At 41.8% G+C, this 49,476-nt stretch carries 58 protein-coding genes, 1 tRNA gene, 1 rRNA gene, 9 pseudogenes and 1 riboswitch; of the genes and pseudogenes, 59 read left to right on the plus strand and 10 right to left on the minus strand.

All coding sequences use genetic code 11. From position 1 onward, the window contains the following. Positions 1-151: 151 nt before the first annotated feature. From JCM19055_RS25855 to JCM19055_RS19325, 29 genes and pseudogenes are all read left to right on the plus strand, one after another. A complete protein-coding gene (locus tag JCM19055_RS25855) occupies positions 152-337 on the plus strand; it encodes a hypothetical protein (RefSeq protein ID WP_081833841.1) in 186 nt (61 codons plus the stop codon). A gap of 73 nt (positions 338-410) precedes the next feature. Beyond that, on the plus strand, positions 411-611 hold the full coding sequence (locus JCM19055_RS26715; RefSeq protein ID WP_265182385.1) for a hypothetical protein: 201 nt from the start codon (positions 411-413) through the stop codon (positions 609-611). Then, positions 578-1,930: a S9 family peptidase gene (locus JCM19055_RS19240; RefSeq protein WP_193745512.1), complete on the plus strand. Its 1,353-nt coding sequence runs from the start codon at positions 578-580 to the stop codon at positions 1,928-1,930. Before JCM19055_RS26715 ends, JCM19055_RS19240 begins: the two co-directional genes overlap by 34 nt. Before the next feature lie 16 nt (positions 1,931-1,946). Then, on the plus strand, positions 1,947-3,545 hold the full coding sequence (locus JCM19055_RS19245; protein WP_042360899.1) for a glutathione ABC transporter substrate-binding protein: 1,599 nt from the start codon (positions 1,947-1,949) through the stop codon (positions 3,543-3,545). A gap of 187 nt (positions 3,546-3,732) precedes the next feature. Beyond that, the gene (locus JCM19055_RS19250; protein WP_042360900.1) at positions 3,733-4,410 is read left to right on the plus strand and encodes a hypothetical protein; all 678 of its coding nucleotides are present in this window, start codon (positions 3,733-3,735) and stop codon (positions 4,408-4,410) included. 1 nt (position 4,411) lies between these two features. Further along, positions 4,412-5,599: an efflux RND transporter periplasmic adaptor subunit gene (locus JCM19055_RS19255; RefSeq protein ID WP_042360901.1), complete on the plus strand. Its 1,188-nt coding sequence runs from the start codon at positions 4,412-4,414 to the stop codon at positions 5,597-5,599. Further along, positions 5,577-6,270 (plus strand): annotated as a pseudogene (locus JCM19055_RS19260) (ABC transporter ATP-binding protein). The gene JCM19055_RS19255 and the pseudogene JCM19055_RS19260 overlap by 23 nt, the downstream one beginning before the upstream one ends. Beyond that, entirely contained in the window at positions 6,254-7,453 is a 1,200-nt protein-coding gene (locus JCM19055_RS19265; protein ID WP_042360902.1) for an ABC transporter permease, read from the plus strand. Before JCM19055_RS19260 ends, JCM19055_RS19265 begins: the two are co-directional and overlap by 17 nt. A gap of 64 nt (positions 7,454-7,517) precedes the next feature. Beyond that, a complete protein-coding gene (locus tag JCM19055_RS25860) occupies positions 7,518-7,676 on the plus strand; it encodes a DUF1540 domain-containing protein (RefSeq protein WP_081831900.1) in 159 nt (52 codons plus the stop codon). A gap of 156 nt (positions 7,677-7,832) precedes the next feature. After that, entirely contained in the window at positions 7,833-8,063 is a 231-nt protein-coding gene (locus JCM19055_RS30425; RefSeq protein WP_052366558.1) for an MFS transporter, read from the plus strand. Further along, positions 8,063-8,263, plus strand: coding sequence for an MFS transporter (locus JCM19055_RS30430; protein WP_265182396.1), 201 nt, complete (start codon positions 8,063-8,065; stop codon positions 8,261-8,263). The genes JCM19055_RS30425 and JCM19055_RS30430 overlap by 1 nt, the downstream gene beginning before the upstream one ends. Then, positions 8,202-8,729, plus strand: coding sequence for an MFS transporter (locus JCM19055_RS30435; RefSeq protein ID WP_052366559.1), 528 nt, complete (start codon positions 8,202-8,204; stop codon positions 8,727-8,729). The genes JCM19055_RS30430 and JCM19055_RS30435 overlap by 62 nt, the downstream gene beginning before the upstream one ends. Continuing rightward, the gene (locus tag JCM19055_RS30440; RefSeq protein ID WP_265182386.1) at positions 8,686-9,195 is read left to right on the plus strand and encodes an MFS transporter; all 510 of its coding nucleotides are present in this window, start codon (positions 8,686-8,688) and stop codon (positions 9,193-9,195) included. Before JCM19055_RS30435 ends, JCM19055_RS30440 begins: the two co-directional genes overlap by 44 nt. 342 nt (positions 9,196-9,537) lie before the next feature. Further along, positions 9,538-10,464 (plus strand): MFS transporter, encoded by a 927-nt coding sequence (locus JCM19055_RS19275; protein WP_052366561.1) that lies wholly within the window; start codon positions 9,538-9,540, stop codon positions 10,462-10,464. Continuing rightward, entirely contained in the window at positions 10,461-10,793 is a 333-nt protein-coding gene (locus JCM19055_RS30445) for an MFS transporter (RefSeq protein WP_052366562.1), read from the plus strand. The genes JCM19055_RS19275 and JCM19055_RS30445 overlap by 4 nt, the downstream gene beginning before the upstream one ends. Positions 10,794-10,990: 197 nt before the next feature. Then, positions 10,991-12,385 (plus strand): bifunctional UDP-sugar hydrolase/5'-nucleotidase, encoded by a 1,395-nt coding sequence (locus JCM19055_RS30450; protein ID WP_052366563.1) that lies wholly within the window; start codon positions 10,991-10,993, stop codon positions 12,383-12,385. After that, positions 12,382-13,638, plus strand: a complete 1,257-nt coding sequence (locus JCM19055_RS30455; RefSeq protein ID WP_052366564.1) for a DUF6359 domain-containing protein — start codon at positions 12,382-12,384, stop codon at positions 13,636-13,638. Before JCM19055_RS30450 ends, JCM19055_RS30455 begins: the two co-directional genes overlap by 4 nt. Before the next feature lie 22 nt (positions 13,639-13,660). Continuing rightward, positions 13,661-13,765: pseudogene (locus tag JCM19055_RS25870) on the plus strand (hypothetical protein); the annotation flags it as partial. 124 nt (positions 13,766-13,889) lie between these two features. Then, positions 13,890-15,026: pseudogene (locus JCM19055_RS19285) on the plus strand (PLP-dependent aspartate aminotransferase family protein). Between the two features lie 83 nt (positions 15,027-15,109). Then, a 5S ribosomal RNA gene (gene rrf, locus JCM19055_RS19290) occupies positions 15,110-15,226 on the plus strand. 12 nt (positions 15,227-15,238) lie between these two features. Next, a tRNA-Met gene (locus tag JCM19055_RS19295) sits at positions 15,239-15,315 on the plus strand. Positions 15,316-15,530: 215 nt separating this feature from the next. Then, complete coding sequence (gene thiL / locus JCM19055_RS19300) at positions 15,531-16,496, plus strand: thiamine-phosphate kinase (RefSeq protein ID WP_042360903.1); 966 nt, start codon at positions 15,531-15,533, stop codon at positions 16,494-16,496. Between the two features lie 14 nt (positions 16,497-16,510). Beyond that, entirely contained in the window at positions 16,511-16,969 is a 459-nt protein-coding gene (gene tsaE / locus JCM19055_RS19305) for a tRNA (adenosine(37)-N6)-threonylcarbamoyltransferase complex ATPase subunit type 1 TsaE (protein ID WP_042360904.1), read from the plus strand. Then, complete coding sequence (gene tsaB, locus JCM19055_RS19310) at positions 16,966-17,487, plus strand: tRNA (adenosine(37)-N6)-threonylcarbamoyltransferase complex dimerization subunit type 1 TsaB (RefSeq protein ID WP_052366565.1); 522 nt, start codon at positions 16,966-16,968, stop codon at positions 17,485-17,487. The genes tsaE and tsaB overlap by 4 nt, the downstream gene beginning before the upstream one ends. Continuing rightward, on the plus strand, positions 17,450-17,659 hold the full coding sequence (locus JCM19055_RS24720; RefSeq protein WP_052366566.1) for a hypothetical protein: 210 nt from the start codon (positions 17,450-17,452) through the stop codon (positions 17,657-17,659). Before tsaB ends, JCM19055_RS24720 begins: the two co-directional genes overlap by 38 nt. Positions 17,660-17,694: 35 nt before the next feature. Further along, the gene (locus JCM19055_RS19315; protein WP_370543235.1) at positions 17,695-18,003 is read left to right on the plus strand and encodes a GNAT family N-acetyltransferase; all 309 of its coding nucleotides are present in this window, start codon (positions 17,695-17,697) and stop codon (positions 18,001-18,003) included. Beyond that, a pseudogene (locus JCM19055_RS32255) lies at positions 18,002-18,118 on the plus strand (ribosomal-protein-alanine N-acetyltransferase RimI); the annotation flags it as partial. The gene JCM19055_RS19315 and the pseudogene JCM19055_RS32255, both read left to right, overlap by 2 nt. Before the next feature lie 15 nt (positions 18,119-18,133). Beyond that, entirely contained in the window at positions 18,134-19,150 is a 1,017-nt protein-coding gene (gene tsaD, locus JCM19055_RS19320) for a tRNA (adenosine(37)-N6)-threonylcarbamoyltransferase complex transferase subunit TsaD (RefSeq protein WP_042360905.1), read from the plus strand. 160 nt (positions 19,151-19,310) lie between these two features. Beyond that, on the plus strand, positions 19,311-20,771 hold the full coding sequence (locus JCM19055_RS19325) for a hypothetical protein (RefSeq protein ID WP_042360906.1): 1,461 nt from the start codon (positions 19,311-19,313) through the stop codon (positions 20,769-20,771). Between the two features lie 56 nt (positions 20,772-20,827). Here the strand turns inward: JCM19055_RS19325 and JCM19055_RS19330 are convergent, their stop codons facing one another. Continuing rightward, entirely contained in the window at positions 20,828-21,022 is a 195-nt protein-coding gene (locus JCM19055_RS19330; protein ID WP_042360907.1) for an alpha/beta-type small acid-soluble spore protein, read from the minus strand. A gap of 159 nt (positions 21,023-21,181) precedes the next feature. Here JCM19055_RS19330 and JCM19055_RS32260 point away from each other — a divergent pair, with 159 nt between their 5' ends. Together JCM19055_RS32260 and JCM19055_RS32265 are read left to right on the plus strand one after the other, a co-directional pair. Beyond that, complete coding sequence (locus JCM19055_RS32260; RefSeq protein ID WP_370543232.1) at positions 21,182-21,721, plus strand: serine hydrolase domain-containing protein; 540 nt, start codon at positions 21,182-21,184, stop codon at positions 21,719-21,721. A gap of 34 nt (positions 21,722-21,755) precedes the next feature. Further along, the gene (locus JCM19055_RS32265) at positions 21,756-22,202 is read left to right on the plus strand and encodes a hypothetical protein (protein WP_370543233.1); all 447 of its coding nucleotides are present in this window, start codon (positions 21,756-21,758) and stop codon (positions 22,200-22,202) included. A gap of 82 nt (positions 22,203-22,284) precedes the next feature. Here the strand turns inward: JCM19055_RS32265 and JCM19055_RS19340 are convergent, their stop codons facing one another. Beyond that, complete coding sequence (locus JCM19055_RS19340; RefSeq protein ID WP_042360908.1) at positions 22,285-23,445, minus strand: MFS transporter; 1,161 nt, start codon at positions 23,443-23,445, stop codon at positions 22,285-22,287. Between the two features lie 81 nt (positions 23,446-23,526). Continuing rightward, positions 23,527-23,626, minus strand: a riboswitch (purine riboswitch). Between the two features lie 6 nt (positions 23,627-23,632). Then, positions 23,633-25,574: pseudogene (gene abc-f, locus JCM19055_RS27680) on the minus strand (ribosomal protection-like ABC-F family protein). A gap of 139 nt (positions 25,575-25,713) precedes the next feature. Between abc-f and JCM19055_RS32270 the strand changes: the two are divergent. The 4 genes and pseudogenes from JCM19055_RS32270 to tatC all read left to right on the plus strand — a co-directional run. After that, positions 25,714-26,076 (plus strand): annotated as a pseudogene (locus tag JCM19055_RS32270) (redox-sensing transcriptional repressor Rex); the annotation flags it as partial. After that, a complete protein-coding gene (locus tag JCM19055_RS32275) occupies positions 26,058-26,357 on the plus strand; it encodes a hypothetical protein (RefSeq protein WP_370543236.1) in 300 nt (99 codons plus the stop codon). The pseudogene JCM19055_RS32270 and the gene JCM19055_RS32275, both read left to right, overlap by 19 nt. Positions 26,358-26,375: 18 nt before the next feature. After that, positions 26,376-26,540, plus strand: coding sequence for a twin-arginine translocase TatA/TatE family subunit (locus JCM19055_RS25875; protein WP_081831901.1), 165 nt, complete (start codon positions 26,376-26,378; stop codon positions 26,538-26,540). 36 nt (positions 26,541-26,576) lie between these two features. Continuing rightward, positions 26,577-27,344, plus strand: coding sequence for a twin-arginine translocase subunit TatC (gene tatC / locus JCM19055_RS19355; RefSeq protein ID WP_042360909.1), 768 nt, complete (start codon positions 26,577-26,579; stop codon positions 27,342-27,344). A gap of 150 nt (positions 27,345-27,494) precedes the next feature. Here the strand turns inward: tatC and JCM19055_RS32280 are convergent, their stop codons facing one another. Together JCM19055_RS32280 and JCM19055_RS19365 are read right to left on the minus strand one after the other, a co-directional pair. Further along, positions 27,495-27,689, minus strand: coding sequence for a DUF4305 domain-containing protein (locus tag JCM19055_RS32280; protein WP_042360910.1), 195 nt, complete (start codon positions 27,687-27,689; stop codon positions 27,495-27,497). Continuing rightward, positions 27,686-28,306, minus strand: coding sequence for a CPBP family intramembrane glutamic endopeptidase (locus tag JCM19055_RS19365; RefSeq protein WP_193745513.1), 621 nt, complete (start codon positions 28,304-28,306; stop codon positions 27,686-27,688). The genes JCM19055_RS32280 and JCM19055_RS19365 overlap by 4 nt, the downstream gene beginning before the upstream one ends. A 385-nt stretch (positions 28,307-28,691) precedes the next feature. Between JCM19055_RS19365 and groES the strand changes: the two genes are divergently transcribed. The 5 genes from groES to JCM19055_RS19390 all read left to right on the plus strand — a co-directional run bounded on the left by groES (position 28,692) and on the right by JCM19055_RS19390 (position 33,768). Further along, entirely contained in the window at positions 28,692-28,976 is a 285-nt protein-coding gene (gene groES / locus JCM19055_RS19370; protein ID WP_042360911.1) for a co-chaperone GroES, read from the plus strand. A gap of 57 nt (positions 28,977-29,033) precedes the next feature. After that, positions 29,034-30,665, plus strand: coding sequence for a chaperonin GroEL (groL, locus tag JCM19055_RS19375; protein WP_042360912.1), 1,632 nt, complete (start codon positions 29,034-29,036; stop codon positions 30,663-30,665). A gap of 126 nt (positions 30,666-30,791) precedes the next feature. Then, complete coding sequence (locus JCM19055_RS19380; protein WP_042360913.1) at positions 30,792-31,385, plus strand: poly-gamma-glutamate hydrolase family protein; 594 nt, start codon at positions 30,792-30,794, stop codon at positions 31,383-31,385. 156 nt (positions 31,386-31,541) lie between these two features. Further along, a complete protein-coding gene (locus JCM19055_RS19385; protein WP_052366568.1) occupies positions 31,542-33,038 on the plus strand; it encodes an LVIVD repeat-containing protein in 1,497 nt (498 codons plus the stop codon). A gap of 370 nt (positions 33,039-33,408) precedes the next feature. Further along, positions 33,409-33,768, plus strand: coding sequence for a hypothetical protein (locus JCM19055_RS19390; RefSeq protein ID WP_152549989.1), 360 nt, complete (start codon positions 33,409-33,411; stop codon positions 33,766-33,768). 97 nt (positions 33,769-33,865) lie between these two features. Here JCM19055_RS19390 and JCM19055_RS19395 read toward each other — a convergent pair whose 3' ends face one another. Beyond that, the gene (locus JCM19055_RS19395) at positions 33,866-34,045 is read right to left on the minus strand and encodes a YfhD family protein (RefSeq protein WP_042360915.1); all 180 of its coding nucleotides are present in this window, start codon (positions 34,043-34,045) and stop codon (positions 33,866-33,868) included. Positions 34,046-34,140: 95 nt separating this feature from the next. Here JCM19055_RS19395 and JCM19055_RS19400 point away from each other — a divergent pair, with 95 nt between their 5' ends. The 12 genes and pseudogenes from JCM19055_RS19400 (at position 34,141) to hxlA (ending at position 43,193) form a co-directional block, all read left to right on the plus strand. After that, complete coding sequence (locus tag JCM19055_RS19400; RefSeq protein WP_042360916.1) at positions 34,141-34,860, plus strand: sulfite exporter TauE/SafE family protein; 720 nt, start codon at positions 34,141-34,143, stop codon at positions 34,858-34,860. A gap of 131 nt (positions 34,861-34,991) precedes the next feature. Then, positions 34,992-35,375 (plus strand): TrkA family potassium uptake protein, encoded by a 384-nt coding sequence (locus tag JCM19055_RS32285; RefSeq protein WP_307190068.1) that lies wholly within the window; start codon positions 34,992-34,994, stop codon positions 35,373-35,375. Positions 35,376-35,460: 85 nt separating this feature from the next. Further along, positions 35,461-35,655, plus strand: a complete 195-nt coding sequence (locus JCM19055_RS32290) for a cation:proton antiporter regulatory subunit (protein WP_370543234.1) — start codon at positions 35,461-35,463, stop codon at positions 35,653-35,655. A gap of 43 nt (positions 35,656-35,698) precedes the next feature. Next, positions 35,699-36,373, plus strand: coding sequence for a potassium transporter TrkG (locus JCM19055_RS30460; RefSeq protein WP_265182388.1), 675 nt, complete (start codon positions 35,699-35,701; stop codon positions 36,371-36,373). A gap of 23 nt (positions 36,374-36,396) precedes the next feature. Then, a pseudogene (locus tag JCM19055_RS30465) lies at positions 36,397-37,029 on the plus strand (potassium transporter TrkG); the annotation flags it as partial. A gap of 203 nt (positions 37,030-37,232) precedes the next feature. Further along, entirely contained in the window at positions 37,233-38,279 is a 1,047-nt protein-coding gene (locus tag JCM19055_RS19415) for a LacI family DNA-binding transcriptional regulator (RefSeq protein WP_265182389.1), read from the plus strand. A gap of 79 nt (positions 38,280-38,358) precedes the next feature. After that, positions 38,359-39,263 (plus strand): annotated as a pseudogene (locus tag JCM19055_RS30470) (TRAP transporter substrate-binding protein). An 8-nt stretch (positions 39,264-39,271) separates the two neighbouring features. Beyond that, a complete protein-coding gene (locus tag JCM19055_RS19425) occupies positions 39,272-39,766 on the plus strand; it encodes a TRAP transporter small permease (protein ID WP_081833846.1) in 495 nt (164 codons plus the stop codon). After that, positions 39,763-41,039, plus strand: a pseudogene (locus JCM19055_RS19430) (TRAP transporter large permease). Before JCM19055_RS19425 ends, JCM19055_RS19430 begins: the two are co-directional and overlap by 4 nt. A 14-nt stretch (positions 41,040-41,053) precedes the next feature. Further along, positions 41,054-41,599: a 6-phospho-3-hexuloisomerase gene (hxlB, locus tag JCM19055_RS19435; protein ID WP_042360918.1), complete on the plus strand. Its 546-nt coding sequence runs from the start codon at positions 41,054-41,056 to the stop codon at positions 41,597-41,599. A gap of 10 nt (positions 41,600-41,609) precedes the next feature. Beyond that, a complete protein-coding gene (locus JCM19055_RS19440; RefSeq protein WP_042360919.1) occupies positions 41,610-42,560 on the plus strand; it encodes a sugar kinase in 951 nt (316 codons plus the stop codon). A 12-nt stretch (positions 42,561-42,572) separates the two neighbouring features. Then, the gene (gene hxlA, locus JCM19055_RS19445; RefSeq protein WP_042360920.1) at positions 42,573-43,193 is read left to right on the plus strand and encodes a 3-hexulose-6-phosphate synthase; all 621 of its coding nucleotides are present in this window, start codon (positions 42,573-42,575) and stop codon (positions 43,191-43,193) included. Positions 43,194-43,307: 114 nt separating this feature from the next. Here the strand turns inward: hxlA and JCM19055_RS19450 are convergent, their stop codons facing one another. Both JCM19055_RS19450 and JCM19055_RS30475 read right to left on the minus strand, forming a co-directional pair. Then, a complete protein-coding gene (locus JCM19055_RS19450; RefSeq protein WP_265182390.1) occupies positions 43,308-43,949 on the minus strand; it encodes a DMT family transporter in 642 nt (213 codons plus the stop codon). Between the two features lie 16 nt (positions 43,950-43,965). Beyond that, complete coding sequence (locus JCM19055_RS30475) at positions 43,966-44,214, minus strand: hypothetical protein (protein ID WP_265182391.1); 249 nt, start codon at positions 44,212-44,214, stop codon at positions 43,966-43,968. Positions 44,215-44,496: 282 nt separating this feature from the next. On the opposite strand from JCM19055_RS30475, the gene JCM19055_RS19455 reads away from it, so the two are divergent. Then, positions 44,497-44,970 carry a heme-binding protein gene (locus JCM19055_RS19455; protein WP_042360921.1) on the plus strand — a complete coding sequence of 158 codons (474 nt, stop codon included), beginning with the start codon at positions 44,497-44,499 and terminating at the stop codon, positions 44,968-44,970. Here the strand turns inward: JCM19055_RS19455 and JCM19055_RS19460 are convergent. Further along, entirely contained in the window at positions 44,967-45,656 is a 690-nt protein-coding gene (locus JCM19055_RS19460; RefSeq protein WP_042360922.1) for a GPP34 family phosphoprotein, read from the minus strand. The genes JCM19055_RS19455 and JCM19055_RS19460 overlap by 4 nt on opposite strands. 170 nt (positions 45,657-45,826) lie before the next feature. On the opposite strand from JCM19055_RS19460, the gene JCM19055_RS19465 reads away from it, so the two are divergent. The 5 genes from JCM19055_RS19465 to JCM19055_RS30490 all read left to right on the plus strand — a co-directional run bounded on the left by JCM19055_RS19465 (position 45,827) and on the right by JCM19055_RS30490 (position 48,748). Beyond that, positions 45,827-46,918, plus strand: coding sequence for an alanine racemase (locus tag JCM19055_RS19465; protein ID WP_052366571.1), 1,092 nt, complete (start codon positions 45,827-45,829; stop codon positions 46,916-46,918). A 10-nt stretch (positions 46,919-46,928) separates the two neighbouring features. Then, complete coding sequence (locus JCM19055_RS19470; RefSeq protein ID WP_042360924.1) at positions 46,929-47,396, plus strand: GNAT family N-acetyltransferase; 468 nt, start codon at positions 46,929-46,931, stop codon at positions 47,394-47,396. Positions 47,397-47,610: 214 nt separating this feature from the next. After that, positions 47,611-47,961 carry an MFS transporter gene (locus JCM19055_RS30480; RefSeq protein WP_265182392.1) on the plus strand — a complete coding sequence of 117 codons (351 nt, stop codon included), beginning with the start codon at positions 47,611-47,613 and terminating at the stop codon, positions 47,959-47,961. Continuing rightward, entirely contained in the window at positions 47,943-48,551 is a 609-nt protein-coding gene (locus JCM19055_RS30485) for an MFS transporter (RefSeq protein WP_265182393.1), read from the plus strand. Before JCM19055_RS30480 ends, JCM19055_RS30485 begins: the two co-directional genes overlap by 19 nt. Continuing rightward, the gene (locus JCM19055_RS30490) at positions 48,548-48,748 is read left to right on the plus strand and encodes a hypothetical protein (protein ID WP_265182394.1); all 201 of its coding nucleotides are present in this window, start codon (positions 48,548-48,550) and stop codon (positions 48,746-48,748) included. Before JCM19055_RS30485 ends, JCM19055_RS30490 begins: the two co-directional genes overlap by 4 nt. Before the next feature lie 9 nt (positions 48,749-48,757). On the opposite strand, the gene JCM19055_RS30495 is transcribed toward JCM19055_RS30490, so the two are convergent. Further along, the gene (locus JCM19055_RS30495; RefSeq protein WP_052366572.1) at positions 48,758-49,183 is read right to left on the minus strand and encodes a hypothetical protein; all 426 of its coding nucleotides are present in this window, start codon (positions 49,181-49,183) and stop codon (positions 48,758-48,760) included. Here JCM19055_RS30495 and JCM19055_RS30500 point away from each other — a divergent pair. Then, positions 49,184-49,476 (plus strand): hypothetical protein (locus JCM19055_RS30500; RefSeq protein ID WP_265182395.1); only part of this gene is annotated, 293 nt, incomplete at its 3' end.

The raw sequence follows: 49,476 nt of genomic DNA on the forward strand, positions 1-49,476 counted from the left end.
GTCGTAATTGTTATTAATAGTTTTCAAATGTAATAGTTGTTAGAAAATATATGTAAGATTATTTCACAAATGATATTGCTGTTTTTTCTGACATTTGTTATCATGAGGTACCATTTACATATAGAAAATAGAAGGTAAAGGATGGTGAAGTATGGTTGCTACAGAAAGTATTTTGAATTATTTGCAAGTGTCAAAGGTGCAGAATCCAGTTTATCAAAGGGATCATTTGTTTTATATTAGCGATGAAACAGATCTTCCTCAAATTTGGAAGTATGATGAGGAAGCAAATCATAGCTCACAGTGGCTCGAGACAAATGATAGAATTCAGTTTTTTTAAGAAAGTTCCTCGCAGTGAGTCTTTTATTCTAGGGATGGATGTTGAAGGAAATGAAAGACAACAACTATATTACGTGGATGAACATAAAGAAATTGAGAGATTAACGAAGCAAGATGATGCGTTATATGTGTTTGGTGGCAGCTCGCCAGACGGCAAAGCGATTGCTTATGCGAGCAATGAGCGCAATGCTACTATTATGATTTGTATACGATGGACCTTCAGAGCAAAGTTGCTACGAGAGTGTATGAAGGGGATGGCACGTATCGTGTTCTAGGCTGGCATCCGAGTAATGAGAAACTAGTTGTTCAAGAAGTGTTTACTAACTTGTATAACAACGTCGGCTTGTTAGATTTACATACTGGTGAAGTTGACTGGTGGTTTGAAGATAAAGCAATCAGTTCTTATGACACACCGATCTTTTCACAAACAGGTGAAGACCTTTACTTATTAACAAATCATCAACATGAGTTTATCACTGTAGCGAAGTTCAACCTTCACTCAAAACAATTAACATTTTTGATTGAGGAAGATTGGGACATTGAGAATTTAGTCGTTGATGAGAAGAAAGAGTGGTTTGCATATACCGTCAATGAAGGTGGAATCGATCGAGGTAAAGTGTATCACTTAGCTACAGGGGAAACACGTTCCTTTGATTTAGGAATTGGAACAATCTCTGGTATGTCTTGGTCTAGTGATTCAAAAACGATTGCATTTGTTTTTAATGGTCCTACGAGAACATCGGATCTTTATAAATGGTCAATTGAAAACGGACAATTAGAGCGTTTGTATTGCACATCGGTTGATATTAACTTTGAGAAGTCTCTCGTCGAACCAGAGATTTATACGATCGAGTCATTTGATGGGTTAAATGTTCCGTCGTTTTTATACAAGCCTAAAGGGCTTACAGAAGATGCACCACTTGCGTTTTGGGTACACGGCGGACCAGAAGGGCAGACAAAAGCGGAGTATCATCCGGTTATTCAATCGTTAACTGCATTAGGTTATGTCGTATGTGCGCCGAATGTACGTGGAAGTAAGGGATACGGCAAGACGTATATCCATTTAGATGATGTAAGAAAAAGAATGGATTCTGTGCAAGATTTAATTGAGATTGCGAACGCTTTGAAGAAAGAGCCGTTTGTCGATGAATCTAAGGTGGCTGTCATCGGTCGTAGTTATGGTGGGTTTATGGTACTTGCGGCGATTACACATTACCCAGATGTGTTTACAGGCGCGATTGATTTAGTTGGAATCTCGAGTTTTAGAACCTTCTTAGAAAATACAGGACCATGGCGACGAAAGCTTCGTGAAAGCGAGTATGGAACGATTGAAGAAGACGGTTTATTTTTCGATGAAATTGATCCGATTCACCATACAGAGAAGATTACAGCTCCATTACTCGTATCTCACGGAGCAAATGATCCCCGAGTACCCATTGGTGAAACGGAGCAAATGATTACAGAATTAAGGGCGAGAAATCATCCTGTTGAGTACATTCGGTTTGAAGATGAAGGGCATGGCATCGTAAAAATCCAAAACCAAGTAACCGCATATACAGCAATGGCAGAATTTCTAGAGAAATTATATCGCTAATTGAGGGGGACAGAAGATGAAAAAGCAACTAGGACTTACAGCAGCGACAACGGCATTTGCCTTCGCATTAGTGGGCTGTTCAGATGATGCAGAACCAGAAGTAACATCAAGTGCAAGTGAAGATGAAGAAACGGTAACTGAAAGTGAAGCAGCAGAAGGTGGCGATTTTATTTTGGCGGTACCGGCTGATGCTGTAACGGTTGATCCACATATGGCAGGTGACGTTCCATCGAATGTTGTGAACTGGACGATGTATGAAACATTAGTCGAGCGTGATGAGGATATGGAGCTTGTTCCAGGGCTTGCTAGTGACTATGAACAGCTCGATGAATTAACGTGGGAATTTACTCTTCGTGAAGATGTTACATTCCATGACGGCGAGCCTTTTAATGCGGAGGCAGTAAAAGTAAATATTGAACGCGCTCTTAGTCCAGAGACTGCTGCCCCAAGAGCTGATTACCTAACGGATATTGAAGAGGTTGTTGTTGTTGATGATCACACGGTACAGATGATCACAGAGAAACCTTTTGCCCCACTCGTAGCACATCTAGCTCACAATATCGGAAGCATGATTAGTCCTGCTGCGATTGAAGGCGATGTGAATTTAGATATTGAAGCTGTTGGTACAGGCCCCTTCAAATTTGAAAACTGGAGTCAAGGGGATGAACTAGTCATTACGAAAAATGAAGAATATTGGGGTGAGCACCCTCATTTGGATTCAGTAACATTTAAGGTCGTACCAGAAGAATCAACACGAATTGCGATGATTGAAAATGGTGAAGCAGATGCGATTGAACGAATCGAACCGGTAAACATCTCACGCGTTGAAGGTCTTGAAAATGCGGAGCCTTTAATTAATGATACGTTGTCTATGACCTATTTAGGATTTAATACACAAAAAGAACCTCTTGATGATGTCGCTGTTCGACAAGCAATCTCAAAAGGAATTGATACAGAAGTTATTATTGAAGGAATCTATGAAGGCTATGCAAGCGAAGCAACGGGTCCTATTAACGATCTTGTCTTTGGTAGTAACCCAGACCAAGAACCAATTGATTATGACCCAGAGGGAGCAGAACAACTCCTAGAAGAAGCGGGTTTTTCTGAAGGGGAGTTATCCATTAATTTATGGACAAATGATGCGGATGCAGTACGTGTTCAAATTGCAGAGGTCATTCAAGATCAACTCAGTCTTATTGGTGTAAACGTAACGATCGAGAATATGGAATGGGCGGCTTATCTCGATGCATTGACCAATGGGGAACATGATTTATTCTTGCTAGGTTGGTCTTCTGGAACCGTTGATGCAGATGCTACCATGTTCTCCTTATTCCACTCAGAAAACCACGGAGCACCAGGGAATCGTAGCTTCTATACGAATGATGAATTTGATTCCATTATTGAAGAAGCTCGAAATGAAACAGACATCGACGAACGAGAACAGCTCTATCATGAAGCGTTAGCACTACTTGCTGAAGAAGTTCCTGTCGATTACATCTCTTTCACACAAAACATTGATGCGGTTGGAGAGCATGTGGACGGCTTCAAACGATATGCAAACTCTCGTTTCGTGTTTGATGAAGTCACATTAGAAGATACAGAAAATAGTTATTAACAATCTAAGTCTAATGTTCTATTCGTAGAGCATTAGGCTTTTGCCATTTTTTATATGATTTTCTTATAATAAGATTTTATAAAGGATATTGTACACAATGAGAAATCTGTCATAATAAGAAAGGATTAGTATTTTTTTGATAATAAATCTAACGATTTGATTTTTGTTACATAGGGGGAGTACATAGATGATCCATCACGTTAAGTTTTTGCGTGGGCTTTTTGACACGAAAAGCCATTTTTCTACGTTAAAAGAATCAGAAGCAACGAAAGGACTAGCTTGGAGATTAATCGTAAGTGCACTTTTAGTCGGGGTTCTGACGTTCTTAAGTCAGTGGTTTATCCGAGAAGATCTCATTCAGACCTTTGTGGCTGAAGGGGCAGGAATGATTGGCTACGATGAAGCGTCGATGTTGGTGACGGTTGTAACGGCGTTAAGCGGTGTGTTTGCAATCGGTATGGCTATTCTTGCCGTGTTACTATTAGCTCTCGTATTTTGGATCTTTTATAAAGACGTAGGTTTTAAGAGGCTGTTTATAATATTCAGCTATTTCTTGCCGATTTATATCGTAACATTGCTTCTTGATTTGCCTTATTACATAACGTTTGGCTTGGAGCATCAATATTCTGTAACAAGTTTCGGTTATTTGGCGCATTTGGCTTTTGATGAATCGTTTTTATCGTTTTTCTTTGGCCAGTTTAACCTCCTTATAATCGGGTGTTTTATCGTGCAGGTTTTTGCACTTAAGGTGAACACTGCCAAGAGCACACGTTACATAGTACTCACGACAACGCTTATTTATCTCGTTGTTATGACGCTTATTGCTCTTTACACCTATTTCTCAATGATGCAAGGGGTGCAATAACATGAAAAAGAGAATTGGGATTCTCATAGGCTTACTAATGCTTGGTGGGCTTATGGTCGGAAATAGCTATATTTTATCTGAAGGTATGACGACAGATGACCCAGTCGTCGTAACGAACGTACTTACTAGTGAAGAAACATTATACGATACCATTATTGCAAATGGTCGCGTTGAACCAGGAGAAAGTCAGGCGATTTTCGAAGAAGCTCAGCATGGTACCGTTTATGATATTCACGTTAATGAAGGCGAAGAGGTTTTTGAAGGCGATGTGCTGATCACGTATGAGAATCAAGAAATCACACGTCAGCTCGTGTCGCTTCGTAACAACCTTGATCGTTTGATGGTTGAAATGGAACAACAAAACGATCAAATTTCTACCATCGAGTCACAAATTAGTACAGAGAGAAGTAATCGTGATGATGATGATCCGTTCGATCAAACGGACCAAGTTATTCGCCAACTTGAAAATGAACGTGACGCGATGGAGTATCAACGACGACTCACGAACTTACAGTATAGCGAACAAGAAGAAGAGATCGCATATCTTGAAGATCAAGAACTTCATGAAGTATATAGTGATGTAAACGGGATTGTAGAACACGCCAACTATCCGAATGAAGTCGAAGAAGGACAACCGTTAATTCGAATCCAATCCGATGAATTTTGGAACGTAAACGGAACGGTTACAGAGTATGATCTTATCCAACTCCATGAGGAGATGGAGGTAGAAGTTGAAGCGAATGTACTACCTGATCAGACATTCGAAGGGTTTTTAGCACGGTTAGGCTCAACACCTGCGGATGAAGAACAGTCAATCCAAGCTGAAGGTTCAAATGTAACGTCATATCCGTTTGAAGTGCAATTGCATGATCAGTCTGAAGACTTATTACACGGTTTTCACGTGAACGTTTACTTCGAAGTTGAGGCAGAAGCCGATGCGGTTGTTGTACAAGCTTCAGCGATTGAGACCGTATACAACGAATTTACTGGTGACGAAGAAAATTATGTCTATCAAGTAGAAGAGGGAATTGCTAGAATGCAAGCGGTTGAGACGGGCATTACCAATGAGCAAGGTGTACAGATCTTATCTGGTCTTGAAGCGGGCGAATCCGTAATTGACTTAGAACCATTGGAGACGATTTATGAAGGCATGGAGGTAGTCGTCAATGATCCACCTGAAGAATCTTGACAAGCAGTACAAAAACGGGGATCAAACGCTTCACGTCTTAAATGATATTCATCTTAAAATTGAAGAAAATGAGTTTGTCGCGATTATGGGTCCATCAGGATCTGGAAAATCTACGCTCATGAATATGATTGGGTGCCTTGACCAACCGACTTCAGGTGAATATTTACTACATGGGACCGATGTGGCATCACAACCTGAGAAAGAGTTGGCAAAAGTCCGCAATGCTCAAATCGGTTTCGTTTTTCAACAGTTTCATCTTTTACCGAAGCTTTCGGCGATGATGAATGTAGAATTACCACTCATTTATGGCGGGATTAAGAAAAAAAGAACGTAGAGAGCGGGCGCGTCTTGCTTTAGAAAAGGTTGGATTAGAAGATCGTGTCAACCATTTACCGAACCAGTTATCTGGTGGTCAAAAGCAAAGAGTTGCCATTGCACGAGCGTTAATTAATGAACCGAGTCTCATTTTAGCAGATGAACCAACAGGTGCTCTTGATTCCAAATCAGGAACTCAAATTATGGAGTTGTTCACACAACTTCATCATGAGGGAGCTACACTGATTATGGTTACACACGAACAAGAAGTCGCAGATTATGCAAAGCGAATTGTAACTGTTCGTGACGGTGAGATTATTAAAGATCGGGGGCATGAGTATGTCGTTCCTCGATAGTGTAAAGATGGCCCTTCGTTCTTTATGGAGCCACCGATTACGATCCATGCTTACGATGCTCGGGATTATTATCGGGGTAGGCTCTGTCATTACAGTAGTAGCAATTGGTAAAGGCGGGGAGGCAGTACTGACCTCACAATTTGCTGGTGGTGGTAACAATACGTTTGAAGTGTATTATATGCCTCCAGATGAAGAGTTAATGGACTATGATGCGTATGACGATGTCGCGTATACAACCGAGGATTTACGGGCAATTCAAGAAATGCCTTCTGTTAATCAAGTGATTGCCTATGCATATAATTCAACGAACGTTGTCTATCATCAAGAAGCCGCAGGGGCACAAATCCTCGCCATTAACGAGAATTACTATGACTTAAATGAGTTTACAGCTTCTTCAGGTCGGCTCCTTGATAACCGAGATGTAGATAACGGACGAAGAGTCGTTACATTAAGTACAGGTGTTGTTGAAGAGTTGTTTGCGACCAATGATGAAGCTGTCGGTCAAATTGTTAACATCGAAGGTGTACCGTTTGAAGTCATTGGCGTACATGAACGTGAGAATCAAAGCTTCTTCGCTTTTCAAGTTGATGAAGTATTGCTTCCTCAGTCTTCATGGCCAATGCTTTATGGCACGGACAACATGGACATGTTAAACGTACAAGCAAACAGCGCTGATGATATACAGATAGCAAGCCATGCAGTGACCAATTACCTTAACGATCAATCGACTCTTTCTGGTGAATACCAAGTATTAAATATGGAAGAGATTGAACAAGGAATCTCGCAAGTGACGAACGTTACGACGATGATTATTGGCGGTGTCGCTGGCATTTCACTGCTCGTTGGTGGAATTGGTGTTATGAATATTATGCTCGTATCAGTAACAGAGCGAACGCGTGAAATTGGGTTAAGAAAGTCTCTCGGTGCAACGAGAGGGAATATCTTACTTCAATTCCTAATTGAATCTGTGACGCTAACAACAATCGGTGGACTGATCGGAATTATGCTCGGAGCGGGTGTTGCAAATACCGTCTCGCTCATCGCGGGATGGCCATTCCTCGTCTCCATTCCAGTTGTCTTACTCGGTGTCGGATTCTCAATGTTTGTCGGAATCGTCTTCGGATTGTTACCGGCGAATAAAGCAGCGAAACTCGATCCAATCGAGGCGTTACGTCACGAATAAGCTATTGCATTGATGTGTAAAATCTCTTTCACTTGTCTACACTAGCTCGTGAGGAGGAATGACAATGGCTCAAGAAGTATTGTGTGAAGTAGAAAACTGTGTTCACTGGGGCGAAGGTAACCATTGCGAAGCGGATCGAATTTATGTCGTTTCAAACGCAGAAGATCGAACGACCGAGCGAATGGAAACCGATTGCCACACATTTCATCCGAAACACCACTAACACAGAAAGACCGGTTGCAATTGCGACCGGTCTTTCGTATGTAGAAAAGATTGTCGAAGCTGTTGGATCAATAAAATAAAGATGGGAAAAGCATTATAACTATGCTACTATTCAAAATATTAAGTAATGTAAGCGCTTCATGAAAAGGAGGGTGCAATGTTAAGTCAAGAAGTGAAACCGATCATTTCGCAAACGATGGACATGCAAGTACCGCCGAAAAAGGAGCTTTGGTATTATGGATTAGGGGCCTACGCGACATTTTCGTTGTCGACATTGGTTTCGACATTTTTAACGTTTTATTATACAGATGTTGTTGGATTAGCAGCAGGGGTCATCGGTACATTGATGATTGTGAGCCGAATCTTTGATGGGGTAACGGACGTTTGATGGGTGTTGCTGTCGATAAAACAACGTCCAGACACGGCAAGGCGAGGCCTTGGTTGATTTGGGGTTCGTTACCGCTAGGAATTGCCATTGTGTGCTTGTTTTCTGTGCCTAACCTCTCTGTTTCACATCAAATTAGTTATGCGTACGTTACTTTTTTTCGTGTTTCTTGCTGTGTATACGTTGATTGCGATTCCGTATAAATCGTTAATGGGAATGCTTACACTTGATCAGAAGAGTCGTTCGATGGCGAATATCTATTCCACGATATTAAATCTCTCAGGTGCGTTGCTCGTGACGGTCTTCACGCAACCGTTAGCAAGTGCAATTGGTTGGTCGGCAGTAGCTGTGATTTATGCAGTGATTGCCATAGTCTTGCTCTATATTACCTTTCTAAAAACAAAAGAGCGAGTCGTTTCAGTCAATAGTGAACCTGTCAAAATAAAAGAAGGATTAGTGTCTTTATTCCGCAATAAATATTGGGTTGTGATCACAGTATTTTGTGTTTTATTTTATACCGTTGTTGCCGTTGTACAAGGTTCAGGTCTTTATTATGCGACATGGATTTTAAATAATCAACAAGTTTATCCACTCATTGGAATCACTCAAATTTTGCCGATGATTATTGCATTGTTTTTTTGTAGGACCACTCATTCATCGTTTTGGTAAACGAAACACGGTTTTAGTCGGTATTGTCATTTGTATGATAGGCAATGTGTTTAAAGTCATTGATCCGTATAGTCTAGCAATTATATTAACAGGAAATGTCATTGTAGCGATTGGCATTATGCCAACGTTTGCCGTTTTGTTTGCGATGATTAATGATACAGCGGAATACGGCGAATTTAAAACGGGGAAACGTACTGTTGGATTAATTAATAGTGGAGCTAGTTTTGGTATAAAGGTGGGGACAGGCCTTGGGCTAGCCTCAATTGGCTGGTTGCTGAGTATCGGAGGATACGTTGGTACAGCAGAAGAGCAAGTGCCATCAGCTTTAGAATCCATTAAATTTATTTTTATCTTTTTACCGGTTGTCCTCTCGGTGATGATGTTTATTTGTTTGCTATTTTTTACGCTTGATAAACACTATGCGACTTATTTAAACGAGATTCAACAGAGGAAAAATGAGAATTGATTGGTATTGTGTAATGAAACATTTCTATGTGTGATGAGGTCCAGACTTTCATTCTAGGTGATGAGTCCCCTACCTTATGTTAATCGTTAAATGGATACGATTTTGAATGAATGCTGTAAAAAGATTCCCTTACAATATGAAATAAATATAGGAAAAGCGCTGCTTATATGATAATATTCATAATAATCAATAATGTAAGCGCTTTAATTTAAAAGGGGGATCATATGTTAAGCAGAGAGATCACTTCACGGGTCCAACCGAATTTGGACATGCAAGTACCTCCGAAAAAAAGAATTATGGTTTTATGGCTTTGGTGCGTATGCAACGTTTTCTCTATGGACGATGGTCGGGACATTTTTAACGTTTTATTATACAGATGTTGTTGGTTTAGCTGCGGGCGTGGTAGGGACTTTAATGCTCGTAAGTCGCGTGTTTGACGGTGTTACGGATATTTTAATGGGCGTTGCGGTCGATAAAACCAAATCAAAGCACGGTAAAGCAAGGCCGTGGTTAATTTGGGGCTCGGTACCATTAGGGATTGCGATTGTGGCTGTGTTCTCAGTCCCGGAAATGGCGATCTCTAATCAAGTGATGTATGCGTACGTCACCTTTTTCTTATTTATTATTATGTATACATTCATTTCAATTCCGTACAAGTCTCTTATGGGAATGTTAACACTCGATCCTAAAAGTCGTTCGATGGCAAACATTTATTCAACTATTTTGAACTTATCAGGAGCTTTAATCGTTACAGTCATCACGCAACCTCTTGCATCAGCAATTGGTTGGACAACAGTCGCTATCATTTATGCAACCATTGCGGTCGTTTTACTTTATATCACCTTTCTAAAAACGAAAGAGCGAGTGGTCCCTGTTAACCTAGAGACGGTTGGTGTAAAAGAGGGGATTTCCGCATTATTCAGAAACAAATATTGGATTGTTATTACAGTGTATTGCATATTGTTTTATACATTAATCGCTGTTAACCAAGGATCTGGTCTTTACTATGCAACATGGGTATTAGAAAACCAAAGCATTTATCCGTTGCTTGGCATATCGTCCATTTTGCCAATGGTTATTACCTTGTTTTTTGTCGGTCCGTTTGTTTTAAAGTTCGGGAAGAGAAACACGGTTTTAATTGGGATTATTATTTGTATTCTTGGAAATGCATTTAAGATTATTAACCCGTTTGATGTATCCATTATTGTAATTGGTAATGTGATTGCAGCGGTAGGTGTGATGCCGACGTTGCTGTTTTATTTGCAATGATTAATGATACGGCAGAATACGGCGAATACAAAACCGGTAAACGGACAGTTGGTCTTGTGAATAGTGGGGCGAGTTTCGGGATTAAAGTTGGTACAGGGATAGGACTAGCTTCCATTGGATGGTTATTAAGCTTTGGAGGTTACCTTGGCACCGTAGCAGAACAATCGTCTTTAGCTATACAAACTATTATTTTCATTGGGATTTATTTACCGATTATTATTTCAATTCTAATGTTCATCTGCCTGTTGTTCTTTACGCTTGATAAACATTATAAAAAGTATGTAGATGAAATTCAACGAAGAAAAGAAGATGCGGCGAATCGAGCCTAATGAAATAAATGCGAAGACCTTATCAGTTTTCGCATTTATTTTTCGTGTAAGATAAAAGTAACAAGAACTCCTGAGGTTTAGGTCTATAAAACCAGGCCTTAGTAACTTAATTTTATCAATTGTTCTTCTATTCACGAATGAAACCACTCATTTGCTATTCTTAACTTGTAAACGACTATGCGGAGAGGAGCAAGTTTATGAGAGGGAGAATTGTTCGTTATTCAAAAGCAACAGCACTAGCTGGTCTAGCTTTGACAGCCACACTAGCTATATCAAGTGAGGTAGATGCAGAGCAAAATGAAGTCTTAAAGATTCTACATACGAATGACATTCACGCAACGTTTGATAACTTTGGTAAAGCGGCAGGTTACATTGATCAAGTTCGTGAAGAGTACGACAATGTTTTGTACTTAGATGCGGGAGATTATGCAAGTGGAAACCCAGTCGTTGATTTGAACTATGGCATTCCAATGATCGAAGCATTTAATGAGGCGAATCTTGATGTGCTAACGATCGGAAACCATGAATTCGATTACGGGCAAGACCATCTGATCAACAACATGGAAACGTCTACCGCTACATGGCTTGGGGCAAATGTCGATACAGGGGATACAGGCGTAGACAATCCAGAACCGTATACAATGATTGATCTTGATGGGGTATCTGTAGCCATACTCGGCATTACACAAGCACCGCCAGCAACAGCACCAGCGAATGTTGAGGGCATGACCTTTGAAAGTGATTATGCAGCAGTTGCAGCGGCTTATGAAGAAGAGTTAACGAGTGAAGCGGATGTCATTATTGCACTCACACATATCGGATATAACGAAGATCGACAATTGGCTGAAGATGTTGATTATTTTGATGTTATTATCGGTGGACATTCTCACACAACATTGAACTCTCCTCAAATCGTAAACGGGACGCCTATTGTTCAAACCGGTTCGAATTTAAACAACCTTGGCGAACTTACGCTTGCAATTGAGAACAATGAAGTGACTGAAGTGGACGGTACACTCGTTCCTGTCGCAGATCTTGATACGATGAATGAAGATGTACAAGCGGTTATTGATCATTACAACTCAGAGATGGACGAAGTGTTAGGTGAAGTTATTGGGTACTCTGAGAATGGATTAAGCCGTGATGGACGCTTCCAACAAGACGCTCCACTCGGAAACTTCTGGACCGATGCAATGAGAGAGTGGGCAGAAGCAGACGTAGCATTTACAAACAACGGGGGAATTCGCGATAGTATCCCGAGTGGTGACGTGACATTAAATGAAATATATACGATTGAGCCGTTTGCAAATGAAATTATGACGATTGAAATGACAGGTGAAGCAATTGGAAATGTCTTGGAGTATTCGTATAGCCGTGACGGACGTAACCAAATCGATTTGCAAGTGTCAGGCATGGAATATGAAATTCTTACAGGGATGACTGGACAGTTATCAGATGTGAACATGACAATCGATGGTTCACCTTTAGAAGATGAAGAAACGTATACAGTGGCTGTTGCTGATTACATCGGCACGGGTGGTTCAGGTTATGAGTTCGAAGGAGAGGTCTTACAAGAGACGGTAGCTTCATGACGGATGCCATGACTGATTGGGCAAGAACATTGACCGATCAAGGTGAAACGTTGGATTATGCGAGTGGAGAACGTATCTCCATTACCATCGATCCTTCGGGACCAATTCCAGGTACGATTATTGGTTCAACTGAAACGGGACTCTATTCGCAGAATAAAGCTTTCCAAGATGTTGGTTTAGGTAATTTATATACGGACAGTATCCTCGACGATACAGATGCTGATTTTGCATTTTTGAATGCTTCGTCGGTCACGGGTCAAATCCCTCCTGGTGAAATTACAGATGAACAAATCGAAGCTCTTGACGGGTTTGGGAATGAAGTTGTCGTTGTTGAGACAACGGGTGAACGCATTGAGGAAGTGATTTTAGAGCAGTCGAATTATCATCAAGGCGTGGACCTGCAAGTATCTGGGTTATCTTATACGCTTATACCAGAAGAATCTGGTAGTGGATTTGAGAGTGTAGACATTGTTCTTCCTGATGGTTCAGAATTAGAAGAAGATGAAGCTTATGTGGTTGCTTACAATGATTTTATGCATAGCAATTCCTTCTATAATCTCGGTGAGCTCATTGAAGAAAAAGGACCGGTATGGCAAAAAGTCGTTGATTATGTAACGGAACAAAGCGGTCCAATTAATTATGAAGAAGGTTCAAGAATTACAATTGAAGGTCAAGACGTTGAACCAGATCCAACAGGAACATGGACGGTTGCAGAAGCTCTTCAGAACAATCAAGGTGAACGAGCGGTACGTGGATATATCATAGGGAGTATTCAAAACAATGAAGTCGTATTAGGTGAAGGCGAACATGCACCGTCTAATCTGTTACTAGCTGATGATCCAGATGAAACGGACAGAAGCAACATGTTACCAGTACAATTGGTTAATCAGACGCCAGTACGCAATGGATTGAACCTCGTTGATCATCCAGATCACCTGCAAAAAGAAGTTGTCATCACAGGTTCGCTTGAGCGTTACTTCGGAACGCCTGGTATGCGAGATGCGAATCACTTTGCCTGGGTTGAGGAAGACGCTGTCAGTTGTCAATACGACACATGGCAACAGTCGGACGTTTATACGAAAGGTGATCGAGTGACACACAATGATGTTGTCTACGAAGCAAAGTGGTGGACAGTAGGTGAGAACCCAGAGAACTCAAGTGAATGGGACGTCTGGCAAGTTGTGCTGATTGTCAACCAGATGAAGGCGATGGTACAAAGAATGGTCGCAGACGGTAACGTACACGGCAGGTGACCGCGTATGGTACGAAGGAGAGCTCTACGAAGCAAAATGGTGGACACGCGGAGAGAATCCAAGTCATTCTGGTGAGTGGGATGTTTGGAAAAAAAGTATCGTAATGAATAGAGAGAAGGCGCTCTAGTAATGTGGAGCGCCTTTTTTTAAATGGATTAGTCGTTTTTTTTATTCCACGTATCTAAAAGAAATTGAATCTATATCTATGATGCGTTATTGTGGTAAACTATTCAGAAAAAGGAGTGGGAACGATGAAGTATTTCGAATCCAAAGCGATCCACCAACAAGCAGGAAAGAAAAATGATCTACATAGTAAAACGACTCCAATCTATCAAACGTCAGCATTTTCATTTCAAGATTTAGATGACTTGGAGAGTTTCTTTACCGATGAAGAGCGTTATATGTACACGCGGTACGGAAATCCCAATACGGATCAATTAGCGAAAATGGTTGCTAGTTAGAAGAGGCACCAGAAGGCGTTGCAACGTCAAGCGGCATGTCTGCAATTTTAGCGGGCGTGTTGGCGGTCGTAAAACCTGGTGATCATATGCTGATCCCTGAAGATGTGTACGGTGGGACGTATGATTTGTTTCATCAATTCCTAACAGATTGGAACGTAACAGTTAACACAGCACCATTTAATGAGCCAGGCGCAATTGAAGCCGCCATTACGGACCAAACAACGTTGATTTATACAGAAACGGAAACAAACCCACTGCTACGAGTCGAAGATTTAAAAGAAGTGATTGCAGTTGCAAAGAACCATAACATTGCAGTGATGGTCGATAATACATTTGCGACGCCGTACTTCGTGCAACCGATGACACTGGGTGCAGATTTAGTTGTACATAGTGCTACGAAATATATTGGGGGTCATAGTGATGTGACCGTAGGCGTGCTCGTAGGAACGAGTCTATGGATGGAGAAAGCGAAGAAGCGGGTCATTCAACTCGGGATGAATGTGAGTCCGTTTGAGGCATGGCTCACGGTACGTGGTCTAAAAACTCTGGCTGTACGAATGAAGCAACAAAGCGAGAATGCAGCATCGGTAGCCGCATACCTTCGTGAGCAAGAAGGGGTTAAAGTTTATTATCCTATGAATTTGAGCGACAAAGGAAACGGTGCGATGGTAAGTTTCGATTTAGGGGCTGGCTATGATATCGAGACATTTTTTTAAAGAGTTGCAATGGATTAAAATCGTTCCAACATTAGCCGGAGTTGAAACAACGGTTTCCTATCCTTTAAAAACATCTCATCGAAGTATACCAAAACCTTTGCAAGAAAAACTAGGCATTACAGACGGCTTAGTCCGCATGTCTGTAGGGATTGAGCATTCCGAAGAGATTCGTGAAGCATTGCAAAGTGCATTATCTAAAGCAAAGAAATAAAAAAAGTTTTTAAAAACACTTGCGTTATGTAAAACCCCATGATATATTATTAAACGTGGCGCAGGGCAATACAGTCACACTGATCTGGTAACAATGGCAAAGAGGTCACACCCGTTCCCATGCCGAACACGGAAGTTAAGCTCTTTAGCGCTGATGGTAATTGGGGGGCAACCCCCTGTGAGAGTAGGACGTTGCCAGGTCATTCATAATATCGCGGGATAGAGCAGTCTGGTAGCTCGTCGGGCTCATAACCCGGAGGTCGGAGGTTCAAATCCTCCTCCCGCAACCAATTAACTTTCGACACTACGTCGTTTTTTTTTGCTTCTTAGCGAGGAAAGATTCTAGTATCCAATGGAAGTGTCATTCGACATCCAATCTTTAGTAAATTAAATAACTAACGACTCAGACAAACGGCAAATCGTTTGTTTTTTTATGCCTAAAAATACATCCATCTTCGTATTATGATAAAATAATGTTCGACATTGACAATAAGGAGATGCCCTAATGGACGAATTCGGGCTCATTAACAAAATACAACGATTAGAAAACGTGAACCACTCCTCAACAAAGGTTGGAATTGGTGATGATGCTGCAGTTTTCACCCCAACGAGTGGTAAAGACATCGTCACTTGTGTAGATACGCTCACAGAAGGTGTCCATTTCACTCGTGAGACGATGAAACCGAGTGATATCGGTTATAAGGCCCTTGCGGTGAATATTAGTGATATTGCTGCGATGGGAGCAATTCCCGTCTATTATCTCGTTACGATTGCAGTTCCTAAAGATTGGACCGATGATGAGATTTTAGCGATCTATGAAGGCATGCAACAGCTCGCTAGTAATGAAAACGTGCAGTTAATCGGTGGCGATAGTGTCACGTCAAAAGAAGGCTTGTACCTTTCTGTGACTGTGATTGGCGAAGTGGACTGTGGAAGAGCGCGGTTGCGAAGTCATGCTGAAGTTGGCGATGTTGTCTTTGTTACAGGAGACCTCGGTGGTTCTGCAGCAGGTCTGCATCAGCTACTAGAAGGTGAGAATGTAGAAGAACATTGGAAAGCCGCGCATCAGAAACCTGCAATGCACACGGCTTTGGCATATGAGATTTCCCGTTTACCGTGGAGAATTGCTCTTAACGATATTAGTGATGGTCTAGCAAGTGAAAGCTGGGAAATTGCAGAAAGTAGTCATGTTCAAATTGAATTGATTGAAGAGGAAATACCACTTTCTGCTGGTTTGGTCGAACATTTTGGTCAACAAAAAGCGATTGAGATGGCTCTTACCGGTGGGGAAGACTTTCAATTGCTAGGCACTGTCGCTCGTGACAATTGGCAGCCGCTTCAAACAATAGCAAAGGAAATAGGAGAGCGAGTAACGAAAATTGGAACGGTCATTCATAAAGGCGAAGGTGTCGTTATGACGTCACATGACCAAACCACACTCCTTTCCCGTGATGGCTACAAGCATGGATGAAAGTAGGGAGAACCATGGCGGAATACGTAATTCATACAAAACATGTAGAAGAAACGATGTACGTTGGTGAACAACTTGCAAAAGTAGCAATGCCTGGGGATGTATTTGCGTTAGACGGTGATCTAGGAGCGGGCAAAACCCATTTTAGCAAGGGCTTTGCCAAAGGTCTGCACGTTGAAGGAAATGTTAATTCACCAACGTTTACGATTATAAAGCACTATGAAGGACGCCTTCCGCTTTATCATATTGATGCATATCGCTTAGGTGACGGCGAAGGTGAAGAGATTGGTTTATTTGATGTGATTGACGGACAAGGGGTCTCACTCATTGAGTGGGCATCGATCATTGAAGATGAGCTACCAGACCATACCGTACGAATCTCGTTAACTAGAGTGAGTGATGAAGAGCGACAACTTCAGTTTAAAGGCGTAGACGAGCGATTTGAACAGGTTCTAAAGGAGTTCGGACAATGATATTAGCAATGGACACGTCCACATACGTATTAGGGGTGGCAGTTGGAGATGGTCAAACGGTTCGTGCGGAGTGGACGACGCATGAAAAGACCAATCATTCACTACGGTTAATGCCGGGCATTGACCTTGTGTTAAAAAGCGCTGGACTTAAGCCAAGGCAACTATCGACAATTGCAGTAACAACCGGGCCGGGATCTTATACAGGAGTTCGAATTGGCGTATCGACAGCGAAAGCAATGGCAAGTTCTCTTAACGTACCGCTCGTTGAAGTGTCTACACTTGAAACACTTGCTTCAAATGGCAAGTATCGCGAAGGTCTAGTTTGTTCTTTTATTGATGCAAGACGTGGGCAAGTGTATGCAGGGGTGTATGAAGTGAAAGATGAAGCATTGACTGTGTACAAAGAAGAGCGTCTACTTCTTTTGGAAGACTTGTTACAAGAGCTGAAAAAAAGAGGAACGCTCGGTGTTGTTTTTGAGTTTGGATGTAGATCTGCACCGCGAAACGCTTACACATGAACTTGGTGAGCATGCCATATTTGGTGCAACCGGTGATAATCGGACAAAGCCAAGTGAAGTGTTAAGGATTGCAAGTCAAAAGGAAGCAGCAACGAACGTAGATGCAGTGGTCCCAAGATATTTGCAACTGGCAGAAGCGGAGAAGAATATAAAGAAAGAGTCATCATCATGACAAATCCACAATCGTTGCCTCGAACTGTTCGTAAGATGCAATTGGATGATATTGCGAAAGTACTCGTTGTAGAGCGCGATGCTTTTACAATGCCTTGGTCAGAGCAAGCGTTTTTAAATGAACTCGGAAAAAATCCATTTGCAAATTACCAAGTCATCGAGACACACGGACAAATTGTTGGTTACGGTGGAATGTGGATTGTGATGTACGAAGCCCATATTACGAACTTCGCCATTCATTCGTCGTTTCGTGGGCATAGCTTTGGCAAGGAGCTGTTTCAAGCCATGTTAGATGAAGCAGTGAAGTACGGGGTTAAAAAAAGTCACGTTAGAAGTACGCGTTAGCAATCACCGTGCCCAAAAGCTGTATCAGCATTTTGGATTTGTCAAAACGGGGCTTGAAGTTGGCTATTACACAGATACGAATGAAGATGCATATGTGATGACTTTGGAGATGTAGAAAGGACGATGCGGAGTGGGCAACAATCCGACAATTCTAGCCATTGAAACGAGCTGTGATGAAACGGCAGCTGCTGTTGTACGTGGTGGAAAAGAAATTATAAGTAACCAAGTGGCATCTCAAATTGCCATTCACGAACAATTTGGTGGGGTCGTACCAGAAGTTGCATCAAGGCATCATGTTCAGAACATGACAACGATTGTTAAAAAGACTTTAGAAGAAGCAGAACTCACCTATGCTGATCTCGATGCAATTGCTGTAACAGAAGGACCAGGGCTTGTTGGCGCTTTACTCGTCGGTGTCAATACGGCAAAGGCACTCGCTTATGCCAACGACTTGCCTTTGTTACCTGTTCATCATATTGCTGGGCACATTCACGCGGCAAATCTTGTCCAAACGATTGAGTACCCTGCGATGGCACTCGTCGTTTCAGGCGGTCATACGTCCCTCATTTATATGGAGAACGAAGGTGACTATGAAATTATTGGTGAAACACGAGATGATGCGGTCGGTGAGGCGTATGATAAAGTCGCTCGTACAATTGGATTGCCATACCCTGGAGGGCCGCAAATTGATAAATTGGCGCAAGAGGGTGAGGAATCGATTGAATTTCCACGCTCTTGGCTTGAAGAAGATAGCTATGATTTCAGCTTTAGTGGGCTTAAATCATCGGTATTAAACTACGTTCATAACCGAACACAACGTGGAGAAGACATTAATAAAGCAGATATAGCCGCGAGTTTTCAACGCAGTGTTGTTGATGTCCTCGTTGAACGTGCAGCTCGAGCGGTAATGTCATACGATACGAAGCAACTGATTTTGACGGGTGGTGTTGCTGCCAATTCTGCAATTCGTGAAGCGATGGAAGTGAAGATGAAGAAGATTGGCGTACAGTTAATTGTACCACCACTATCACTTTGTACAGATAACGCAGCCATGATTGGTGCGGCTGCGCACGTAGAATGGAAAAAGAAAAATATCGCGGCACTCACGTTAAATGGTGTGCCGAACTTATCATTGCAAATGAGGTAAGTCTTAGGACTTGCCTCTTTTTGCCTATTGGAAAAGGTTTCTTCTTTTTATAAGATAAAAAAAAGTATGGCAAAGAAGAAGGGACTTTTGTAATGAGGAATTATGCAATAATTATGTCGATCCTTGTGTTGATGCTTCTGCCTTTACGGTCTATTCAGATGTGCAAGCAGTAGATCTACACGAAGAAGAGTTTGAAAAAGTTGTGCTTACATTAGAAGTACAAGAAGATGGGAAAGTCTATATTGAGCATGCATTTAAGTTAAATGGAGATCATGAACAGTTGATCTATAACGTTCATGCTCAGGTTCAACCGATTGACGTCCAAGCTTATGTAACTGAGCAGTATAAATCGTTTGCAGATGATGAGGCACCGCGAATTCAAGGTGAAGAAACGTCAGAAGGTTTTGTATTTGACTTAAGTGATCATCAAGGGACGTTTGTTGTGGAATCAGTATGGGATGATGTTTTGTATTATACAGAAGATGCTCCAGAAGAATCTTTGGCAACAATTCCTATGATGAATCCATCTGTACTCGATATTGTTCACCATGTCACTGATGAATTTGAGATTGTTTTCCAAACGGAAAACGGCAAACCATTGAACATTTTCGAGGATCATTATTATGAAAATTTCGATTTGCTTCGTTTTATTGAACGAGATTCAATTAGGTATACGACCGATTATTACCGATTTTCTTCAATAGGCTATTTACCATTAAAAGTCGGCGTTCCGTTTGATGTTGTACCCGAGGCTGATCAGTTTGTTGATGATTGGATTTATGTTAATGAGGAGTCAGTGGTTCGTGTTCAAAGCGGTATGCTCGAATTTATTTTAACGATTGTTACATATGGTTTAATCATCGTCTCGGTGTTATTGAGTGTCTATGTTATTGTTGGGAGGATCTGGCGTTACATCGCCAGAGTTATAAGACGATATAAAAAATTAGATCGTCGCTTTAAAGGTGATGTGGATCCGTTCTTTTATTTGTTTAGATCAATGGGTGCACCGAATCGTAAAGAGTTAATCGAGACGTTTTTAGCGTCATTGATTTATCAGAACAAAGCGACCTATTATTCGAACGGTGAAGGGCAATTTGTCGAAATTAAAGATCTTAATCAAATAGATAAAGAAGAGATGAGAATTGTAAAACGCTTATTCAAGTCTAAAAAGAATGAACATGGTTCTACTACTAAAGCGCGTAGTGCTGAACTCAAAGAGGTTCATGACGTTGAGTTACACCAAGAACAACTTGACCAACTTTATCGTTATGGCTGGTCTAAAGTGGAGAACTATGAAAGGGTCAGCTTTTTAATTGCAGGACTTTTATGGTTTTACCCATTCTTTACGCTTGGATTTGCTGTTTTAAGTTATCTAGAAGACTATCAATTTAATTGGACTACCCTATTACTATTTGGTTATGCCATCGTGACGACGTGGTACATTTTTAAGCATGGCTCAGATTCCTCGGTGTACATCTCTTATTTTATCTTCACAGTGATTTATATTATGTCTTATGTTGATATTTTGTATTATCCATTATTTGGATTGTTTATTGGTTTTGTATTTTTGTTTTGGCCTTCTTCTATTATTAGAAAGCCAAAGAAATCGAGTAGAACGTAAACGATAAAAAAACACAAACGGGTTTGTACCGTTTGTGTTTTTTACGTATAGATGTATTAGTAGCTGCGTCCGCCTAATTGCTGTTCAGCCATTTGAACGAGACGTTTTGTGATTTCTCCTCCAACTGAACCGTTAGAACGAGAAGTTGTGTCTGGTCCAAGTTGAACGTTGAATTCAGATGCGATTTCCGCTTTCATTTGGTCAATGGCTTGTTGAGCACCTTGAGCAACGAGTTGGTTGTTGTTTGCCATATGTATCACCTCCATGGTCGTAGTGTATGGTGAAATAGCAAAAATCACTCGCACCAATTTATGGTAAGATCAAGTCGCTTTTGTGAAGGTTAAGAAAAGGAATTCTTCTTTCGTTAAAGAATTGTAACTGTAACGATCTTTCAGAAGGAGGAAGAAATGGTGACTCATCATGATTTTCAGGCTGTAAATGCGTTGAAACAGCATACGAACTTTTCTGGTTCCATTCTAGTTCAGCAACATGAAAAAACACTCTTTTATGCTGATCACGGGTATGCGAACCGTGCTGAATGCATCCCCAATCATCGAGAAACGAAGTACGGGATTGCGTCGGGGTGTAAGTGGTTCACAGCAATTGCGATTTGTATGCTCGTTGAGCGAGGGGAGTTAACGTTTGAGACGAAGATTAAAAAATACTTAGACAAAGTTGCATCCCATGTAAGTGATGAGATTACCGTGCATCATCTATTAACACATACATCAGGTATTGCTGATTATTTTGATGAAGATGAGATGGATGATTTTGAGGAATTATGGGTGACAAACCCGATGTATCGGTTAAGGACCGTCGAGAGCTTTTTACCTCTCTTTATAGACCAGCCAATGAAACACCCTGTCGGGGAGCGGTTTCACTATAACAATGCTGGTTATATTCTTCTTGGGTGGCTGATTGAGCAGATTAGTAAAAAAACCGTTTGCTGAATTTGTCCAAGAGGAAATTTTCGCTAAAGTAGGCATGAACAATTCGGGTTACTTTGAGCTCGATCGTTTGCCACCATCGACAGCTAGTGGATACATTAATTTGCCTGATGGAGGCTATAAAACAAACATCTATTCAGTTCCAGCTAAAGGAGGCGCAGATGGCGGGGCTTACGTCACTGTTGATGATGTAGCGAAAATTTGGTTCAAAGTAATGCAAGAGGAATTGTTAAGTAAATCAATGACTGAGAAGTTACTCAAGGTTCATGTACAAGGTGACGAAGACGATTACGGATATGGCTTGTGGATTCATCAAAGTGAGAAGGAAATCGTTCGTTATCATTTAATGGGGTACGACCCAGGTGTGAGTTTTCATACGGCATATTACCCAGAAAATGAGACTGTAGTTGTTGTCTGTTCGAATCAGTCGGAAGGGGCGTATGAGATTATGGAAGCCATTGAAGATGTGATTGGGAAGAGGTAGCTAGCCATTTTCCAACAATATGCGCTGGTTTTTCTCTATAAAAAGGAAGCGACCTAAAGCGGTCGCTTCCTTTTATGTTCCGTTATTGGCTAGCTACTTCAGTCGACGGTTGTCTGAGTGAAATAAAGGCAAACGCTAACGCAACGAGAACGAGCATAGCGCCAAACATCGGTAGCGTATAGATTGAACCGGTGAATGTTAACACGAGACCACCGATAAAAGAACCCATTGCAATTCCAAGTTGAAGCGCAGACGTATTTAAGCTCTGCTGAATATCAGACGTCTCAGGTGCAGATTGGATAAGGTAGTTTTGCATTGCTGGTGTTAACGCCCAGCTTAGTCCACCCCAAAGTGCTGCAAAGAGTAAGAAGACGACAAGATATCCGGTTAGTGCAGGGAGTAACAATAACACGATCGCAAATGCAGAAACGACGGTTAAAATGGAACGTTTAGAGCCTAACTTATCGCTCATAATTCCTCCAAATGCGTTCCCGCCAATGGATGCAACACCGATAATAAAGTACGCCACACTGACCCATAAAGGTTCTAGACCGAAGGCTTCTTCTAAGAACGGTGTAAAGTACGCGTAAACGACATAGTGACCAGCTAGCATAAAGAGCGTCACTAAATGTGCCGTACTAATTTTCACAGATGCGAGTGATTTTATTTGGTCACGTAAAGGGACTACCTTCTCCACTGGCATCTTCTCAAGTAATAAACTAATAAGAAGAAAAGATAAAAACGATAACAATGCAATTCCGAGGAAGACCGTTCTCCACCCGAATGCTTCAGTCAGAAAGATTCCGACGGGTACACCAAGAACAAGGGATGAACTAATACCCATAAAGACAAGCCCAATCGCTTTGGCGCGGTGTTCAGGTTTGACAATTTTAGCTGTAATCGTCAGTGATAAGACAACAACGAGTGCTGTACTCATCGCTGTAATCACTCGAGCGATCATGACGAGCGCAAATGAAGTACTAAAGAATGTCATAATATTTCCAAGCGTGAAAATGACAAGCGCCCATAAATACAGTTTCTTACGCTCCACTTTCGCGGTCATTGAGATGAGCACAGGTGCGCTAATCGCATAAACGAGTGCGAAAACAGTAATGAGTTGACCTGCTGATGCAATTGTAATCCCAAGGTCGTCAGCGATGACAGGTAAAATACCACCAACGATCAGTTCGACGAGACCAACAGAAAATGCAGCAGCGGCGAGAATGTAAACTCTCCAATTCATCTAGATCCATCCTTTACAAAAGAAATTCGCCTGTCATTTTGTAAACGGATTTTGGGCATAAAAAAATCCTGATTACAAAAATGAAATGCGTAACATTTTTGTAATCAGGAATTATCGGTTCCTGGTAGAGACCCTCAAACCATATTATTGAGGTTATACAACAGTGATGAATTGTAGCACGAAACGATTAGGTCTGCAACTCTTGCCATTCATCTAGAAGTTGCTCGATCATTTTCTCATTCCGTTCGAGCTCGTTTTGAACGTCAGTCGCTTTTGCGTAGTCTTCATAAACATCAGGTTGTAGCAATTGTGCTTGCAACACTTCATTCCGCTCTTCGAGTGTTTCAACTTCCGCTTCAAGGGCATCAATACGACGCTGGCGCTTACGTGCTTCTTTTTTTGTCTTCTTTTCCTTGAATAAAGTCTTGTTTGGCGACTTGAGAAGAATTACTTTCGGTCGTTGTAGGTGTATGTTCTTCTTGTTCAAGTTCTAATAGACGTACTCGTTCCTCTTCTTCCGTCTTTTTCTCAATATAATAATCGTAATTGCCAAGGTATTCATCGAGCTGACCATCTTGGAACTCGAGTGTGCGTGTTGAGAGTCGGTTTAAGAAATAACGGTCGTGTGAGACGAAGATCATCGTTCCAGGATAATCAAGTAACGCTTCCTCAAGTACTTCTTTACTATCTAAATCGAGATGGTTTGTTGGCTCATCGAACAGCAGCAAGTTCGCTTCTTTCATCATGAGCTTGGAAAGAACGAGTCGAGCTTTTTCGCCACCGCTCAAGCTTTTGACAGGCTTTAAGACTTCATCACCTGTAAAAAGAAAACGCCCGAGTACCGTGCGGATATCCCGTTCATAGACATGAGGTATTCATCCCACAACTCTTGTAAAACGGTTTTCTTAGAGTTGAGATCGGACTGTTCTTGGTCATAATACCCGACGGTTACTTTACTGCCGAGCATAATCTCGCCTTCAGTCGGTTGAAAGCGACCACCCAACAGTTTGAGTAGTGTTGATTTTCCTGTTCCGTTTGGACCGATAAACGCGACACTCTCACCACGACTGACAGCGAGTTGCAATTGGTTAAGAATTGGCTTATCACCGTATGAGAATGAAATATCTTTCGCACGAATGACATCGTTTCCGCTCTTCTCCTTAATCGAAAAGGCGATCGTTGCACTTTTTTTGATCAGATTGAGGTGCGTGAATACGATCCATCGTTTCTAGTTTTCGCCGTCGACTTTGTGCTCGTTTCGTCGTAGATGCTCGAGCGAGGTTCTTTTGAACGAATGTCTCAAGCTTTTCAATTTCACCTTGTTGCTTTTCGTAGGCTTTTTGTTGAAGGTCCGCTTGTTTTTCGCGTTCGATGAGAAAGTCTGTATAGTTCCCGTGGTACACGTTTGCCTTCGTATGCACGACTTCGTAAACTTTCGTCACGATACGGTCGAGAAAGTAACGGTCATGGGAAACGACGAGTACAGCTCCGTCATAACCATTTAAGAAGTTCTCAAGCCACGTCAGCGTCTTAATATCCAAGTGGTTTGTCGGCTCATCAAGAATGAGCAAATCAGGCTTAGTGAGAAGTAATTTCGCAAGTGCGAGCCTCGTTTTCTGACCACCACTAAGACTTTGAATTGGTTCATCATAGCTAAAAGAATCAAAGTTAAGACCTGCTAAAATACTACGAATATCAGCTTCATAGCGAAAGCCACCCGAAGATTGAAATTCTTCTTGTTTCGCATCATAAAGTTTCATAATGTCGTCGTACTTGGTCTGGTCTGAATAGACTGCAGGATCAGCGATTTGTTCTTCAAGAGAACGCAGCTCTTTTTCAAGCTGAATGGTCCCTTCAAACACCGAAAGCATTTCGTCCCAAATGCTTTTTGAAGAGTTCATCCCTGTATCTTGTGCGAGAAAGCCGAGTGAGACTGCTTTCGGAATGATCACGTCTCCGTGATCATAGGAAAGTTCACCCGTAATAATCTTTAATAGTGTTGTTTTTCCGCTACCATTTCTTCCAACGAGTGCGACACGTTCTCCACTTTTGATTTCTAACTTTATATCTTGTAGGATGGTGTCCACACCAAAGGATTTGGTCACGCGATCACATTGTAATAGAATCAATTGTCTCATTCCTTAGACAGAAGTTGCTAAGTTAAAGGTATAAGACATTCCTAGTCTGGTCAAGCCTGAATGATACCAAAGGAAGCGGTCCCTTTTGAATCGTGCTATAATGAAGCATGAGAGTTTGAAAGGAAAGGGCATGCCTATGGACGAACAACAGAAAATACCACAAGCTACTGCGAAACGCTTGCCACTTTATTTTCGATACCTCGAGAATTTGCATGCAGCTGGAAAGCTTCGGGTGTCCTCAACTGAGCTAAGTGAGGCCGTGAAAATTGATTCTGCAACGATTCGACGTGATTTTTCCTATTTTGGAGCACTCGGTCGTAAAGGATATGGCTACGATGTTCAATATTTGTTGTCATTTTTTTCGTAAAACACTCGATCAAGATGAGACAACTCATGTTATATTAATTGGGGTCGGGAATTTAGGCAAAGCATTACTCAATTACAATTTTGCAAAAAAATAATAGCACGCAAATTGTGCGTGCCTTTGATGTAGACCGTCAGCTCGTTGGACAGAGTATTGGCGGTGTGAAGATCGATCATATGGATGAGCTAGAACGTGAGATTGATGACCGTGTTCGTGCAGCAATTATTACGGTTCCTTCAACGACTGCTCAAGTCGTAGCAGACCGACTAGCACAAACGGGGATCCAAGGGATATTGAACTTTACTCCAACACGCCTTAGCGTGCCAGAACACATTCGTGTTCATCATATTGATTTGTCAATCGAGTTACAATCACTCGTATATTTCCTTAAGCATTATCCACTTTCGTAAATAAGGAGTGAAGTCACCATGAATATTGGATTTGGAAGTATTATCGTCATTCTCATTGCCGCATTCCTCGTCTTTGGACCGAACAAGCTACCAGAAGTCGGCCGAGCAACAGGAAGTGCAGTTCGAGAATTCAAGAAAGCAACACAAAACATCTTAAATGAGAAGAATAACAACGAAAAGTAAGGCAAACGCTTTTCACATAAAGAAGGACGGGTGCAGATGAAGAACCAACGAGACATGCCTTTTCTCGCCCATTTTGAAGAATTAAGAAAACGTGTGATTACTACCGCGATCTTTTTAGTGGTCGGTATGATCGGTGGATTCTTAATGGCTCCGACCGTCATCGAATACTTACAAAACATTCCGCAAGCACAAGACTTCCCGATGAACGCATTTCAACTAACGGACCCGTTGCAAGTGTATATTAACTTCGCATTTGTCATCGGTCTCATTATTATCGTTCCAGTTATTCTCTACCAAACGTGGGCATTTATCGCCCCGGGACTCGGTGAGAAGGAACGGAAAGTTACGTTATCGTATATTCCATTTGCGATTATTTTGTTCCTCGGTGGAATTGCATTTGCTTACTATATTCTTGTTCCTTATTTGCTAGAGTTTCTAGCGAATATTGGGGAAACGTTGAATATTACAGAGCAGTACGGGATTAAGGAATATTTCTCATTTTTATTCCGATTAACGATCCCATTTGGGTTTTTGTTCCAACTTCCTGTTCTAATTATGTTCTTAACGAGACTCGGACTGATCACACCGATGTTTCTCCATAAAATCCGAAAGTACGCGTACTTTGGTTTGCTCGTCATTGCAGCCTTTATTACGCCGCCAGAACTCGTTTCGCACATCATGGTCACTGTACCATTACTTCTTCTCTACGAACTGAGCTTAGTCATCTCACGAGCTGTCTATCGCAAACGTTTGAAGGAAGAGGCAGAAGCACAACGAGAAATGGCAGACAATTATACAGAGTAACCCCCGAAGCGTCAGTTGACGCCTTGGGGTTTTTTTGGATTTAGGAGGGGACGATCGTCGCCAAAATTCATAACTACGTGTTGCTCGATCACATCACCTAGACAAAAACCCCCGCTACAAAAGAACACGTCTTTTGTGCGGGGGTTTTTATTAGTGCGATGAAGTCTTGGAACGCATTCGTTTGACGTGATGCCACGTGAGCATGTAATCCACTGCAGCGATCGCAATGAACATGAACGCGATGAAATCCCAACCTTCCACCTGTACGTGTAAAATGGCGAACAAGACAAACAAATTTGCTGCGAAAAAATAAAGGAAGCTTAAGATTGCTGGCGAAACTCTCATAGGAACAATCCTAGCCAGCCTGTAATGAGTTGTGTCGTCTGTTCCATTTGCTCCATCATGTCAAGGACGTCATATCCGAGGTATTCTAAGAGAATCGGAACAGCTGCCCAGGCGTTCATTAAGCAGTGTGCAATAATTGGAACGATAATGCGATTGGACTTTACGTACACGTATGCAAATGCAAAACCAGCACCTGCGTAGACGAGGATGTTCGAGAATTCCATATGGACGACAGAAAATGCTAGTGAGCTAAGCGCAGCTGCAAAGAAAAAGTTCATATGCTTGTACAGCTTACCGAAGATAACTTGTCGGAAAAGAATTTCTTCCATAATCGGTCCGAAGACGACGACCGCAAGTAGCATAATCGGGAATGAATTCATCATGTCTAATAACATGGCTGTGTTTTCTGATCCGGCAGGGACGCCGAATAACGCCGACTGAATAAGGAACGCGACTTGTTGACCGACGATGGCGAGGAGAACACCGAGAAAGATCAATCCGATTGTAACGCCTACACCGGAACGCGGACGATCTGCGCGCATAAGTGGATTGGCATTGCGGATTAAGAACAGCATAACAATGGCCCCTAGAGCGAATGCGAGAACGATCGAATACACGAATGATTCGCCTGGTTCCATCCCCATTAGGCAAAAATAATCGCGAAGCCAACACTACCAAACTGTGCAACTAAAAATGTCACACCGATTAACCAATATCGTAAGGTGTAGCTCAAGGTCAAAACCCCTTTGATGTCATTCTTTAGATCAGTATGTGAAAGTTCATGAACTTCTATCAATCATATTGTAGCATGGTGAAGAAGATGTTGTCCGATTCCAAAAATCATAAAAAAAATAATCATTAAGGGGCTTGCAAAATTTAGGCGAAACTTTTATCATAGAAACTGGAATTAGCACTCGGCTAATGTGAGTGCTAATAACGTAATGATAGTAGCTGTTGTCAGAACAAGTTACTTACCACATAACCCAAAGGAGGTTGTTTTCCTTGTTAAAACCATTAGGTGATCGTATTGTTATTGAACTAATTGAACAAGAAGAGCAAACAGCGAGCGGAATCGTTCTTCCAGATTCTGCAAAGGAAAAGCCGCAAGAAGGTAAAGTAGTTGCTGTCGGTACTGGCCGAGTAACTGAAAATGGTGAGAAAGTAGCGCCAGAAGTAAGCGCAGGCGACTCTATTATCTTTTCTAAATACGCAGGTACTGAAGTGAAGCACGGAGACAGTGAATACTTGATCTTACGTGAAAGTGATATTCTTGCCATCATTGGCTAAATACAGATTATCGTAGGCGTAACACCTACTCATTTTAATTTTTAGGAGGTTGCTATTATGGCTAAAGATATTCGTTATAGTGAAGATGCACGTCGCGCAATGCTAAGCGGTGTTGACAAACTAGCTAACACGGTAAAAGTAACGCTAGGACCTAAAGGTCGTAACGTCGTTCTTGAGAAGAAGTTCGGTTCACCACTCATTACAAATGACGGTGTAACAATTGCTAAAGAAATCGAACTTGAAGACAACTTTGAGAACATGGGTGCTCAACTCGTTTCTGAAGTTGCAAGCAAGACGAACGATATCGCTGGTGACGGTACTACGACAGCGACAGTTCTTGCACAAGCGATGATTCAAGAAGGACTTAAAAACGTAACGTCTGGTGCAAATCCGATGGGCGTTCGTCGTGGAATTGAGAAAGCAACAGCAGTAGCTGTTGAAGAACTTCAAAAGATCTCTCGCGAGATTGAAGGTCGCGATTCCATTAAGCAAGTTGCTTCTGTATCAGCAAACGACGAAGAAGTAGGCGAATTCATTGCAGAAGCAATGAGCCGCGTTGGTAACGACGGTGTTATCACAGTTGAAGAATCTAAAGGATTTACAACTGAACTTGAAGTCGTTGAAGGTATGCAATTCGATCGTGGATATGCATCTCCTTACATGGTAACAGACAACGAGAAAATGGAAGCGGAACTTGAGAACCCTTACGTTCTTATTACAGATAAGAAGATCTCAAACATCCAAGAAGTCCTTCCAGTTCTTGAGCAAGTTGTTCAACAAAATCGCCCGATCCTCATCATCGCTGAAGATGTTGAAGGTGAAGCACTTGCGACACTCGTGTTGAACAAACTTCGTGGAACATTCAATGCTGTTGCTGTTAAAGCTCCTGGCTTTGGTGACCGCCGTAAAGCAATGCTTGAAGACATTGCAATCCTTACTGGTGGTACGGTTCTTACAGAAGATCTTGGACATGATCTTAAGTCTGCAACGATTGATCAACTCGGTCGCGCATCGAAGATTGTCGTTACAAAAGACAACACGACAGTGGTTGAAGGTGCTGGACAACCAGACCAAATTACTGGCCGTGTAAACCAAATCAAATCACAAGTTGAAGAAACAACATCTGAATTTGATCGTGAGAAACTTCAAGAGCGTCTTGCGAAGCTTTCAGGTGGTGTAGCAGTTCTTAAAGTTGGTGCTGCTTCTGAAACTGAAATGAAAGAGCGTAAACTCCGCATTGAAGATGCCTTGAACTCAACACGTGCAGCGGTTGAAGAAGGTATGGTTTCTGGTGGTGGAACAGCGTTCGTTAACGTTTACAACTCAGTAAAAGCAGTTGAAGCAACAGGTGATGAAGCAACAGGTGTGAACATCGTTCTTCACGCACTACAAGCACCAGTTCGTCAAATCGCTCATAACGCAGGTCTTGAAGGATCCGTAATCGTTGAGCGCCTTAAAGGCGAAGAAATTGGTGTTGGTTACAACGCAGCAACTGATGAGTGGGTAAACATGTTCGAAGCAGGAATTGTTGACCCGACAAAAGTTACGCGTTCAGCACTACAAAATGCAGCTTCTGTATCTGCATTATTCCTAACAACTGAAGCAGTCGTTGCTGATCTTCCAGACGAAGATGGTGGCGCTGGTATGCCTGATATGGGCGGAATGGGTGGAATGCCAGGAATGATGTAGTTCCTGCACACCCTGATCTAGCAACGGTTTGCTTGCCCACAAGCCTTGTGCGATCTACTTTTATATGTCACATTCCAGACCTCCTCACACCGCGTGAGGGGGTTTTTAATATAGGTGGTGAACAATATGGATCTCTATCAAAATTACAAACAACTAAGCCAAAATGAAAAAGGAAACTATCGCATTCAATATATTGCTAGACCCACGATGTTTATTGCTCCACACGGGGGAGGAATTGAACCAGGTACGAGTGAACTTGCGATGTACACAGCCAATGTAACTGGTGGGGGCTATTACGTATTTGAAGGTTTGAAGCGTAAAAACAATGAAACGTTGCATCTTACTTCGACAAATTTTGATGAACCAATTGCTGTGAACGTAGTGGAGCGTTCTATGGTAACGGTCGCTTTTCATGGCTTAGACGGGAATGAACGAGTGACTTGGGTTGGGGGAAAAGATACTGCACTAGCAAAAAAAATTGCATCTGAACTTAAACGCCAAGGATTTTCTGTTAAATGGGCACAGGATCGCCTTAAAGGCACGTCACCGTTAAACATTGTGAATCGAAATCAACAAGGGCAAGGTGTACAACTGGAAGTCAGTTTGGGGGAGCGTCGGTCATTTTTCACAGACTTTACATTAAGAGGGAGAGGACGTTCAATCACTCCTCGTTTTCTTCAATACGTAGCTGCCATTCAAAAAGCCATCAAAGATCAGTAATAAGACCAAAGCAATATTGCTGATCTCTGTAACAATGGTCTATACGATAAGTGAGACGTAAGATTCACTAAGACCAAAGTTCATATAATCATACTATTAAAATTAAACATAATATTTTGTAAAATTAACATGATTAAATAAAAAAGGAGTGATTCTTTGTATCGATTTGTCAAAAATACGACGATTGTTGGTGTTGCAGCAGCACTTGCCTTTGGGGCTCCAATTGCACAAGCGTGTAACTTAGGTCCTGAAGAACATGGCCAAGGAATTGTTAAACCCGTTGAACCAGGTCCTGAACACACATCAGGTGAAGCAGAAATTGTGATGCATAGTGGTCAGTTTACAGAGGTAACAGAAATTGCGGCAGTTGAACTAGAGGAGATCGATGGCGTAAGTGTTACGACAGCAGACGTGTATGCCCACAAAGATCATGCTTACTTAGGAACACATCGTGGTGCAAGGTCAAATGAAGGTGTTCGTGTTTTTGATATGAGCGATCCACATAACCCTGAAGAAGTGGCAGTTTTCGCTAATGATATTCCTGGTACTTGGCAGGAAAAGGTGATTGTGAAATCTGTGGATACGCCACACTTCACGGGTGATTTGGCGGTTGTTAGTTTGCAGAAGTATAACCAAGATGAAACGGAGCAATCAGGTACAGCCATTTATGATGTAACAAACCCAGAACGACCGATGCAACTGGGGTACTATGAATTGCCTGTCGACGTGTTGACCGGGACTCATGAATTGTATTTAACAACTCAGGAAGACCGGGCAATTCTACTCTTAGCAAACATCTATGCGGATTATTATACCGAAGGTGATTACCATGATTTCACGGTCGTTGATGTAAGTGATCCAGCTAATCCAGAGCACTTATACAATTGGGATCCACGTGAATTAGTATCAGCTGACGATTTCGATGGAATGAATTATACAGATGAAGACGGTGCAGAGCGTACAGCTTTTGCTCACAGTGTAATCACGGACAAAAAAGGTGAATATGCCTACATTTCTTATTGGGATTTAGGCACGATTATTATGGATATTCGAAATCCAGATCAACCAGAAGTAGTTGGTCATACGACGTTCGAGCGTGATGTTCAAGGGGCCGCGCATAGTGCCGCACTTGCCCACGACGATACAATTCTTATTGAGACGAGAGAGGTTTTCGAGCCAGACCCAGATGATCCAGAATTCGAACGGGGATGGGGATATACGCGCATTTATGATATTTCAGATAAGAGTAATCCAGAGTTAATTAGTGATATTCGCTCAGATAATTCGGTGGAACAAATTAAAGAAGGTGAACGTGAACGAGGTACGTATACCGTGCATGATCCAAAAGTAGAAGGAGATAAACTTTATTTATCTCACTATAGCGATGGCATTCGTCTCGTTGATATTTCCAATCCTCATAAACCTAGAGAAGTAGCGTCTTACGTACCGAGTGCAGCAAACGTGTGGGGCGTCTTCATTTATGGTGATTATATTCTCGGTTCAGATATGGGAAGTGGTTTGAAAGTACTTGATGTGAATTGGGGGACAGCTCCAGGAGGACCACCAACGTATACGACACCAAGAGATCGGATGACAACAAGTCTGACCGGGATTCAACCGATGATATTTAGTGCACTAACGTTCTCACGATAAATGAATTGTAAAGTAAGCCTTAGTCAAAAGGACTAAGGCTTACTTTTTGTTTTACTACGACCAATGTCTGAAAGCAATTCAACCTAGGAGCTGACGTTTATTTTTTTCCACTTGTGTATCTTTAGAGTATAGGAGTGGATACTGATGAGAATACACGTATTTCTTTGGACTTTCATGATCCAAAAGCGAGTCCATTCGCAAATAGAATTACAAAAAAATGTATGAAAATGAAAGGCGTATAGAAGTATTAAATCAAAAGTATGACGAAGTGCAAAAGCAGTTTTGGTCAAATGGTTTGTAGACTTTGCCAGCAATTGTCTTAAGTAAGATGATGCAAATTAGGGTAGCTTACAAAAAAGGAGGTGCTGTTGTGCGGGCTTTCGGAATGGTTGCATCGATGGTTTTTTTACTTTCGCAACCACTCATTGAGTTTCCTGATCATCATGAATTTCAAGGGGATGAACCGATTCATCAATTAATTATCTCGCTTTTAGCGGACGAGATTGCTTATGTTATGGATGAAGAAGAAAAAGAGTATAGAGCCCAAGACGCTGATGTTGTTGATGTTCAGTGGAATGAACAAGATGTTGAAGTGACGATTAAACTCTTGTCTAACACGAAGGAACAACCCATTGCTCACGTCATAGATACACTTACGTTTGAAATTATGAATGGTGAGGTTGAACTGACTCATCATCAATCAGAAGAAATTTGTTTGACACCAAAATAAAAGCTCGCAGACGATTTTAACGTTTGTGAGTTTTTACTTTGGCGTTAAGTGATAAAACAAGACCAACTCCGTTTAGTCGAAGTTGGTCTTGTTTTAATTAATGAGAGTTACGTTCTTCTACTTGTTGTGCTCTACGCTGTGCAACTAAGTCATCCAAGTCTGCTAGTTCCTCAGAATATTCGACGTACTCGCCGTCTGTCTCTTTAAGATAAGCAGGAGTTTGAGATAACTTTCGTTTGTCTTTTCTCTTGTTGTTTCTCGTTTGACCACGTGTCATAAAGAACGCCCCCTCAACAAGTAGGATTGTGTTTTCGGGACGCTTTTATGCTGGTTGGTTATGGTAAACTGAAAGTATAGTAAGAAGGTGGAAGTATGGAGTTATTGGCGTTCTTTAGTATTGTATTTGTGGCAGCGATTTTACAGACGAGTACGGGGTTTGGATTTTCGATTTTAGCTACGCCGTTTTTATTGTTACTGTTTGATCCTGTTGTTGCAATTCAAATTAATTTAGTGCTTTCGTTGATCATTTCATTTTGTTTGTATCCAGCGGTGAAAGGCGGGTCTAACAAAAGCGTATTGCTACGCTTATGGGCTAGTGCGGTCGTTGGGTTACCGGTAGGGATCTTTATTTTACAAATCATGCATGTGGATGCCCTAAAGGCGATGATTGCAGTTCTTATGATCGTTTTAACGATTCTTTTACTTAATCAGATCTCGTTTGCTGCGACGAGAAGTCGGGAGTATGTTGTTGGAGGGGTATCAGGGATGCTCACTTCCAGTATCGGGATGCCGGGGCCGCCCCTTCTCATTTATTTAAGCGCAACAGGTGCTTCAAAAGCTTATACGAGAGCGACAACACTAACGTTCTTCCTTGGTGTGTACTCAGTGACAATTGTTGCTCAGATGATGACAATCGGTACGGAATTCGTCGTTTGGGAATATAGTTTGTATGCGTTGCCGGTCGTACTATTAGGGTTGTTCATCGGTAAGAAATTGTACCCGAAGTTAAATGCAAAGGTATTTCAAATGATTGTGTATGGATTGCTGTTGTTTACGGCATCTTATTTATTAATTGAAGTATTGTTTTTGTAGAAATGTTCCGTTATACTCAGTAAAACTATACGCAAGCAAATTTGGTGGAGCCTGTCAGTTTAGGATATTTATGTCCTTTTGACAGGTTTTGTTGTTTTACTACATAAATATGGGGTGAAGGAGAGAACCAGATGAAAAGTGAATATGTTGTTATCGGTTTAGGACGATTTGGAATGAGCGTTGCTAAAACATTAATTCAAAATGGTCATGAAGTTTTAGCAATTGATAAAGACGAACATACCGTACAAGAAATCAGTAGTGATGCAACGTATGCAGTACAAATTGACTCCACCGACGAGATGGCTTTAGAACAATTAGGGATTCATAAATACGCACATGCCATTGTCGGAATTGGAGAAGACTTACAAGCAAGTATCTTAACGACGTTATTGTTAAAAGAAATGGAAGTTGGAAGAATAACGGCTAAGGCTAAAGACGAGCATCACGGGAAAGTATTATCTAAAATCGGCGCGACCATGTTATCTTTCCAGAACGAGATATGGGGAAACGGTTAGGAAACTTATTAAGCTCTAACAATCTAATTGATTACCTCGAACTGTCTGTTGATTATAATATGGAAGAGATTCGCGCTCCACGAGGATGGGAGGAAAAACAATTCTCGAATTGGATCTAAATCGGAAATACGGCTGTATTATTATTGCGATCAAAGATGAATTCGAAAAAGTAAACATATCACCAAATGCGAACGACCTTATTCGTGAAGGGGATATCCTTATGATTGTAGGCAAGCATCAAGCGATCCAGAAGTTACACAAAGACTATACAAAGCATTAAATAAGTTGATTCTGTAGTAAGAAGGTGCGTTTGGTGAAGGTATATGGAAAAGACATTCACATTAATCCTCCGCAGTGGATTATTATCGGTTTTTTTAGTGCTGATTCTCATTGGTACAATACTACTCTCGTTGCCTCAAGCTTCTACGAGTGGAGAAAGCATTGGAATTATGGATGCGATGTTTATGTCTGTGTCAGCAGTTTGTGTCGTTGGCCTTGCAATCGTTAGTGTTGGGCACGATTTGACTACCTTTGGGCAAGGGGTACTTCTTGTGCTCGTTCAACTTGGTGGGCTTGGGTTCATGGTGTTTGGTGTCTCCGTTGCAATTATACTCGGCAAAATTACTGGATTAAAATACCGAGAGTTTATGCAACCGACGACTCGATCATTGTCTGGAAGAGGGTTGTTACGTTTAGCTGGCGTTATCTTATGTGTGGCTCTTTCATTAGAGGCAATCAGTACAGTAATCCTAACCATTCGTTTAGTTGGAGAATTGGGGTTATCCGATGCATTATATACTGCATTATTTCATTCCATCGCTGCGTTTAATAATGCAGGATTCTCTTTAAACGATCAAAGTCTAGAAGGTTTCATTGGGGATCCTGTTGTAAACATTACAATCTCGGCATTGTTTATTATAGGTGGACTAGGATTTATGGTGCTCGTTGACCTATATAAAACCGGCGCTTTAAGAAGCTTAGCCTACATTCTAAAGTAGTACTCACCACGTCTTTAGCTCTCTTAGTTGTAGGATTTATTGTTATTTTAGCGATTGAACTGTTCAATCCTGAGACGCGAGCAATGTCGTTATCTGAACGACTTTGGTCAGCTTACTTTCAAAGTGCAACCCCGAGAAGTGCTGGCTTCAACACGTTTGAAATATCGAGTATGTTAGTCGCATCTCAGTTTTTTATTGTAATCCTCATGTTCATCGGTGCCTCTTCAGGTGGAACCGGTGGGGGGATTAAGACCAATACGTTTGTTGTTATTATTTTGGCAACGTTAAATACGTTTAGAAGTGGTCATCAAGTGCATGCATTTAGGCGAGGAATTGCATTAGAAACGGTGATGCGAGCCCTTGCTGTTGTTGTAAGTTCCTTACTTTTCATTGTACTGATGACACTTATATTAACGATGACTGAAGGAATTCAGGACGTTCAATTTATGAACGTGTTATTTGAAGTTGTCTCCGCGTTTAGCACGACCGGGCTATCAATGGGACTGACTGCTGAGCTAACTGAATTCGGTAAAGTACTGATGATGATTACGATGTTTGTTGGACGGTTAGGACCATTAGCTTTGGCGTTTGCATTAACGTATCAGCAACATCAAAGTCGTGTGCATTATGCCGAAGAACAAATATTAGTTGGATAAATTACATTTTTGACCTCAAACCAATCGACATGGTTTAGAGGTCTTTTTCGTGGTTTGAACCCAATTATGACCTACTACTACTCCATCTAAGATAACCTTTTAAACAGTTTTTTTAGAATTAGGCGTTGTAAAACCGCTTTCATCGAGTTACAATAAACCCGTGTAATAAATCGGTTTAGTAAATCGTTTTAGTGAGGTGTCTCATGAAGAAAGTGACGATGGCTGACGTGTCGCGTCAAGCTGGTGTATCGAAGAGTACCGTATCGCAATATTTAAACGGTCGATTTAATTATATGAGTAGTGAAACGAAAGATCGTATTCAACGCTCAATTGAAGAGCTTGGGTATAGCCCGAATAGTGTAGCGCGTAGTTTGAGACAAAAGAAAACGAAGACAATTGGTGTTATTGTAGCCAACATTTTGCATGACTTCTCAACACAAGTGGTCAGGGCAATTGAGGATTACTGTCACGCATGTGGGTTTACCGTCATTATTTGCAATGCCGACGACCAACCTGACAAAGAACGTCACTATATTGACATGTTAAGAGCAAAGCAAGTCGATGGATTAATTGTATTCCCGACGAACGCTAACAGTGAGTTGTTCCAAGGGTTAGTAAAAGAGAATTATCCACTCGTATTCATTGACCGATTTATTGAAGGTGTACGTGTGAATAACGTTCTTTTCGATAATAAGAAAGCGATGTCATTAGCTGTGAAGACGTTACGAGAAAAAGGTTATGAACGGCTAGGATTGGTCACTGCTTCACTTGAAGGTGCGATTACACCAAGGCAAGAGCGAAGAGATGGGTTTATGGCTGCGATGGAAGAGCAAGGGCTGCCGATTCACGATGAGTTTATTCAAAGCAGTAACATCGATCAAATTCAAGATGTGCTCGCCGACATGCTTCAGTCGACCGAACGTCCTGAAGCAGTCATTGCTGGTAACGATCGGGTTCTTCAAGAAGTGTTAAAAACGATGAAGCAGAACGATATTGATGTCCCTAAGGAGATTGGGCTTTTAACGATCGACGATGTGACGTTTGCAGAGTTTTATAATCCAGCGATTACTGCGATTGCCCAGCCGACATATGAGATGGGCAGGAAAGCAGCGGAGCTTTTACTTGAAGAAATCGATGGCACGAAGGGATCTAAAAACAAACGTACCGATTTGAGCCGAGTTTACAATTGCGACACTCGTGCTAACGGAATGAGGGGAAACAAGATGATGAAAAAAAATAGCACTCGGTAGTCTAGCATCGGTCCTTTTCCTTGCAGGATGTGGAGGAGAGCAAGATGTCGTTGGTGCAGATGACCCGAAGAACTTAATTCTGGCTACTCAACTCGATGAGAACAGTCCATATGCAGTCGGCTTCCGGGCATTTAAAGAAGCGATTGAAGAAGAAAGTGATGGAGCGATTACAGCAGAGCTTCATACGAACGGCACACTCGGAAGCAATGAAGATACGTTACTTCAAAGCATTGCCACAGGCGGTGTCGATATTACTGTCGTTTCTCCTGGGTTTATGACGCAAGTCCAGCGTGAAGTGGATTTATTTTCAATGCCGTATTTGTTCACAAGTTATGAACATTGGTTGCGTGTCGTGGACGGAGAAGTCGGCGATGAGATGAGCAATCTTGTTGAAGAAGAAACGAATTTGCAAGTGCTCGGCTATTGGTCTGCAGGTGTTCGTCAGTATTATGGGTTTGAACCGGTAAATGAAGTTGAAGATTTACGAAATGTATCGATTCGTACACAAGATTCACCTGGAATTCAAGATAGCTGGTCTGCACTTGGGGCATTGCCTGTAGGGGTAGCTTGGGGTGAGATGTATCAAGCGTTACAAAATCGAGTGTCGATGCATCAGAGAATGACTTTACAAATGTCTATCAATCGAGTCATCACGAAGTTACGCCCTACATTTCGTTAACCGACCATGACTTTACAACACGATTCTTCTTAACATCGGACGTTGTGATGGAACGTTTCACTGAAGAAGAACAGGAAATGATTGAACGGGCAGCAGAACAAGCGACGATTTCTGCACGGGAAGCAGATCTTGATCTTGCCGAATCATCATTGGAGCGGCTCGTTGAAGAAGGAGCCATTATTAACGAAGTCGATATCGAACCATTTATTGAACAAACGGAACCGGTTCGAGCAAGAATTGCTGAAGATCTTGATGCGATGGAGTTGTTTCATGCCATTCGAGACTTAGCAGATGAAGAGTTGTGAGGTGAGTGATGATGAAATCATTATTAAATGGAATTGAATATGTGTTTATGCGTGCGGCAGCGTTGTTTTTCGTCGTCTTTGTTGTGTGTATTTTCTTGCAGCTTCTCTCACGGTACGTCCCGACAATCTCTCTCTTATGGCCAGCTGAAATTGCAACGTATGCATTTATCTGGACGGTGTTTCTTGGGGCTTCTGTGATGGTGTATCATCAAGAACATTTTAAAATTGACTATGTTTTTGAGAAGTTCAAAGGGCAAGCTTTGCTATATATAAAATTGTTTAGTCATCTCATTATTGGATTGTTTGGATTGCTCATGGTCATTTACGGCTTTTCACTCGTTCAATTGTTCTGGGAATGGACAGTCAATACGTTACCGCAACTTCAACAAGGATACTTGTGGCTAGCGTTACCGATCTCTGGTCTTGGGATGGTGTTGTTTTCGATCGGTAATGCGTTAGAAGACGTAAAAAACTTTAAAGAGAAAGGAGAGCAAGTAGGATGACAGGCATTATTCTCATAGCGTTATTTATTTTATTGTTGTTCTTAGGAATTCCAATTGCCTTTACACTTGGAATTGTCGCTTTTGTAGGAATTTGGATGCTTGATTCAATTCCATTACAAGTCGTTTTGCAAAGCATGTTCTCAGGCTTAGAATCATTTATTCTACTTGCAGTTCCTCTCTTTATTTTAGCAGCAAACATTATGAACCAAGGACAAATATCTGAACGACTCATTAAATTGGCTGTTTCGATGGTCGGTCATATCCGTGGTGGGCTTGCACAAGCAAACATCGTCGTCTCGATGTTCTTTGGTGGTATTTCAGGTTCTGCCAAGCTGACACTGCAGGCGTTGGGAAAATTTTAATTCCGAGCATGATTCGCGAAGGTTACAGCAAAAGTACAGCGGTCGGCACAACCGCTGCATCTTCTACGATGGGTATGCTGATTCCACCAAGCATCCCGATGGTGATCTATGGAAGTGTGACGAGTGTGTCGGTCGGTCAAATGTTTTTGGGCGGCGTTATTCCTGGATTACTTATGGGTGTTGCGATGATGGCACTCGTCGGATTTATTTCTGTACGACAGAATTTTCCTCGTTCTGAACGGGTAAGTCTTAAGAATATTGGAAAGCAATTTCTTAATTGTATTCCACCCTTACTGACACCTGTTATTATTCTTGGTGGGATTATCGGTGGCTTTGTTACACCGACGGAAGCGGCCATTCTTGCTTGTGTGTATGCGTTAATTCTCGCGATGTTCGTGTATCGTTCGATTACGATCAAACATTTACCAGAAATTCTATTTGATACGATTCGTCTAAGTTCATTAACGTTGTTTGCGCTAGCAACTGCAACAGCACTCGGTCACTTGTTTAGTTATTACCGTGTTCCAGAAATGATTGCAGGGTTTTTCCAAGATAATTTCGCAAGCACAGGATTCTTCTTGTTAGCCGTCATTCTATTATTCTTGTTTGTCGGAATGTTTCTAGATGCCATACCAGCGATGATTTTATTCGTACCAATTGTTCTTCCAGCTTCTGAGACGCTTGGTGTTGATCCGGTTCACTTTGGGATTGTGATTGTCATGTGTTTGGCTGTTGGGATGATTACACCGCCTTACGGACTGTGTATGTTACTTGCAAGTTCAATTGCAAAACTATCTGTCAGCAAATCAATTGTAGCGTTGCTTCCATACGTGGGTGTCATTATTATTACCATTCTTATTGTTGCTTTCTTCCCTGAGATTGCACTTTGGTTACCAAGTTTCTTAGAATAGAAAGGACGATGTAAATGAGTCAATTTGTAGATACAGCTAAACGTTGTCTTAATGAAATTCAACAAGTTGTTGCGCAGTTAAACGAAAACGAAATGAATGCTTTAGCTAATGAAATCCAGAACGCTAAACGGATCTTTATACACGGAGAAGGGCGTTCTGGTCTAATGGGAAAAGCCATTGCGATGCGACTGATGCATGCGAACTATGAAGTGTATGTGACAGGAGAAACGATTACGCCGAGCATCTCTAACGGCGATTTATTAGTCATCATTTCGGGCTCAGCATCGGGGACTGAGAACTTTTCACAAAAAGCAAAAGCATCCAACGCCAATGTTGTGCTCGTCACTGCGAACAAGAGTGTTGGTGATGATCATCCGTCAGATTTAAGGCTCTTTATTCCAGCAGCAACAAAACAACGTCTGCCACATGAGCCGAAAACAATTCAGCCATTAGGTAATCAATTTGACCAATCTGTACACATCGTGCTAGATGCAGTAATTGTTGCGCTGACGACAGACCAACAAGAAGAAATGAAAGAAAGACATGCGAACTTAGAGTAGGGGGAGCCAGATGAAAGACGTTATTACAATTGGAGACGCGATGATTACCTTAAATCCAAATTCAACGGGGCCAATGCAATTTGTAAATGGTTTTGAGCGCCGAGCAGGTGGCGCTGAGTTTAACTTTGCAATTGGTTGTGCGAGACTCGGTCTTGAGACAGGATGGATTTCTCGTCTTGGTGCTGATGAATTTGGGAAATACATTAAGAAATTCGCTCGAGGTGAAGGCATCGATACGAGCGAAGTGCACTTGTTAGAAGGCTATTCAACATCATTGAATTTCAAAGAGATCCAAGCGAATGGAAGTGGGAGAACATTTTATTATCGCCATCCTTCACCGACTGAAGCGATGACGCCGAGCTCACTTTCACTCGAGTATTTTCAAGGTGCGAAGCTCTTTCATATGACAGGTGTATTCCCAGCTGTTACACCGTCTAATGTGGATGTATTAACACGAGCGGTCACATTAGCGAAGGAAGCTGGTTTGAAAGTTTCATTTGATCCAAACATTCGTTTGAAATTGTGGAGTGCTGAACAAGCAAGAGAGGCGTTATTACCATTAATGAATCATGTGGATCTTCTCTTAGCAGGCGTTGAAGAGTTAGAGCTTCTATTTGGAACGAGTGACGAGAATGAGATTTTTACAATTGCCAAAGAGTACGAGATTGAACTTGTTGCGATTAAAAAGGGAGACGAAGGAGCTGTCGCTTGGTACAAGGGTGAGACGCTAACGTTACCAGCAGTAAAAGCAACGGCAGTCGTTGATACAGTAGGTGCAGGTGATGGTTTTGATGCTGGACTTATCTATGGTTACTTGAATGGGTATTCCCTTAAGGAAATGCTTACGTTTGCAACAACGATCGGTGCAATGGTCGTTGAAGTTATAGGTGATAATGAAGGCTTACCCCATCTTGATGACGTACTTGCCAAGCTTGGTCACACAACCGTGATTGAGCGATAGGAGGGCTCTAGTATGAAGTTGCAATTAGCGCTAGATCGATTAACGTGGGACGAATGCTTTGCCATTGCGAATGAAGTTCGTGATGACATCGATATTATTGAAGTCGGTACGGGTGTTATTAAAGAATATGGGATGGCGATTGTTCGAGAAATGAATGTGCAATTTCCTAATCATGCCTTGCTTGCTGATATGAAGATCTGTGATGCGGGTCGGCATGAAGCGAATCAAGCGTTCCAAGCCGGTGCTGATTTTGCAACAGTGATGGCTTTTGCACCTGAAGCAACCATAGAAGAAACGCTACGCGTGGCAAAAGAGCAAAACAAAACGATGATGATTGATTTATTAGGGGTTGAATCCTCTCAGAAAGTTCATCAACTCCATTCGTTAGGAGCTACCTTTGTTGGTGTGCATCTAGGTAAAGATCAACAAAAACAACAAGCATTTTCAGCGAGTCAGTTTGACATTGTCAAAAACGTTGACGTTCAAACCGCCGTTGCAGGTGGAGTCACTTTGGAGTCTCTTCAAACAATCAAGAAGCATAAGCCTGATGTAATCATCGTTGGTAGTAGCATTACAGCCGCAGCGAATCCAGCTCATGTCGCGAAGGCAATGAAAGCACTTCTTCACGTATAACGTAAAGGGATGTTGGCTATACAAGTAGTACGAGCATGAAGCGTATTCGAGTAATGCCCTAATCTCGAATGATACAACTCTATGTCTATAATCGTTAAAAAGGCCGGTGTCCTCTTAGGAGTGCACCGGCCTTTTCTGAGTTGCTTTTGTTCGTTTCTCTGTTACTAAAACCGCTGAATACAAAACGGCGATGATGCCCACGGTTTGAAAAAGATTTAAGACGTCATTAAGGAACAAAACACCGGTAATAACGGCAACGATAGGCTCAATTGTTGCAAGTATTGAAGCACGGCTTGCTTCAAGATGTTTTAACCCAGTCGTATAAAAGATATACCCACAAACGGTTGAGACAAACGCCAGCAATAAACTACTTGTCAAAACGTCTGGCTCACGGAATAGATATAATTTTGAACGAAGATCACTCGTTAGCAGCATGAATAAACTCGTATACAAAAACGTATACGTCGTAATTGTCAAAGGCGAGTAACGATGTGTGATGGGCTTTGTAAAAATGCTATAAAGTGCATAAAAGAAACCAGATAGAATTCCCATCATAATTAGTGAAAAAGATAAATTAGAAGACCCGAATGGAAGCAATTCGACAACGAATGCACAGCCGAGTAACGCTAAAATCAACGCAGCCACTTTTCGCTTCGTGAGCGGTTCTTTGAAAAAGATTCGCGAAAGCAACGTAACAAAAATCGGTCCCGAATACAGGAGCGTAACCGCAAGCGAAATGCCTGCTTGGGAAAACACTTCAAAGTAAAAATAATTAAAAAAATGCAATACTTATGATGCCTGCAGCTGCAAAGATCAAATGATCTTGCCACCTCGTTTTTAATTGTTTTCTAAAAAACAAGCTCATAAAGATGATCAACATTATGAAGGTAAAGACCCCTCGTATCGCAACAACTTCCCAAGCTGTAAAACCATGTTCATATAAAGGGGCAACAAAAAGACCAATTAATCCCCACGCCGTTGCCCCGGCGATCGTAAAAAGATAGGCTCTCGCTCGTGACATAATTTCTCCCCTTCTTGATGTTCTTGTTCAAGTAAACCATATATTGCGGACATTTACGAAAGGAACCGGTCATCGCTTCATATTGAGAAAAGATTTCTTTATTTTCAACAAAAAAACCAGAAGTACGACGTAGTTCAATCTTACTGATCTCAACTAGAGATTGGCATAATGGATCATGATGATTTCCAAACGCACACGTAATCACGTAAACTATGAAGTAACATGCATTTCATCGTAGAACATACACAAATCATCGAAAATTAAGTAAAGGTGGTCGGTCGTATGGAGAAGCTAACGTTAGAAGTTGCAGAGAAGATCGTAAAAGGAGCACAAGCTGAAGCGCAAAAACTAAGTGTACAGATGGTTATTTCAGTCGTCGATGAAGGCGGACACTTAATTGCAACGCACCGAATGGACGATGCATGGCTCGCAAGCATTGATATCGCTCAAAACAAAGCGTGGACATCTGTCGCATTAAAAATGCCTACATCAAACCTTGAAGAAGCGACGGTCCCAAAAGCTGAATTATTTGGTCTAAACACGACAAATCAAGGAAAGCTCGTTGTATTCGGTGGAGGAATTCCCCTTGAACGAAACGGAAGAGTCATAGGCGCAATCGGAGTGAGCGGAAGTACTGTCCCGCATGACGTACAAGTAGCAGAAGCCGGTGTAAAAGCCTTTGAAAAAAATATCACTAGAAACGGTATAACGAACAAAGAGCCAAGACGTGTACACGTCTTGGCTCTATTTAACTAGGAATGCTCAGAAGCACTCGCATTAATGGTTGAAGAAGCAGCGGTAATTACGCTAGTTTCAATGGTTTCGATGGTGAGTTGTACGTTTTTACTTACTGGTAAGTTTCTAGTTGAAGAGTGCAAATAATGTTCAACACGCTTTGCTTCTTGCTGGGTTGGATAAAGAATGGATAATAAGTGAGAAGCATATAGCAAAGAAAGCAAGATGACCATGCGTTCATCTTTTTCAGATAAGGCAACTTGATGATTTGTCTTTTCTACTAAGCGGCGTGATTGTTCTAGATAAGGTGTTAAATCTTTAGGGGCATTTAAAAGATAAGAGTCCGTTGAAAAGAACGTACGCAAGCCTTTATCACGTAAGTGTAAAATCTCATTTTCTTCTAATTGAAAAGCGATCAATCGTTTAAGGTTCGGTATTTTTATCGGAAGAACACGAATCCAATAACTTGCGGGCTTCGGATTCGTAACCGTAAGTAGGTTTAACGATTTTTGCAACAATGGATGGTGAACTTCATGGTGAATGACGACGATTTTTCCATTTTGTTCCACAAGTTTCCCTAATAGCAATAATTCGGCGAGAATGCATGCTACGAGACTCGTCGTAAAGGTATTTGACGTTTGCTTGTGAATCTTTTCATGTTTCTCGTTTACTGCTATGTAAAATAAATGATCAGCTAGTGTTAACATCAATTCTCACCTTCTTTCCTTACTCTTTCTACGAAATACAGACCGGTGACGTTTCAAAATCTTTGTATACAAGGATGTTTTTTATTTACTGAAAAATGATGATATTAGGCTAGCAATTTTAGCGAGCTTCACAGAAAATAGAAGGAGAACTTACTTTGAAGGGGGTAACTATGGAGACACCATACATCCGAGTACATAAACAAATTGTTAAAGAGAACATTCAAAGAATGCAAGATGACGCGAACAACCAAGGAATCGCATTACGTCCGCATTGTAAAACACATAAAACCCCAGAAATCGCGTTTTGGCAACTTGAAGCAGGCGCAAAAGGAATTACAGTTGCCAAAATCTCTGAAGCGAATGTCATGTTTGAGGCAGGAATTACAGATATCTTTATCGCTTACCCAATTGTCACGGACGACAAAATTGCAAACGTCATTGCACTATGTAAAAAAGCGAACATAACGCTCGCGGTCGATAGTGTGTTCGGGGCGAACAAGTTAGCAGAAGCCGCAAAGCGTGAAGGAATGGTACTTAACGTTCGTTTAGAAGTGGATACAGGATTGAATCGCGCAGGGGCAAGAAGTGAGAAAGTCATAGAAGTCGCCCGGAGTATTCATAATGATTCTCACTTATGCCTTGATGGTATTTTTACCTTTAAAGGTGCCGTTGTGGAAGAGAAATCTACGTTAGATACGTCAGCAGCGGGTGAAGAAGAAGTTCTCCGATTGCAACAATACAAAGCACGATTAGCTGAGGAAGGAATCTCTGTGCCAGTCATTAGTGCGGGCTCTACTCCTACAGCACAAGCTGTTTCCAAAACTAGAAATGTCGAAGAAATTCGACCTGGTACGTATGTATTTAATGATGCGATGCAATATAAATTAGGGGTTTGTGAGTTACATCAATGTGCAGCTTCTGTCGTAGTAACGATTGTAAGTCTGCATGATGATGATCGCCTAGCGGTTATTGATGGTGGAAGCAAGACGTTTGCAACAGACATTCAACCCAATCAAGAACCGTTGCGATTAAACGGCTTCGGTATCGTCATCGGTCATCCTGATGCTGTATTTTTGCGCATGAATGAGGAGCATGGAATCGTCCAGTTAGGAGAAAATCATGGACTGAACATTGGAGACACAATTGAAATTATTCCTAATCATATTTGTAGTACCGTGAACTTACACAATCATTTTTATGTAGAAGATGAGCGAGGGGAAACAACGAAAATACGTGTAGCAGCAAGAGGCTGTCTTCAATAAGGGGCAAATGATGATTATTCGAAAAGACGACATCACTGATCCATCAGTAATTCAATTACTTCTTCAACATGTACATGAAATGAGGGAGACATCCCCACCTGAAAGTGTCCATGCATTAGATGTTGCACAGTTAAAAGAAGAAGGATTAACGATGTTCAGTGGTTGGATTGATCATAAATTGGCTGGGGTCATCGCATTAAAAGAATTAACGAGTGAACACGGAGAAATTAAATCCATGCGTACGGCCGATGGTTTCTTAAGGAGTGGAGTCGCTAGTAAGTTGCTCACTTATAGTATTGAAGAGGCTAGAACACGAGGCTACCGAGAATTAAGTCTTGAAACTGGTGCAGAGCCGTTTTTCGAGCCTGCTCGTTCTTTGTATTCAAGGTACGGATTTTCTGTTTGCCCACCATATGCTGATTATTGGGATGACCCGAATAGTGTCTTTATGACGATGGTCTTGAAGGAATCTGATTGATTTTAGATGGCATAATGGATGGCTAATTAGCACTAAGAATAAGAGGTAGAGACTTAGTAAAATGTGGTGATAGAAGAAAGTCTTGTGAACGTACAGGTTCAATGCTTCTAGTGAAGGTGTGATGACGAGTGGTGCAAGGGGAGAAAGGCAGAGTCATACAAGTTGCCATCATAACCGCCGTCGCTTTATTAGGTGATGCGATGCTGTTATTGTATTGCCGATCTATTATGAGCAGTTTGGATTGACTGCTCTTTGGCAAATCGGCCTTCTTTTGTCGATTAACCGGCTTATACGATTACCGATTAACCCATTTGTAGCATGGTTTTATCGTCGGTATTCATTACGCACTGGTCTATTTATTGCGACCACTCTTGCTACGTTAACGACGTTCTCTTATGGAGTGGCGACAAGTTTTATCGTATTAGTCATTGCGCGGATGCTTTGGGGCGTTGCATGGTCGTTTTTGAGGATGGGTGGATTTTTAACAATTATTAAAGTGAGCACGAATGAAAATCGAGGCAATCACATTGGCTTGTACAATGGGTTATGGGGGATGGCGGATTAGTTGGTATGCTTGCCGGTGGATTTTTAGCCGATCAAATTCCGATTGTTATGATGACATCACTCTTCGCTCTCCTCGCGTTGATTTGTATACCACTTATTGCATTCACTGTACCGCATTCAAATGTTGACCATCGTACAACTGCAAAAGCAATGTCGCCAACCTTTCAGTTCACGCCTTACATTTCGTTAATTCTAGTTACGAGCCTCTTCAAAGGCTTTCTCATAATGGGATTGTTCGCGTCAACATTAAGCCCATTAATTGAATCACGCATGCAAGAACCGATGACAATCGCTTCATTAATGATTGGGGCAGCAACGATTGCAGGGATTGTTCAGGCAATCCGGTGGTGTTGGGATCCGTTTCTTGCTCCGTTGATCGGGAGGTGGAGTGACCGACTTGAAAAGCGGTATACGCTGTTATTTGTACCGTTAATTGCTGGTGGAGTGTTACTAGTGGTTGTTGGCTTTACTGAGTCATCACTACTGTTAATTGGATTGTTGCTTCTTTTCCAGCTCACGTCCACAATGCTTACGACAACGGTCGATACGCTTGCTGCATCAGCTGCAGCGAATACGGATGAATCAAAATGACGATGTGGCATACGATCTTAGACGACCTAGGTGCCGCAGTGGGACCGTTAAGTTCATTTTTACTCCTAACATGGTTGGAAGGATCTCTGTCAATTCTTTATGTCGGATCAGGAGTATTAATGCTCGGTTACGCAGTAATTTGGGGCTCCTATTATTATAAAAGCAAACGGAAAACGACTCATGCCAATGCAGCATGAGTCGTTTTATTATGAGATACGATGAATGGACCAAATGACGCCTGAAGGAGCTCCTGAGCCAAGATTTAATCCAACCGTCAAGCCATTTGAAACATAAAAGAGCCCTAGAGTGTCTCCGGCAGAAAGTTCAGCATCCGCGAGTAACGTTACTTCTCCACTTCCAAGAATGACTCGTAACGTTAACAGTAATAAGATATTTACGTCTAGAATGGGCAATAAACCTGTAACGAGTGTCGTCGGATTAGGACTAATTCGTTGAATGGTAAACGCAGGGTTCACACCCGTTCCAATTTGTGCCGTGATTGTAGCAGTCGAACGATAGTTAATAATCGCTTTAATGGAGTAGCGACCACTAACCGGAACCGTATACGTTCCTGTCGTTGCATTAAAACCAGTTCCAGTAAAGAAAGGGCTTGCCGTGAGCCAGCTATCCAATTGAGTTGCAGCATTGATCGTTGCTGGTGCCGTTGTGCCGAGAACCCCATTGAAGAGATAATCGGTCCAGTAATTCCTGTTGTTCCAGTTGCGCCTGTGGCACCGGTAGGTCCAGTGATTCCGGTACTGCCAGTGGCTCCAGTAGGACCGGTAATTCCGGTACTGCCAGTGGCTCCCGTTGGTCCGGTGCTACCTGTAGTGCCAGTTATTCCGGTCGGTCCGATAACACCGGTACTGCCCGTAGCGCCAGTCGATCCGGTGCTCCCGGTACTGCCCGTAGCGCCAGTCGATCC

Origin of the sequence: Geomicrobium sp. JCM 19055, from assembly GCF_000698185.1 — a bacterium.
Lineage (GTDB): Bacteria > Bacillota > Bacilli > Bacillales > Marinococcaceae > Geomicrobium_A > Geomicrobium_A sediminis.

What these genes read in the sequence shown, in the direction of transcription:
- JCM19055_RS19400 (WP_042360916.1), top strand. Translation starts at nt 34,141, where the DNA reads ATGGAGTTATTGGCGTTCTTTAGTATTGTATTTGTGGCAGCGATTTTA.
- JCM19055_RS30460 (WP_265182388.1), top strand. Translation starts at nt 35,699, where the DNA reads ATGGAAAAGACATTCACATTAATCCTCCGCAGTGGATTATTATCGGTT.
- JCM19055_RS19380 (WP_042360913.1), top strand. Translation starts at nt 30,792, where the DNA reads ATGGATCTCTATCAAAATTACAAACAACTAAGCCAAAATGAAAAAGGA.
- JCM19055_RS19265 (WP_042360902.1), top strand. Translation starts at nt 6,254, where the DNA reads ATGTCGTTCCTCGATAGTGTAAAGATGGCCCTTCGTTCTTTATGGAGC.
- JCM19055_RS19315 (WP_370543235.1), top strand. Translation starts at nt 17,695, where the DNA reads ATGCAATTGGATGATATTGCGAAAGTACTCGTTGTAGAGCGCGATGCT.
- JCM19055_RS30425 (WP_052366558.1), top strand. Translation starts at nt 7,833, where the DNA reads ATGTTAAGTCAAGAAGTGAAACCGATCATTTCGCAAACGATGGACATG.
- JCM19055_RS19340 (WP_042360908.1), bottom strand. Translation starts at nt 23,445, where the DNA reads ATGAATTGGAGAGTTTACATTCTCGCCGCTGCTGCATTTTCTGTTGGT.
- JCM19055_RS19455 (WP_042360921.1), top strand. Translation starts at nt 44,497, where the DNA reads ATGGAGAAGCTAACGTTAGAAGTTGCAGAGAAGATCGTAAAAGGAGCA.
- JCM19055_RS25860 (WP_081831900.1), top strand. Translation starts at nt 7,518, where the DNA reads ATGGCTCAAGAAGTATTGTGTGAAGTAGAAAACTGTGTTCACTGGGGC.
- JCM19055_RS19415 (WP_265182389.1), top strand. Translation starts at nt 37,233, where the DNA reads ATGAAGAAAGTGACGATGGCTGACGTGTCGCGTCAAGCTGGTGTATCG.
- tsaB (WP_052366565.1), top strand. Translation starts at nt 16,966, where the DNA reads ATGATATTAGCAATGGACACGTCCACATACGTATTAGGGGTGGCAGTT.
- JCM19055_RS19275 (WP_052366561.1), top strand. Translation starts at nt 9,538, where the DNA reads ATGGTCGGGACATTTTTAACGTTTTATTATACAGATGTTGTTGGTTTA.
- groL (WP_042360912.1), top strand. Translation starts at nt 29,034, where the DNA reads ATGGCTAAAGATATTCGTTATAGTGAAGATGCACGTCGCGCAATGCTA.
- hxlA (WP_042360920.1), top strand. Translation starts at nt 42,573, where the DNA reads ATGAAGTTGCAATTAGCGCTAGATCGATTAACGTGGGACGAATGCTTT.
- JCM19055_RS32285 (WP_307190068.1), top strand. Translation starts at nt 34,992, where the DNA reads ATGAAAAGTGAATATGTTGTTATCGGTTTAGGACGATTTGGAATGAGC.
- JCM19055_RS19250 (WP_042360900.1), top strand. Translation starts at nt 3,733, where the DNA reads ATGATCCATCACGTTAAGTTTTTGCGTGGGCTTTTTGACACGAAAAGC.
- JCM19055_RS32290 (WP_370543234.1), top strand. Translation starts at nt 35,461, where the DNA reads ATGGGAGGAAAAACAATTCTCGAATTGGATCTAAATCGGAAATACGGC.
- JCM19055_RS19465 (WP_052366571.1), top strand. Translation starts at nt 45,827, where the DNA reads ATGGAGACACCATACATCCGAGTACATAAACAAATTGTTAAAGAGAAC.
- JCM19055_RS19395 (WP_042360915.1), bottom strand. Translation starts at nt 34,045, where the DNA reads ATGACACGTGGTCAAACGAGAAACAACAAGAGAAAAGACAAACGAAAG.
- JCM19055_RS30485 (WP_265182393.1), top strand. Translation starts at nt 47,943, where the DNA reads ATGGGGGATGGCGGATTAGTTGGTATGCTTGCCGGTGGATTTTTAGCC.
- JCM19055_RS19245 (WP_042360899.1), top strand. Translation starts at nt 1,947, where the DNA reads ATGAAAAAGCAACTAGGACTTACAGCAGCGACAACGGCATTTGCCTTC.
- JCM19055_RS19460 (WP_042360922.1), bottom strand. Translation starts at nt 45,656, where the DNA reads ATGTTAACACTAGCTGATCATTTATTTTACATAGCAGTAAACGAGAAA.
- JCM19055_RS25875 (WP_081831901.1), top strand. Translation starts at nt 26,376, where the DNA reads ATGAATATTGGATTTGGAAGTATTATCGTCATTCTCATTGCCGCATTC.
- tatC (WP_042360909.1), top strand. Translation starts at nt 26,577, where the DNA reads ATGAAGAACCAACGAGACATGCCTTTTCTCGCCCATTTTGAAGAATTA.
- JCM19055_RS30490 (WP_265182394.1), top strand. Translation starts at nt 48,548, where the DNA reads ATGACGATGTGGCATACGATCTTAGACGACCTAGGTGCCGCAGTGGGA.
- JCM19055_RS30445 (WP_052366562.1), top strand. Translation starts at nt 10,461, where the DNA reads ATGATTAATGATACGGCAGAATACGGCGAATACAAAACCGGTAAACGG.
- JCM19055_RS19470 (WP_042360924.1), top strand. Translation starts at nt 46,929, where the DNA reads ATGATTATTCGAAAAGACGACATCACTGATCCATCAGTAATTCAATTA.
- JCM19055_RS30430 (WP_265182396.1), top strand. Translation starts at nt 8,063, where the DNA reads ATGGGTGTTGCTGTCGATAAAACAACGTCCAGACACGGCAAGGCGAGG.
- JCM19055_RS19255 (WP_042360901.1), top strand. Translation starts at nt 4,412, where the DNA reads ATGAAAAAGAGAATTGGGATTCTCATAGGCTTACTAATGCTTGGTGGG.
- JCM19055_RS19425 (WP_081833846.1), top strand. Translation starts at nt 39,272, where the DNA reads ATGATGAAATCATTATTAAATGGAATTGAATATGTGTTTATGCGTGCG.
- JCM19055_RS30450 (WP_052366563.1), top strand. Translation starts at nt 10,991, where the DNA reads ATGAGAGGGAGAATTGTTCGTTATTCAAAAGCAACAGCACTAGCTGGT.
- JCM19055_RS32265 (WP_370543233.1), top strand. Translation starts at nt 21,756, where the DNA reads ATGAACAATTCGGGTTACTTTGAGCTCGATCGTTTGCCACCATCGACA.
- JCM19055_RS19440 (WP_042360919.1), top strand. Translation starts at nt 41,610, where the DNA reads ATGAAAGACGTTATTACAATTGGAGACGCGATGATTACCTTAAATCCA.
- JCM19055_RS30455 (WP_052366564.1), top strand. Translation starts at nt 12,382, where the DNA reads ATGACGGATGCCATGACTGATTGGGCAAGAACATTGACCGATCAAGGT.
- hxlB (WP_042360918.1), top strand. Translation starts at nt 41,054, where the DNA reads ATGAGTCAATTTGTAGATACAGCTAAACGTTGTCTTAATGAAATTCAA.
- JCM19055_RS30435 (WP_052366559.1), top strand. Translation starts at nt 8,202, where the DNA reads ATGCGTACGTTACTTTTTTTCGTGTTTCTTGCTGTGTATACGTTGATT.
- JCM19055_RS30475 (WP_265182391.1), bottom strand. Translation starts at nt 44,214, where the DNA reads ATGTCACGAGCGAGAGCCTATCTTTTTACGATCGCCGGGGCAACGGCG.
- JCM19055_RS32280 (WP_042360910.1), bottom strand. Translation starts at nt 27,689, where the DNA reads ATGAGAGTTTCGCCAGCAATCTTAAGCTTCCTTTATTTTTTCGCAGCA.
- JCM19055_RS19330 (WP_042360907.1), bottom strand. Translation starts at nt 21,022, where the DNA reads ATGGCAAACAACAACCAACTCGTTGCTCAAGGTGCTCAACAAGCCATT.
- JCM19055_RS25855 (WP_081833841.1), top strand. Translation starts at nt 152, where the DNA reads ATGGTTGCTACAGAAAGTATTTTGAATTATTTGCAAGTGTCAAAGGTG.
- tsaE (WP_042360904.1), top strand. Translation starts at nt 16,511, where the DNA reads ATGGCGGAATACGTAATTCATACAAAACATGTAGAAGAAACGATGTAC.
- thiL (WP_042360903.1), top strand. Translation starts at nt 15,531, where the DNA reads ATGGACGAATTCGGGCTCATTAACAAAATACAACGATTAGAAAACGTG.